Here is a 57,671-nt window from a genome sequence, read left to right as displayed (position 1 = left end):
CTTTTGTTTTAGAACCAGAGAAAGCATGCCGGATGCTGTTTTCAACAAGCGGCTGAAGAATAAACGGCGGCACCAGGCTTTTCTCAAGACCCGGTTCAATATCAAAAAAGACCTCATACCGGTCTGGAAACCGTGCCTGCTCAAGCGACAGGTAAGCTCTCACATGTTCAATTTCTTTCTCAAGTGGAATGACCATCTGCCGTGCTCCCTGCAGGTTGCTTCTAAAAAACTGGCTTAGCTCCAGCAGCAGCTTTCTGGCCTTTTCTGGATTGGTGCGGCATAAAACCGAAATGGTATTAATGGCATTAAATAAAAAGTGTGGATGAACCTGAGCCTGCAGCGCTTTTACTTCTGCATTTTTTAAAAGCCTGCTTTGCTGTTCCGCCTGCGCCAGTTCCAGCTGTGTAGAAAATAAATTGGCCAGCCCTTCAGCCAGCTCTCGTTCTACCTCAGTTAAATCACTCGGATTGGTGAAGTAAAGCTTTAATGTGCCGACCGTTTGGCCGTACACTTTCAAAGGAAGAACAACGGCGGCCCGAAGCGGACAAGATGGATTTGTGCAGATGATTTCTTCCCGGCTCTTCGCCGTAAGCACTCTGCCTTCCTGTAAAACTTTTTTCGTCAGCCCTGTTGAAAACCCTGCTGTCGGTTTATGATGGTCTTCTCCTGTTCCAGTGTGGGCTAAAACGCTTTTCGTATTCGTGATCGCAATGGCATCCGCTTCTGTGAGTGAAAGCATTGTCTCCGCTACAGCCCTAGAGGATTCGGCATTCAGCCCTTGCCGAAAAAACGGCAGCGTTTGATCGGCAATGTAGAACGCCTTGCTCGTCTGCAGGGCTTTTGTGCGTTCCTGCTCGCGTAAAATGTTTTGGATCAGCAGCATAAAAAGAAGCATCCCAAGTCCATTGATGGTAATCATCGGAAGACCAATAACTTTCACCAATTCCCACGCTGGCTCAAACGGTTTAACCATCAGAAGAATCATCCCCATTTGGATAATTTCCATTAAAATACCCACCACGATAGCAAAAGGGGCGCTAATAGGTGCTTTCCGCTTATACCGCATACCAAGCCATCCGGCTGCACCTCCTGCTAAAACAGCGGAAAGCGCACAAGCGGCAGCTGTAAACCCGCCAAGAAAAAAGCGGTGGATGCCCGCAATAAATCCGATTCCAATACCTACAACAGGGCCGCCCAAGAGGGAACCGATAGCGATGCCGAGTATTCTTGTATTTGCAATGGCACTGTCTGGCTCCAGGACGATGAGCCAGCTGTTTTCAGTAATCGAATTTGAATGGATTTGGATTCCTGTATAATTACTGATGACACCCAAAAATCCGAATATCGCAACGAGGAGCAGTTTTTCCCGGGTGCCCTGATTGTTATGAATCAATTTGCGGAAATGTTTCATTTGGGAAAAAAGAAAAACGGAAATGAGAATAATCCCCACCCGTTCAATCATAAGAGGAATAAGATTAATCATGATTCATCGCCTTCCCGCCAAGTCATGGTGCTGTTTCCAAAGGATGAAAAGGGAAAATACATGTTTTCATCTTTTTTATTTTAACATAATCATCTAGAGACATTAACGCTTCCCTTCCGCGAGCAGGGAAAGGTATGCTCTTCTTAAAATCCACACAACAATAAAGGGCGGGCTCTTGTTAAAGAGCCCGCCCTTTCACAGATTTCCCCCTCTTTTCGTCTGCTGCTAAAAAATTTCGTTATGACAGTTCCTTTTTTGTCCCTTTCAAAACAAATGAACAGCCATACGTTTGGTCGGCAAAAAGAGTAAACTCCGGATGGGTTTTCGCCTGCCAGCTGTCATCCCCGCCGACACCCATCTGCTTCAACTGAACGCGCAGGACGGTATGATCACTCGGCGGCAGTTTGTAGCTGTGGCTGGCTTCCTCCAGCTGAAACGGTGTGTACGGCAGCGCATTTAGTTCCACTGCCGGCTGTCCTGTGATGGATAAACCCACGCCCTTTTTATTGGTGACCATGGCCCACCGGACCTCGGTTTTATGCCCGCACTCCTGCGGTTTTAAATACGGCACCATCTGCTCTTTCACATTGCCGCTGTATACACCGATTCTGGCACCGTGTTTACGATCCCAGTAGCTTTCATGAGGACCTTTCCCATACCATTTTATCTCGTTAAATTCTTTTTCCATTGTCCACAAAAAGCCCACTTCTGGAATTTCGGGCATCCCTTCCTGCGGCTTGAGCTCAAGCTCTGTTAATATTTCACCGTCCGGGGCCACTGTATACCGAACGACGCAGCAAGAGTGGGCAGCATCCGGCAGATCATACACGGCGGTTACAGCCATCGACCGATCCAGCTCTTCTGCCTGAAAGGACAGCAGCACCCGATGTTCCGATGCTTTGCGCCACGGCTCGCTGCGTTCGTGAAGCTTGCTGCCTCGGTCATTATCCGTCATCGCCCGCCAAAAGTTCGGCCGCGGGGCGCTTTTTAACAGCTCCTGTCCCGCATACTGATAAGAATTCAGCTCACCCGTCTGCTTGTTAAAAATAATGTTAAAATCATCACCTTTTACCTGCACCGTTTCAGGATTTTCTTCCGTCCGCAATTCTCCGGCTGCTGCCTGCTTTGGCCTGTCTTGGACAAGCGGGGGAACAACAAACTGTTCAAAGGCCGCTTCGTGTCCTTTTCGGGCCCAGCGTGTGTTTTCTTTTAAAACAAGGCGAATGGTCACGATCTGCTCTTTTGTTCCGTCTCTTTCCTCTGTTAAATCGTTCAGGCAAATCGTGCCGGATGATTGAGGTTTCACCTTAATTTCTTCCGTGCCGGCCAGTTTCACTTCTCCATCTTCCATCAGGTCCCATTCAACTTGATATTCGCTTAAATCGATAAACAGGTGCTGGTTCAAAACCTTTATAAGACCATTTTTTACATCCATCGCTTCAAACCGAATATTTTGATAGCACTTTTTCACTTCGTACAACTTTGGCGACACCGTACCGTCTGCAAAAATCAGCCCGTTTCCAGAAAAATTTCCGTCATGCGGCGTTTCACCGAAGTCCCCTCCATAGGCAAGATACGGCCGGCCATCCTCTGTTACCGCTTCCAATGCTTGGTCACGCCAGTCCCAAATAAAGCCCCCCTGCAAGATCGGATACCGATCAAATAAATCTGTATACTGGTACAAGTTGCCGCAGGAATTGCCCATGGCGTGGCTGTATTCACATAAAATATACGGCTTGGCGCCTTCTTTTCCTGCTGCTTCGAGCGCATACTGCTCGACTTTTTCGGGCGGCACATACATGGTGCTTTCCATATCGCTTGCTGCTTCCGACTCCCGATAATGGTATATTCCTTCGTAATGAACGAGACGGGATGGATCTTTTGCTTTCAGCAGATTCCGCATGTGGAGAAAGTTATCGCCGCCGAATGACTCATTCCCAAGCGACCAGATCAGCACAGATGGATGGTTTTTATCACGCTCCATCATGGATTGACACCGGTCGAGTACATTGTTTTCCCATTCCGGCTTGCTTCCCGGGAGAGCTGCCCCTTCTTCCTTCTGCCCGTATTTCCATGTTCCATGCGTCTCCAAATTGGTTTCATCAATCACATACAGTCCATACTCGTCACACAAATCATACCAAAGCGGATGGTTTGGATAATGGGAAGTACGGACCGCATTGATGTTGTGCTGCTTCATCAAGATAATGTCGTGCAGCATATCTTCTATTGTCACAGCCCGTCCTGTTCGGGACGAAAATTCGTGCCGGTTAACGCCCTTAAATACAATACGCTGGCCGTTGATTTTCATGAGGCCGTCTTTTAATTCAAATGTACGGAAGCCCACCTTGCAGCTTTCGGCTTCTATAAAAGTACCATCTTCCCCTTCAAGCGTTAAAACGAGCGTATACAAATTCGGCTGCTCGGCGCTCCATTTTTTTGGATTTTTCACAAAGACTTCTCCTGATACAGCCGCCTGTCCTTGTTCATTAAATAGAACTTCCATCATTAAAGGGCTTTCAAAAACAGATAGATTTTGATCATCGTACAGCATTGCCTGTACAAAAAGCGGGCCCTCTTTTTCCTGCTCATAGTTTACTGCCTTGATGTCTACTTTCAGCACTGCATCTGTATAAGTTTCGTCCAGCTCTGTCCGGACGAAAACATCCTCTATATGATGAATAGGTGTTGAATACATATATACATCTCTGAAAATTCCGCTCATCCGCCAGAAATCCTGATCTTCAAGCCAGCTTCCGTCGCACCAGCGGTATACTTCAACTGCCAGTTTGTTTTCACCATCGGCCAAATAAGGAGTCATATCAAATTCAGCCGGTGAGAATGTATCTTCACTGTACCCTGCTAATTCCCCGTTTATCCATACATAAAAAGCCGATTCTACTCCTTGGAAGCTTATATAAACCGGCTGGTTCTTCCATTCTTCTGGAACCGTAAACGTGCGAATATACTGGCCGACGGGATTATACTGTGTTGGCGCAAAAGGCGGCTTAACATCTTCTTTTCCTTCCCACGGGTACCGAACATTTGTATAATGCGGGTAATCATATCCCTCAAGCTGCCAGTGGGCAGGCACCTTCATTTTCCCCCAGGCGGAGCAGTCAAATTCCTGCTCAAAAAAGGCCCGCTCCCGCTTGTCAGGGTTCTCAGCAAATGAAAAAAACCATTCTCCATTCAGTAACTGGCAGTAATCCGATGCCATCCGGTCACCCGCTAATGCTTCCTCTACAGTTCGAAACGGCATCAGAGTAGACCGGGCCGGCAGGCGGTTCAGCTGAAAAATCTCCGGATTATTGTTCCATTCGGGAAAGCCATTTTGCGGCGGACTATATGTGAACTTTTTTGATTGTTTTATCATGTAGATCCTCCATCTGAGATTCTCTCATTTTGCTTTCTTACTCGCGTCTATTCTTTTCCGTTTCATCATTTTCTTTATGAAGCGCTCCCCAGCCGTCTTTGTTCTGAAAGCATCACTACTCTTTATTGATTCTACTATTCAGCCTCTTTTATTTGATGAAAAATTCAGACAATAACCTCTTCTTATATTATGCAAATTTTTAAGAGAAGAAAAGTATAAAGCAAGCGCTGATTAAATTCTTTTTCGTTTGGATAAATAGGAAAACGGTGAAAAACAAAAAGGAATCATAAACGTGAATAAAAATGAATAAGGTAGCGGAGGCTGACTTTCAAAGAAAGGAAAGATAATATGGCTAAAAACAAACCTAAAAAAAGCCCCCAGCTGCTCTCTAACCAGCTCCTTATCAGCTTTCTGATTCTGCTTGTCATTCTCCATTATGCAGCGGATCATTTGCTGGCTGCGGGAATTGCGTTATTCATCATGATGACCTCCGCCGCATTATACTTTTATTTCCAGTGGCAAAGACAAAAGTCAGCCAAAAACAAAATGGTGCAGTCAGGTATTAAAGAAATTGACGTGATGAATGGAAGAGAATTTGAAAACTACCTTGGTGCATTGTTTGAAGCAATGGGCTATGAAGTGGAAGTAACGCCTGCTTCCGGGGATTATGGGGCGGATTTATTGATGGAGAAAGATGAAACTTTCATTGTGGTACAAGCCAAAAGATACAGTAAAGCAGTAGGCATCTCTTCCATACAGGAAGTTTTCTCTGCCAAAATGTATTACCAGGCGGATGAAGCGTGGGTCGTAACCAACAATACGTTTTCGAAGAATGCCTTTGAGCTTGCCAAGAGAAGCGGCGTAAAGCTGATCGCGAGAAGGGAGCTGATTGAGCTGATTACGGAAAATATGGCGGAGACGCCTCCTCCGGTTTTTACTATTCATACATGGAATGAAAAATGAAACATATCTCAATACCCTGCCTCACTCGTACAAGCCAAGGAGGCAAGGTTGCTTTTCTGCTTCTTTACTATTTTTTCAGTAAATAGACTCTCGATTCATAAGGAGTCAGCGTAATAGAAGGCGTTAACTCTCCTTCAGCGGGTTCATTGCTGATCAGCAGCTCTGCTGATTCATACTTAATATTTTTTGGTAACTGTAGATCGGCTGCTTCTGCAGAAAAGTTATTGAGCACAAGCAGTATCTCATTTTTAAGTATACGTGTATATGCATATACTTGTAGATGATCCTCTAAAATTAATTCGTACGTTCCATAGGCAATCACTTCATGCTGCTTACGGAGCTTGATGAGCTTCTGATAATGATAAAATACAGAATCAGGATTGGCCAGGGCTTGTTTTACGTTGATTTCCTCATAGTTCGGATTGACTCCTAGCCACGGAATGCCTGTAGTAAACCCGGCATTTTCACTGGCATCCCATTGCATCGGTGTGCGGGCATTATCACGGCATTTGGCGTGGATGGCTTCCATTACTTTTGCATGGTCCCCTCCTCCTTTGGTTACACGCTCCTCGTACATATTTAAAATTTCCAAATCATTATATTCGGTAATATCAAACTGTACGTTTGTCATTCCAATTTCTTCGCCTTGATAAATGTATGGAGTTCCTTTGAGCATATGCAGGAACGTGCCAAGCATTTTCGCTGATTTTACCCGGTACTCTCCATCATTCCCAAAGCGGGAGACCATACGGGGCTGGTCATGGTTATTTAAATACAAGCTGTTCCAGCCTTTTCCTTCTAGGCCATACTGCCATTTAGACATCACTTCTTTTAACTCCTGCAGCTGCCAGGGCCGCATATCCCACTTGCCGCCTGGCCCGGCATCCAGATCCATATGCTCGAAGGTAAAAATCATATTCAATTCTGTTCCTTCGCTGTTGGCATACCGCTGTGCATCTTCAACTGATGTACCCGGGCATTCACCGACGGTCATAATATCATATTTTGACAGGACGTTCCGGTTCATTTCCTGTAAGTACTCATGAACACGCGGCCCATTTAAAAAATAGTCGCCGCCCCACGCATACCCGCCTTCTTCCTGCTGCTGGCCATCCGGCAGTCCTTCTACTTTGGAAATCATATTAATTACATCCATCCGGAACCCGTCAATGCCCCGGTCCAGCCACCAGGTCATCATGTCATACACTTCACGTCGGACGATTTCGTTTTCCCAATTTAAATCGGGCTGCTTTTTGCTGAATAAATGAAGGTAGTACTCATCGGTCGCTTCATCATACTGCCAGGCTGAACCACTGAAAAAAGAAACCCAGTTGTTTGGTTCCTTCCCATTTTTACCAGGGCGCCAGATGTAGTAATCGCGGTATTCGTTGTTTTTCGATTTACGTGACTCTATAAACCAGGCATGCTCATCCGATGAGTGATTGACAACGAGGTCCATCATCAGCTTCATACCCCGTTCATGAAGACCGGCGAGCAGTTCATCCCAGTCTGCCATCGTACCAAACTCGTCCATAATATCCCGGTAGTCGCTAATGTCGTAACCGTTATCATCATTGGGTGACTTGTAAACAGGTGAAAGCCAGACAACGTCTACCCCTAATTTTTTTAAGTAATCAAGTTTGGAGATAATCCCCGGCAAATCACCAATCCCGTCTCCGTTAGAGTCTTTAAAGCTTCTTGGGTAAATTTGATAAACCACACTTTCTTTCCACCATGCTTTCTCCATTTTACCCGCCCTTTCTCTCCTTCTTTAACTGATTTACAAGCCTGTTGAATGGTTTCTTGCTGAATAAAAAATGCATTTTGCCTTCAAAGCACTTTATCCGTTGTGGACAACCCGGAAACATGGCCCGCAATTATTTTTCGAATCCTTCTTTAAAAAATAAGAGCAATTGCCAGCTCTGCTGGCAATTGCCCACTTTTTCTTTCCTTATCTTTCTTTGTCACTGCTATCGAATATTTTTCCTAAAAAGAAGCCGTCTATTTCACTTAGTTTTCCCCGCCAGAGAATTTTTCCTTTTGAAGGAGTAGGCTTGCTGTCGCCGCAGTAGACCTTTGTGTCTTTCATATGAAGAAAATGTGCTTCTGTATCGTTCGTGCGCGACGCTTCTCCGGCTTTTTCAAGCTGGTCACTGACCATTTGTGCCGTTTCGTTTCCGCCTTCAAAAGTTTCACTCAGCATGTGGAAATATTCTTGCGCAGATACCAGTGTACCTGTAATCACAGCACCTTTTACATTTAACGTAATATCTAAGGAGAAATCCTCTTTGTTTGCCGCTTCGACAAAAAACTCAAGAATACTATCTTTGGCTGCACTCGAACTGCTGCTCATATTACGTCTCCTTTCTCATCTCATTTAAAAGAAGGTACGTGTCTTCTACTTTTTCCTCTACTTTCTCATTGGAAAGAACATTATAATAGGTTGCTTTCTCTTCGTTGTTTGAATCGCTGGACAGTGATACTGCTTCCGTGCTATTTTGCTTCTTTGATTGATCATCTTTTTCGATATCATTCTTTTTTACATCATTACTGCTCTCATTCTTTTCTTTATCTTTTTGATCTTGTTTTGGCGTTTCATTTTTATTATCATTCCCCTGCTTTTCTTCCTGACCTTCTGTTTTGCTATCCTTTTCCTGGTCTTGATCCTTAGATGGATCTTTTACTTTTTCTTTTCCTGCTTCATTCTCATTCTTCTCATCAAGTTCCTCGTTTTCTTTCTGATTCTCATCCGAATTCGGTTTTTCTCCGCTATCTACTTGATTTTTTCCAGCATCTTGAGAATCTTCTTTTTTATCTTGTTCTGCCTCTTCATTTTTCTTTTCATTCTCATCGTTGTTATCGCTTTTCTTTTGATCTTCTTCTGAAGTTTGCTTCTCTTCGTTATTTACTGGACTTTTTTTTTCAGCGTCCTTAGAACTTTCGTCACTTTCTTTCTTATCCTGCTCTTGCGCCTGAACTTCTTTATCATGTTTTCTTTTATCCGGCCCATCGTCGTTTTGGTTAGAATCTGCTGCTTGGTTCCTATCTTTTTCTCCAAGCATTTTTGTGAGCATTTCTTCTATTTTACCTAGACGGTCCTGCAACTTTCCGTTTTCTTCCTTTAATGCCTCATATTCCTTGTTCATTGATTTTTCGTCTGACTCTGGTGATTCCTCTTTACTGTTTGTCTCAGATTCTTCCGATTTTAACTGTACCTTTTCGTCATTCTTTTCATTATCGTCTGGTTGAGCTGGTTGTTCTTCGCCAGTTCCTTTATCTTTTGATTCGGGTTGTGCTGTATCATCATTCTCCTTGTTTCCTAGTCGCTCTTTCGATTCTTGGTTTTTTTCTTCGCCTGCCTGCTCTGTCTTCGGTTCCTTTTTATTTTCTTGATCGTCCTGCTGAGCTTTTGATTCTTCCTTATCCCCTTTGTTATTTAAAGGCTCTTGCAAATACGATGATGAGCCTCCGTCGTGATCCGACTCTTTAAATTTTGGCTGCTCACTTTTACCGCTTTCCTGTTTTGGCGAATCTTCTTTTTCATTCTTTCCTTCATTTGATGCTGTGGTTGATTCAGTTGCCTCACTCGAACCACTTTTATTTTGCGCTTTGTCCCCTTCCTGGCCGTTTTTTGTTTCTATGAATTTTGTCAGCATTTCCTCCAGCCGGTCTAACCGATCATTGAAATCGCTGCTTTCTTGATTTGATGTTTGCTCATTTTCACCAGTGGATTTATGATCTGTGTCTAGTGTAAGGCTTGTCTCATTTCCGCTGTTCTGTTCTCCTTCATCATTCGCATATCCTTCTACTGAAACATCTTCTTTTTTGTCCAGTACCTTTCCGGCTGAATGTTTAATAGAAGCCACTGCTTTTTTTGATCTTTCTTTCATTGCCTGGCCCAAGCCGGAGCCTGTGCTCTTTAACTTATCCCGACTTGCATTTTCCAGCAGCTTCTTTCCATTCTCGGGCGTGGCCATATAACCCACGGCAGCCCCAATTAATCCTCCTGCAAGGGATCGTCTGAGTGAGCTGCTATTTGGACTGTTCTCGTTTTTTGTTTCCTGAGTCTGCTTTTCCGTTTCTTTCGCTTTTTCCATGATAGAACCTCCTGCTTAGTAGTTGAATTCTTTAGTATCCATGCGATTTGTAGATATCTTCTTTTCCAGTGATTCGAGCCTCTCATGAAGTCTTTTATTTTCTTCTTCAAGCGCTTTCGTATGATGATCGGCTGCTTTGGATGTTAAATACGGATCGGTTTCCCACCAGTCCATGCCGATTTCTTTTGCTTTATCAACAGAAGCGACAATCAAGCGTATTTTGATGGTTAACAGCTCAACATCCGCAATACCGACCGTAATGTCTCCTGCAATTACAACACCTTTATCTAATATTTTTTCCAATACATCCACGATCGTACTGGATTGCATGGAATGTTCGACTGCCATGAATAGTCCTCCTCGGCATTTTAATTAAAGCAGGCTTCCCAAAGGACCAAGATCGATATTTAAATCATCCGCATCCAGGCCAAAAATCTCTTTTAATTCTTCCATTTTTTCTTCCAGGTTCATCAGAGCTTCGCCTAAGTCTTCGATTTGCTCATCCGTCAGCGTGCCGCCTTCTACCCTTCTAATTGCATGCCTTTCTACAATTTGTCTTAGCAGCTCAATAACCGTTAGCACTAGCTGCGCTAATCCATGCTCTGCATTATCAGGGTCTAAGTTAATTTTTCCATTTGTCTGGCTGGCCGGTTGCATGAGTGAGATCCTCCCTCTGTTTATCAAATTGTACGGAAGAAATGGTTTTGTTGTTTTCCTGTTGAGCTTGAACAAGCGATTCTACCGAAGCAATCAGTACTCTTAAATCCAGATAAACCAGGTCAACTCCTGCAATAGAGATGACCAAATCTGCTTTTATCGCCACTCCCTTGTCCAGGATGACATCCAAAATATCAATTAAAGCAATATCCTTGTTCTCGATCGATTCCTTTAGTGACATCTTTCTCTTCCTTCTTTATGAAAAGCTTGAAAAGTGATAGGCCGGCCAGGGTCCCGACGCTTGAAACTGCCAGCCTTTTTCCTTCATATCCTTTTCATATTGTTGAATTTGTTTTAAAAAATCTTCGACTTTCGACTTGGAAATGAGGTATACACCGTTCCATGTCATTTCCTCCTGCCGTCCGGTCACTTCGCTGCTCCATGTTCTTTTTACATTTCCTCGAACGGCAAACTCACTTAGGCGGGAATGAATGTGTTCACTTACTTTGTTTTTTTCTTCTTGGAGCTCGGACGCAATGACCTTGTCCAGCTTTTTCTTTTCAAAAAATTGCTTTCCTCTTGGCAATTGACTGATTTCTGCTCTTTTTGCTTCTATAGTTGGGTTATTCTCGCTTACTTCCTTTTTTAATTGTTCGTCTTCACAATAAATTTTTACATTCCATTCTTCATTTCCAGTGATAAAAGCAAACGTATCGAGCATTTTGCCTTCGTTTAACTGAACAGCCGCTTTCAAGCTGTCTTCGTTTTTGTACAATGTACAAAACTTTAATGGAATTAAGGTATACATTTTTGCCAGCTTCATAACTGTTTCATGATGGTGAAAGGCTTTTTCCTGAAGCCATTCCATATCATTATTAATCCGGTCTTTAATGATTTCTTCTGCGTACTCTTTTGCGTCTAAGCTGCACACGATAGCCGTCAGCTTTCCTATCGGAACGGTATATAAATCTCCTGTATCATCGAAACCTTTCAAAGGCGGAAGCGGCTGGCTGGCTGCTTCCTCCGTTTGAGCCAATCCATACAAATAAATTAGACGATCCATGTTCTTACTGCCCTCATTTCTTCTTTGTCATATGCTCCCATTGTTCCATTTCCGTTCGTTTGGCTATTTCATACCGTATAATCAGTTCTTCTTCTTTCGCTTTGTAAGCTTCTTCTGGAATTTCCCCAAGCTCGTACATCATCTGGAGCTGAATGAGCTTTTGCTGAATGGTAGGCAGGTCGTACAGCTCTTTATCTGCTTCTTCTTTTACCTTTTCTCCAATTTTGATGACAAGGTTGATCGGCGCAGAAATCAGCTTGTGCAGCATTAGGCATCCTCAACTTTCAATCTAATATTGACGAAGTTATAAGCCGGCCACGGACCGCTGTAGTTGAATTCGACTCGATCCTCCCATTGGTCGTGCAGCTCATTTACTTTCTGGTCAAATGCTGCTTCTTTCTCACGATCTACTAGAAACGCTGCATTTAGGAGCATCTTCTCTCCGATCGGATCATTCACTTTTGATGCTTCTGCCAGCTCCTTTAAAGGATGGAAGATATCCTGCTCTGTCTCTTTTTGCAATGATGTCACAAGTTTCTGGGCAGCTCCCCCCAGCTGAATTCGTTCATAGTAGCTGGCTGCTTCTGATTTCCCTTTTACTGCCTGTGCCATTTTTTCTATGCTGGCATCCTCGCTTACTTTTGATTCAAGCCATTCTTTTTTGCCAATGACTTTCAAACCGAGCTCCACCTTTCCCTTTATTTCTGGGAAAAGCTTTTCAAATTGTGGATATAAATTTTCTAAAAGCACACCTACATCTTCTTTTGAATGAAAGACATTTCCGAAACTAACCGGTATCACAGTGTCATTTTTCTTCATCACAAGAGAAACCGCCTGCTGGTGCATCATCAAATTATCTTTGTTCGGATGGTAAATTTTCATCGGTACCTCTGCAGCCACCATGGCTGCATCTTTGAACCGGATGGTGAACAGCTCTCTTCTTTCCCCTTCCATCTCTATTTCACCGAAGCTTTCATCTGCTTCCATTTGAATTCCGCAAAAAATATAAATACCCATTGATTCTTCCTGGCTCATTGTAAAACGCTCCTTTATTCCTCAGTAACTTTCATATTGTGACACGCTTGTATCACTAATTCTCCTGCTGCTTTCATTGGATTATCCGATTTGATGCACCGACTCATTTGATGCGCCAGTACATCAAGACATAAACGCTGAAAAGCGGCGTTTGACCCGTCTACTGGAATTTCTTCTTCCGCCGCTATCCTGGCAATCATTAATGAAGCGCGCAGGCTTGGTCCGTTGTCCGCTTCGCATTCTTCGCGTAACTGGGCAACAAGGGCGGTAATCGCTGCCGCCTTCTCCTGGGCGATATCTATCTTTTCTGAAATGATAGCTGCTTCCCGATCGTGTTCTTTATGGTCAATAAAAATCGTAATCAGGCGATCAAGCAGTGCTTCTTGTGTTTGATAGACTCCTGCATATTCCTCAGGATTGCTGGTGAAAATGACGGCAAAATCAGGATGGACCCGAACAAACGGTTCTGTTAATTTTGTTCCGTATAAAGGAAGGATTCCTTCTTCTAAAATAGATAAAAAGATATTGTTAGTGGCTGGCTTTGAACGGGTAAACTCATCGTAAACAAGGGTGTAGCCATTCTTTACGGCTTCCAGCAGCCGCCCGTCTCTCCATGTTTCTGTTACACTTTCGTCTCTTTTATATACAGAACGAACATAATTATCGACTACTTTTTTACTCGTGTAGCCAGTAAAATCACCAATTAAATCTTTATTGTTTAATTCATGGTTGCCGTGGATCAGCATGACGGGTTTTTTTCTTTTCTTTGCCAGAGCGAGCGCCAGCGAGGTTTTTCCAGTTCCAGACGGTCCTGTTAAGTGAATAGGGTAGCCCGCTTTTAAATATTGCAGCGAGCGGGAAAGCAAGTCTTCTGTCTCTGGATCATGGACAATCTCTTTTGAATTTTTATTGATCTTGTTTTTTAAGACGGTCACTCTTTTTCCTCCTACTCCCGCGTCCTATGCTTCATAATTAATTGAACTTCTATACCGAATATCTCGTCGTTTATAAGAAGTTACTTCCTTCTCTTCACTTAAAAAAACCTCGTATACACCGATCATTTCGTCTTTTGCATACTTTTTCATATATTCTTTTTCTTCAATTACTTCCACGGTCAGCTGCCAGCCATTATCGTTTTTTTCTACGGAAGTAATTTTGTGAACGGGAGCTACGAATTCGTTAAAGAACTCTGTAACATTCCCAATAATTTGTTTAATCTCCATTATGTCCTCCTGCTAAAGAATGACAGGCCAGGGCTTCCTGCACCCTGGCTCTGCTTCCTTTATTAAATGCTAAACCGTGCATTTCTTTCATTAGATTGAGCAAGCAGCCCATTTTCCTCAACGTTATCTCCAAGCAATCCGACAGCTTCCGCATAACGCAGCCATGTATCGACACTGGCAATGACCACCCGGGCTTCCACCGTTAAAATTTCAATTCCGACTACCGATACCCTTACAAAAGCATCGATAACAATCCCTTTATCTAAAATCCGGTCAATAACCTCTGCTAAACTGGAACTATCTGTACTTTTTTGAACAGCCATAATTGCTTTCTCCTTTCTTGATGATATTAAGAACCGATTGTTTTAATATCATTGGAAGATTTTATGTTTTTTGCACATTTGATTTTAGTAGCACTCTTAATATCCTTGGATGTTTTAATGTCACTGATGCCCTTAATATGCTTGACGCCTTTTACTTTTCGGTCATCGTCTTTTTTATTAGCTGAAGACATTCTCTTTTGAAACTCTTGTCCAGCTTCCACTGCTTTCCCCAGCTTTTCACGGGCTGACAGTAGGACCTCCTGGACTTTTTCTTCTGCCTCTCCTGCTTTTTCATGGATGTTTTCTTTGAATCTCTCTTTTGCTTTGTCGACGATGACTTCTTTCACTTTTTCTTTCACTGGCTCCGGAGCGTGTTTTATTGCGCTTTTTGCCACTTTACCAGCCGCTTTTTTCACGCGTTTGTCCACCTCATCACCCCCTCCGGATTCCTTTCAAAAGAACTTTTTATTTCTGCGTGCCGGCCAGGTCATTCAGCATTTTTTCCATTTTTTGAAGCCGCTCATTAAGCTCTTTGTTTTCTTCCTTGATTTTTTCATACGCTGGAGACTGGGTTTCCTTTTCTGAACTGCCTGTTCCCTTGTTATCCCCACTTTCTTTTAAAGGAGACAGCAGCTTTCCATCGATTTTACTGATATATCCTTCAGCTAATTGTCTGATGCTGTTTTGTGCCTGGCCGGCCAGAAGTTCCTGCGCGGTTTTCTTAAATTCCTTTTCCGCTACCTTTACAAATTCGGACTCACCTAAGTTTTTCATTAGTTTTTTGCCGGTATCCGGATTGGCGAGCAGTCCTATTCCGGCTCCTACTACGCCGCCCAGTATAGCCAGATTGATCGAATAGTTAGGGCTGTCTTTTGTTTCTGCCGGCTGCTTTTCTTCCTTCGTCTGGCTGTTTTCTTCCTGGTTTACCTCTGCTTTTTGCATACTGTTTTCGGCTGCTTCCTTGTTTTGGTTTCCTTCTTGTTTTTCATTGGCTTCTTGGGTATTCATACTCTTAACCTCTTCTCTTGATAGATTTCTACTATAGCTTTTTTATACTTTAGTAACTCAGCCGTGATGTCTGAGATTCATTTTGATATGCAAGGCTTTCCGTTTCTGCTTCATCACTTAATAATCCAACCGCTTCTGCGTATCTTAGCCATGTATCCACACTGGCAATCACGACTCTGGCTTCGACTGTAAGAATTTCTATACCTACGAGTGATACTCTTACAAAAGCATCAATAACAATTCCTTTGTCGAGAATTCGGTCAATCACTTCTGCCAGACTAGAACTATCCGTACTTTTTTGAACACTCATACTTTGTCTCCTCTCTGTTTTTGACATATTGGGAGGTTGTTGAGCTATTTTATTTTTAGGTTTAGTCTGTACATACCTTTCCTCTCCATGAGTAAACATGGTTTTTATAGGAATTAGGGACTGTTTTATTAAATTAATTAAATATTTGTATTTAATGGATATATTATGAAAAATTTAATTTCTAATAAATGCAATAACCAGTGAGGGATTTGGTGCTTCAAGCAGTATGTTTCTGTTGAAGATATATATCTAAAAAAAGGCCCTAAACAACAGAAATCTGTAGTTTAGGACCTTTTTATACATCGGTTTCTTTTTTTATCACCCAATCACCTAGGCGTAAATGAGCGCTGGATATTTTACTCCTGGGAATTTCTTACGCCTTCTTCCCTTCACGCCGCAGCAAATAAAGAAAATAAGGAGCGCCAATGACAGCTGTCACAATGCCGGCCGGTATTTCAATAGGAGGAAATAAGCCCCTTCCTAAACTGTCTGCTCCGAGCAAAAACAATGCGCCTATTAAAGCAGAAACCGGCAGCAGAAATTTATGCCGGGACCCGGTGAGCTTTCTTGCTACGTGAGGCGCGATCAACCCAATAAATCCGATCGATCCAATAGCCGCCACACACATTCCGATAATGATAACAGAGAGGCTGAGCAGCACATACCGCAGCTGCTTTGTTTTTTGCCCCAAACCCGTCGCCAGATCATCGCCAAGGTTTAATATATCCAGCTTTGCAGACAGCAGCCAGAGCGCAATGGCAAACGGCACGCTTGGAAGCAGCATCCAAACCTGCTCCCAGCCTCTTCCCCACAAGCTTCCCGCCAGCCATAGAAGGGTGCTGTTTACGTCATCAGGAAACTTAATCATAAAATATTCAATACCCGCCTGGAAAATAGCACCGAGCGCAATCCCGATGAGCGCCAATGTAGCTGGCTTCACACCGTTTTTATGCGCAAACAGCATTAAAGCAGCTGCGGCCGCGGACGCTCCGAGAAAAGCCGAAACGGGCAGCCAAAAAACAGGTGATTCTGGAAACAGGACAATCACAATCACTGCAGCCAGTCCAGCTCCTTTTGTGACACCAATCACATCCGGGGACGCAAGCGGGTTTCGCAAAATTCCCTGCAGAACCGCACCGGCTATCGCCAGTCCGGCTCCAGCGATCATGGCAATATACAGACGGGGCAGGCGGTACTCGTGAAGAATAAAGGCATGGCTGGAAGCCCCGGTTCCTGCTAAATCCGCTATAATATCTAGCGGTGAAATATAAACGGCCCCTACTCCAAGACTGACAGCCGATAAAAGCAGCAGCAATCCTGTCAAAATGAAAAGCAATACCAAAGGGCGTCTTTTTTTATTCAATGTTGTTTGTTCGCTTATTCTCATTGTTTAATGCCCCTTCCCTGCTTGGCTAAGTATAGGAAGAACGGAGCTCCGATTAAGGCAGTCACAATTCCAACCGGTGATTCAAACGGATACGCAATAAAGCGGGAAAGAATATCCGCATACACAACAAGAAGTGCGCCAAACAGTGCCGAAAACGGAATGATTCTTCGATAATCCCCGCCAACGAGTTTTTTTACAATGTGAGGGACAATCAAGCCGACAAAACCGACTGGCCCTGCCACTGCAACAGATGATCCTGCCAGCACAATGACCAGCAGCCCCGACAGAATTCGAATTTGTGTCACTTTTTGTCCAAGTCCCTGTGCCAGGCTTTCTCCTAACACAAGAATAGAGATCGATCTGGAAAGCGCGGCAGCTAAAATCAGTCCGCCAAGCGACCATGGAAGAATCAATTCTACATGCGTCCAGCTTTTTCCGTTTATTGCGCCGACCATCCAGTAAAGAGCATCCTTGCCTTGATCACTAAAAAGAACGACTCCCTGTGTTAAGGAAGATAGAAAAAAGTGAACGGCCATTCCGGCCAGTGCAAGTTTGACCGGCGTCATTCCGCCGCCTGAAGCGAAAGAGTATACAATCACGCCTCCCAAGGCTGCTCCTAAAAACGCCGCATATACGAGAGAAGCAGAAGAAAGACCCGGAAAAAGAACGAGTGACGAAACGACAAACAAGGATGCTCCAGCATTTACGCCAAACACCTGTGGAGAAGCCAGTGCATTTTTTGTAATCGCCTGCATGAGGGCTCCAGCAACAGCGAGACTGGCTCCCACGAGGACGCCAATTACCGCCCGCGGCAGGCGCAGCGTCCGAATAATGACCTGTTCTTTTGATTCATCCCATTGGATAAAAGAATGAAGAACGGTCTGCGCTTTTATATCGGCAGCGCCTACTGAAATGCTAAGAACGATGCCTATTAATAATAAAATGGTTCCAATTAAAGCGGTAAGATATGTCGTTACTTTTTGTTTTGATGCTCTGTTCATTTCGTTCCCAACACTTCCTGACAAGATTTAAACAGAAAAGGAAGCAAGGAGACGTTTCCTTACTTCCTTTTTTGTTTTATTTGTTTTCACCAAGCATTTTCAGCATATCGGCGCCAATTGCTTCGGCAGAGGCAACTCCGCGGAATCTTGTCCACAAGTCACGATCCACGTCATACACTTGTCCATTTTTAACTGCTTTTAAGTTTTTCCAGAGCGGATTGTTTTTCCATTCATCCGTAATAAGCTTGCCATCATTATTGGCTAAAAGTAAAATATCCGGATCAATTTCTACAAGCTGCTCTAAATTCATTTCAGCATAAGGCTCTTCCTGCTGGATCGCATTTTTGAATCCAAGGTGCTCAAGAAGTTCACCATCATAAGAAGAAGATGTATGTGCCTGGAATGATGTATCACGAACAACAGCAGGCAAAATCGTCGCGTTTGGATCTGCTTTCAGCTTTGCTTTTGTTTCTTCAATCGTTTTTTCATGTTCAGCCAGTCTCGTTTTGGCTTCCTCTTCTTTTCCGACCGCCTGGGCAATCGTACTAAAAGCATCCAGGTTTTCCTGGTATGTGGATTCACGGCTTTTCAGTACAATTGTTGGAGCAATTTTCTGCAAGTCTTCATATACATTTTTATGGCGTTCTGCATCTGCAATAATCAAATCCGGCTGAAGGGAGCTGATCACTTCCAGGTTCGGCTGCTCACGTGTTCCTACAGATGTATAGTCTGTCTCTTTCCCAACAAGCTTTGCAATCATCTCTTTCTTTTCATCATCTGCGATCCCAGCGGCATCTATGCCAAGTGTATTCAATGAATCTACAAATGATAATTCAAGCGCTACAATTTTCTTAGGCGTACCTTCGATTTCTGTTTCCCCCATCTCATGGGTAATCGTTTTGGTGTTCCCGCCTTCTGTTTGGCCAGCACCTTGAGTGTTTTCTGAATCTGCTGCTTTTTGTGTACTGCTGCAGCCCGCCAAGGCTAATAGAACAGCAATGGCTAAAAGCAGACCGGTTCCTTTTACAGAACCCGTTTTCATCCACTTCAACATGGCAAATAACTTCCTCTCTGTTGCTAATATGTATGATGTTTTTCTCTTTGATAATGATTATCATTTCTAAACAAAGAAGACGCAAGGTTATATACATTGTGTTCTTTAAAAAAATTAAATCTAAGTGAATAATTTCACACAAAGTAAAAAACTGCTTGCATCCCTCTCTTTTTCTTCTTTTAAGAAAAAGGGCCTTCTTGGTTTGATTCTCTTTATTAAAAATAATTTTTTTCCCGTTTCCTGCATAAGTATTACAAAAGCCTTTTATAAAATCCAGGCTTCAATCATAAAAAAACAGGACAACCATGGTGAACCGGGCCTTGCTTCATTTGCATATATTACTATAAAGAGGAGCTGTCATGATATGAATCATTCTTTTCCGTCTACCCACCAACCGGATTTACGATTCAGGACAATCAATCAAAAAGGACTTACCTTTGAAGATGTATTTCACCAAATTCTCTGGTTTATGAGCCAGGACCCTGGCGGAAAATATCGGCTTATGATCGGTTCTGATTCGCAGGTTCATGGAAACGAAACCGTTTTTGCCACTGTCATTGTCATTCACCGCAAGGGAAAAGGAGCATGGGCTTTTCTGCGAAAAATCCGCTATCCACGAAGATATGAAAATTTATATGAAAAAATCTCTACTGAAACATCGCTTACAGAAGAAATCGCCAGCTTATTTACTGAGGAACATAAAATGCAGATGATTGATATTGTCCTGCCTTACATTTATAAAGGTTCATCTTTCACAATAGAAGGGCATATTGATATTGGATCGGAGCAGCAAAATAAAACGAGAATTTTTATAAAAGAGATGGTTTCCAGAATGCAGTCTGCAGGGCTCGAGCCAAAGATTAAGCCGGACTCGATCGCCGCATATGGAGTCGCCAATCGGCATACAAAGTAAGGGTTTTAGTTTAAGAAAGCGGAAGCACCACACCCCCTTTTTGTCCTGCTTTTTATTCTTTCCTCCATCCCCTTTGCTTTTTCTTTTTGTGCAGCCGCTTTTCCCCACTCAAAAACCTCTCTCACATAAGAAAAAAAACCCCTATCTTTTTAAAAGAATAGGGGCTTAAACCGTATTATAGTTCTGTAAATACTTTTTTGAGTACAGAAATGATAAACTCTACATCATCATCTGTGCAGGACAGCGGCGGACTCAATGTCAGCACGTTATTGGACCCCTCTACCGTATCTCCGTTCTTGCCAATAATCAATCCTTCTTTTTTACAGGCAGCGATCAGGCTGGCAACCCGCTCAGCTGATGCAGGCTCTTTTGTTTCTTTGTTTTCAACCATCTCAATCCCGAGCAAAAACCCGAGCCCGCGAATATCGCCGACGTGCGGATGTTCCTTCAGCTCCGCCAGTTCTGCTTGCAGGCGGGCGCCAAGAAGTTCAGAACGTTCCACCAAGCGCTCCCGCTCAATAATCTCCAGGTTTTTCAGTGCAACGGCGCAGGCAGCCGGATTGCCGCCGAACGTATTGACATGGCGGAAGTGGCTGTTTTCCGCACTGTTTTTAAATGTTTCATAAATATCTTTTCGAACAGCTGTTACCGAAAGCGGCAAATAAGCACTCGTCAGCCCTTTCGCCATAGTGATGATATCCGGCTTTATACCGAAATGCTGGTGTCCAAAATACTTGCCGGTCCGGCCAAAGCCGCAGATCACTTCATCGATAATAAGCAGAATACCGTATTTGCGGCAGATTTCCTGTACCTTTTCCACGTAAACCGGGTGCGGTGTTAAAATGCCTCCGCCTGTAATAAGCGGTTCCATAATAATGCCGGCAATCGTTTCTTTCTGCTCCCAAATAATTTTTTGCTCAAATTCTTCTGCCCGCATGATATTATAGTCTTCAACAGACATCCCGGCTGGCCGGCGGTAAGAATCCGGCGGCGAAACATGCAAAAAGCCAGGGGCAAGCGGCTCATATTTAAATTTGCGAAGCGCCTGTCCTGTAGCGGACAGGGCCCCCATTGAACTGCCGTGATAAGCCCGGTGCCGTGATAGAAATTTAAACCGGGACGGCTCTCCATTTTGCTGGTGAAACTGGCGGGCAAGCTTAAACGCCACTTCATTCGCATCAGAACCGCTGTTGGAGTAAAAAATCATATACCCTCCGCCCAGCAGATCATTCAGCTTTTCGGCCAGTTCAATAGCCGGTACATGGCTTTGTGTCATGGGTACATACGCCATTTCGACCATTTGGTCATATGCGGCTTTCGCCAGCTCTTCCCTGCCGTAACCAACATTGACGCACCAGAGCCCCGACATCCCATCTAAATAACGATTCCCCTGGTGATCTGTAATCCATGCACCCTGGCCGCTTTGAATGACCATAGGTGGTTTTTCTTCAATATAAGGAGAAATATGATGCCAAACATTTGCGCGGTCTTTTTCAATCAGTGACGATACATCTGTTTTTGCTGTTTTCATACTTATCGCTCCTTTATCTTTATCCTGTCGCAAAGGTTTTTTCTCGTTTTATTGGACATTCTGTCTCGTAAGAAAAAACAGATTGGCAGATAATCTTACATAAATGGATGAATGCTAATTAAAATTCTGCCATACTTTAGTTTACAAATAATTCGAATTATTTTCATGTGACATAATGTAAAATGATCAACCTGCTAAAGTGGACGTATTGGAGGAATCCAGATGAAAAAAATAGAATTGACGATCGATGAAATGTTAAAACGGGAAACTTTTCGCGATGTAAGGCTTCTTGCCGGAGAAAAAGGGCTTCATCGTCCTATTAAATGGACTCATATTCTGGAAGTAAAAGACTTTGATATGCTCATTAATGGCGGCGAGCTGATTTTAACAACAGGCATTAACTTTCCCGGTGACCTCCCGACACAGCTTACATATATAAGCAGGCTCGTTGCTAAACAAGCAGCCGGCCTGTGTATTGAATTTGGCTCTTCCATAACCAGTCTGCCGCCAGAAATATTAGCGTTTGCTGATCAACAGCATTTCCCGATTATTGCTTTTGAGAAAACGGTTAAATTTGTTGACATCACCCATGATCTGCATACAATGATCATCAACCGGCATCAGCGAATGCTGTCTGACCTGGATCAATTATCGAGACAGTTTATGAGTCTTTCCCTGGAATCAAATGGTATCTTTAAAATTCTGCAGGAAATGCATGGTTATTTCCAGCAGCCTGTTTTCTTTCTTTCTGAAGAAAGCAAATCCTTTTACTGCCCGGCTGATGGGAAAGACCAAGAATCCATTCTTCGATCAGTACTGTACAGCGAGCAGCCGGAGATTCTATCCGGGCGTCTTCTCACTGCAAATGGAACGGTCTTTGCGGTAAAACCTGTTCAAGTGTTTGAACAGGTTCGGGGATATCTTTGCCTGCAAATCAGCGATTCTTTTTATGATGAATTTTTCCTGCTTGTTCTTGATCGTGCCGGTCTGGCTGTTTCACAAATCTTGCTTCGCTCCCAAACACTCGAAGAAAGAAAACAGCATGCAGAAGACGAACTTGTACGCAGTCTTTTGCAGGGGAAAGAAGTCCGAGCTGAACATTTAAGCACGTATGTATCGGCGGCAGTTCATCAAATGCATTATCGTGTATGTGTGATTCCACTGGATGCCAGCCAGTCCGATAAAACAGATTGGGAAGAATGGAAACTTCAGCAGGCCATGCAAATTCGCTCTTTATTTCAAAAGCACGGATGTATACCGGCGCTTTCCACAAGTAATCATGAAATTGCCGTGCTTGCTTTTTTTAGACCGTCTGAAACGGGCACTTATGATAGGTTCGGCCGCATTATAGAAACGATCGGCCAGATGAAAGACTTTATTTCTTCTACTGCCTGTATGGGTGTGAGCAGTGTTTTTACGCATCTTTCTAAAACGAAGGAAGCCTGTGATGAAGCAAAAGAAAGTCTGGAGCTGCAGCGATCCGGCATTTCCGTCAGCCCTTTTTATGAAAAGCTGGGCATTTACCGGCTGCTTTTTACTTTGCAGAAAAGCGGGCTGCTTGATCGGTATGTGCATGACTATCTTTATCCTGTCCTGGAGTATGACGCCAAAACAAATGGCAGACTGCTGGAGACGTTAGCCGTTTATTTAGAATGCGGCGGCTTCAAAAAAGAAGCAGCCCAAAAATTATTTATCGTCCGCCAGACTCTTTACCACCGGCTCTCAAAATTAGAATTACTGCTTGGTAAGGATTTTATGGAACCGGTTAATCGGCTTGCTTTAGAAGTGGCTGTGCAAGCGTATAAATGGCAGACCGGCCAAGCAGTTGAACATTCTTCTTTTATGCAAAAAGTCAACGGGGAAGCGGTTGGGGTGATTTGTAATGCCCATACTACATTCTAAAAAAAACTGACATCAAGTGCAGTTAGAAATAAAATTCAACCAAAGTAGATTTTTTATTTAAAACAGCCAAGGCTCCTGAATAAGCACCTGGCTGTTTTTATTTCTTTATTTAGTCAAAGAAAAGGCATTCTTATTTTCTTCTACATCCACAGTACAATAAAGTTTTGATTTATCAGTCCTTCTTAAACGAGAGCGAGTTCCTTTTCAAAAACCTTCTCCGGGGAGACAAAATTATAGCCAAGATCTTTTGCGACAGCTTCATATGTGATTTCACCGTTTGCTGCGTTTAAGCCGAGTTTTAGGGCTTCATTTTCGAAAATGGCTTTGAATAGGCCCTTGTTTGCAATTTGCAGTGCGTAAGGAACCGTAACATTTGTTAAAGCAATGGTAGATGTTCTTGGAACGGCACCAGGCATATTCGCTACTGCATAATGGACAACACCATGCTTTTTATATGTGGGATTGTCATGTGTCGTAATATGATCAACTGTTTCCACAATACCGCCTTGATCGATGGCTACATCCACAATAACAGAACCAGGTTTCATCGCTTTCACCATTTCTTCCGTTACCAGCTTAGGAGCCTTTGCACCAGGAATTAATACAGCCCCGATCAATAGATCAGCTTCTGCTACAGCTTCTGCAATGTTAAGCGAATTCGACATAAGTGTTTTAATCTGATTACCAAAGATATCATCTAATTGGCGCAGGCGGTCTGCACTCAAGTCAATAATCGTCACATCAGCCCCTAGACCGATGGCTAATTTCGCTGCGTTTGCTCCTACAACGCCGCCGCCAATGATGGTTACTTTACCGCGTTCAACGCCCGGAACTCCCGCCAGAAGGATCCCTTTCCCGCCATTTGATTTTTGCAAAAATTGAGAACCAATTTGGGCAGCCATTCGGCCTGCTACCTCACTCATTGGCGTAAGCAGCGGAAGTGTACGATTTACAGCAACTGTCTCATAGGCAATAGCCGTAACTCCGTTATCCACAAGGGCTTGGGCTAAGTCTGGTTCAGCAGCTAAGTGTAAATAAGTGAACAAAATCAATCCTTCGCGGAAATAGCTGTATTCTTCCCGAATCGGTTCTTTTACTTTCATAACCATGTCAGCCTGGGCCCATACATCTTTAGGATTTTCCACAATTTCTGCGCCAGCATCCATATAGTCCTGATTGGTAAAACCACTGCCAACTCCAGCATCTTTCTCCACTAGTACTCTATGGCCTTCTTTAAGAAAAGACATTAAGCCTGCTGGTGTAAGCGCTACGCGATTTTCGTTATTTTTAATTTCCTTTGGTACTCCAATAATCATTTTACTCGTCCTCCTAAAGTACATAATTTTGTATGAATCAATATATCTTTCTAAATTAGCCAAGCCATTCTTCTATTGATGACGGCTCGAATTATAGTTAAAGTATAAGCACTGGCTTAATCTCCTTCATTAGACATACTGTCAAATGAATATTTGATATAACAAGACAACTTACATATCCATTTAACGTGTCAAAATGGCTTTTTCCTATAATAAAAGGAAGGCATGAAATGGTTTTAAACAAAGCATGTTTGGTCCCCAAGGCGGGTTACGATATGTAAAAAAGGATATGCTTTACAAAGCCCAGGATGCTTCATAGGCGGCGCCAATGCCCACAGCATTCATATCTTTAAAATATTCTTAATAACGTACAAATCTCTCTTTTGTCACAAACCTTCAAAAAGGAAAGGATACGAAAGACGTCATTAAGAAAATCATGAAAATGTGTATACAATCGGTGCTTACTTTGATCCTTGTAAACTCAAAAAATCTCGCCAACAGATCGACATACCCGCTCGTACAAGCTGCACAAATGCATAAAAAAAAGACAAAGCGGCCTCATCTTCGAACCACTTTGTCTGCCATCTGAGCGGGTACTTTCTTTAAAAGAGAAAATAGCCACTGAATTTCAACTAAACTAATTCATTGTGTTGCTGCCAATTTTAATAAACCTTCTCCAACGTGTCTGCAGTAAGAATATAATCAGCATATCTTTTTGCACTGTCTTGGATCTCATCAGCTGTAGCGGTATAAGATCCGTTGAAGATAAAAGCAGGCAAAAATGTTGTGCCGACTAAATTGCTGGTTGCTTGAAATGGTTTTAAAAGCTCACTCATAGAGTAGTGGTTACGGCCGCCAGCCTGATACTTTTCCTGGCCGCTTCCCGTGGATACCGCTAAAATAAGCTCTTTATTGTGCAGCTTATTCCCTTCCTGGCCATAAGCCCAGCCATGCGTAAGTACTTCATCCTGCCATTTTTTAAGCAGCGGTGGAGAGCTGTACCAGTAAAAAGGGAACTGCCAGATAATCCGATCATGTTCTTCACATAACTTTTGCTCATTTTCGATGTTAATTTGTTCATCTGGATACTCTGCATAAAGATCGTGGATGGTTATATCAGAATGTTTTTTTAATTCTTCTATCCAAGTTTTGTTCACCAGCGAGTTTTCAATATTAGGATGAGCTACAATAACTAATACTTTCATTGTTTATCCTCCAATCTTGCCTTTAGGCAGCTCCCAGTTTATCCGGTAAAAAGTAGCTGAGAGATCAATAAAAAATACCCATATTAGCATGTTGTCTAATACAGGCAGTATAGCTTTTTTCATAAGCGATAATAAAGCTTAAGGTTAAGAGTAGATATTCCGTAATTAGATAGAAACGAGCTTTTGTTTGTAAGTTTCATCAAATTTGCGATGAAGTTCTTTACGCGCTTCTTCAATGCCTGGCTGGAATTGAATCAGTGCATTTCTTCGTGTCTCCGTCACTTCTTCAACCGCAGCGTACAATTTTTCATTACCGCCATAAACTAAAGCTTTAAGCTCACGCGCCATCGAAAGGCCTGCTACTTTTCCCTGAGCCCTGGCGACTTTGGCGCTTTCAACACCTGTAATATTGCCTGCTATATACAAACCAGCGAGGTTCGTCTGCATAAATTCATTGTGTAAAGGAACATGCCCGCCCAGTTCCGGAACATAACAGAAAGAGCAGCCAGCAACAGAAGCAAGTTCAGCCATTGGAGTAAGACCGCCTGCAATACAAACAAAATCAGCAGATACTGTTTTTTCAGTACCTGGCAGAACCTCTCCGTTAGCAGAAACTTCCGCCATTCGTACACCCTCTACTTGATTGTCCCCTAGGATTTCAAGAGCCGCTTTGCGCAGCTGGATCGGAATACCCCACATTTTGAATCCATTTTTCGGAAATAAACGTGCACCAAGTTTCGGACTTACCCATTTTCCTCCCATCCGTATTAAAGGGGAAGGAGCCAGATGGGACAATCTTAGAAGCGATTCCATCATTTTTTCTGGATTGCCGGCGCTTCCAGCCAAAAGTCCTGGCTGCGGAAGTAAAATACTTTCAACATGGACTCCGCATAGCTGCAATTCTCTTGCAATGGCAACCGAAAGCACATTTACACCGATGATAATGCCTTTTTCCCCTGGCTTCACACGATGCACATTTCCCATTACCTGGGCTGCTCCAATTGACATTACACCTGGAAGCGTCCACCCTGGAATAGGGATCGGCGTTTCTGATGCACCAGTAGCAAGCAAAAGGCATTTAGACTCAATCATTTCATCAGTCGTATATACGCACCAGGTGTTTTCTAATTTTCTTAAATCATACACAGATATACCGCAGCGGATATCTACGCCAAGCCCAATGGCTTGATTATAAAGCTTTTGGGCTTCTTCGATACCGTTCACCCATTTTCCATCAGGCTCTTCATGCAGCTGTCCTAACAAACGTCCCCCTGGCTTTACAAACTCATCCACCACACATACCTGTAAGCCATGTTCTGCAGCTGCAACGGCTGCACCCAGACCGGCCGGTCCTGCCCCTATTATCACCACATCAATCATAGTGTACCTCCTTTTACTTCAGAGGCAGAAAGAGCCTTGCACGATTCAATCTGCATATGGTTTTCTGCAGATGTTAAACAAGCACGAACTGTTTTTTTTCCATCTACCTTTACCCGGCATTCAAAACAATGACCAATGTTGCAGTAAATTCCACGCGGCGTCTCTTTATCTTCGTGAAAACGAAGGGTTCGAACGCCAGAAGCGAGCAGGGCAGAGGCAATGGTATCTCCTTCATAAGCGGTATATTCCTGCCCGTCAAAGTAGATCTTTATTTCTTTGTGCGTCTCAAGATCTCCCAGCACTGGGTGATGATTCACTCTCATTGAATTCATTCTTTTGCCCCTCCTAACACTCCGAATGAAACAGGCCGAACAGGAGGTCGATAGCTAAGCGGCACTTCATTAGAAACCGTTGCCCCTCCCAGCTCTTCTACTAACCGATCAATGACGCTGCGGCAGGTGCGTCCTCCACAGGAGCCCATTCCCGCACGTGTTCGTAACTTTACTTCACGTGAAGAACAATGAAACTGTTCAATCGTTTCTTGAATTTCTTCCATAGTGATTTCTTCGCATCTACATACTATCGTTGGCTTTTCACTCATTTAACTCTCCTCCACGCCCTCCAAAATGTGATTAAAAAAGCAGTTTTTATGATAGAATTCTAATAATGTCTTATCTAGATGCAGTGACTTATAAGAAAAGACATCAACATTTCTTCTGGATAAAATAGATGCGCAGCCAACTATTTTACGCAGAAGAGAACGTTAGATGTCTCATACGTACAACATTGAGTAGCACATCAGAAGATATGTTAAAAAACTGGGATGTTTTATAGATTTGCATGCTACGTTTATCTTGCTTTATCTTTATTTTTTAGATAAAACCGTTATATGGTTTTTGGCTGGTCGCAAAATGAGCCCATCTGATCATCGTAATAAAATCAAATACTGGAAGCTTCACTGCTCGTTGAATATCAGCTGCATATGGCGGTAAATCACTGCATTCAAGCAGGATGGCACCAATATCAGGATTTTCCTTCACTAGTTGAACAGCAGCGTTCACTACCTCTTTTCTCACTTTTTCATTATCAAAAGAGCCTCTGCTTTCGATAATCGCTGAAAATTCCGGCAGCCTTCCCAAATCCTTTACTACACACATATCCGGATTATCTACCCCGCAGCTTTTGAATAACTCAGGCGTGATTCCATGCGCGTCTGCTGTCAGCATGCCTACCTTCTGACTCGGCTTCAACCCTGTTTTGATCCAGGGTACTTGGACAACACTTGAAAGATAAACGGGGATATCCACAGCTGCGGCTACTTTGTCTTGAAAGTTCCCGAAAAATCCACATGCTGCACATATAGCGCGTGCTCCCTCTGCTTCAAATTGCTTGGCTGCTTTTATAATGTCATCCAGCAGCGTAGGATCGCCTGCATGGATTCTTTCCTGATTACAGTTAGGCACTACTTTCAGCTGTACTGGAAAGTCGTAGGTGGAAAGATTTGCAACATTTCCTGGTAAAACCGGGTACCAGCAGTCATCTAAATAAAGGATGCCAACGGAATAGCCCGCTACATATTGCCCTTTTTTCATAGTGATAATTTGACTTTCTTTTTCTAAGTAGCCGTATTCACGTTCATTATTCAATGATTTAGTGGTCATTGAAGGCTCCTCCTTATCGTTTCAGAGAATACATGTGTATTCTCTGAAACACTTCATCTTATTTCTTTCACATTACGCTTCTGTCAGTAACTTCACTTCATATCCTAATTTGGTTAGTTCCTCTTTAAGTTGCATTTTCATCTCTTCAGTAGGCTGTGTTAAAGGCTTTCTCACTTTTCCGCCTTTGATTCCAATCAAGTCCATACCTGCTTTTACCGGACCAGGATATGGATTGCCTTCCGCTTCCATTAAGCCGTAAATACTTGATAATTTGCGATTCAAGTCACGTGCAGCATTTATATCGCTTTTCTCAACGACCAGTTCGTATAGCTCTACAAGTTCCTTAGGAAGCAAGTTGACAAGGATTCCAAAAGCACCCTGTCCTCCAATAGAGAAAGTAGGAAGAATAAAGTGTTCTTCACCGGTAAATACGGTAAAGTTTTCAACATCCTTCGTCAAAGCCACCACTTCACATAAGTGACCAAAATCTGCAGACTCTTTAACACTTACAATGTTTTCTTCCTGGCTTAATTCGTAAATCATTTCAGGCGAAATGGTAACACCGGTTGCGCCTGGATAATTGTAAATGACGATTCCAACATTTGATTTTGCCGCTATTTCTTTGAAAAATTCAAGAATGCCTTCTTCACTTGTCTTATGATAATAAGGAGGCAGAGCCAGCCCCCATTTAGCGCCACATTCTGCAGCATAATTAGCCAGTTCAATTGTTTCCTGTGCAGTTGAGCATCCAACACCTGCCATAACCGGTACTCTTCCAGCGGCATATTCACAGCCCGCTTTGATTAAACTTTTACGTTCTTCGAGTGACATAACATGGTATTCTCCTGTTGTGCCTCCAACGAGAAGACCGTGAACTCCATTTTCAACTTGAAAGTCGATTACTTTCTTATAAGACTCAAAATCAATGCTTTCATCATCGTGGAATGGGGTAATTAATGGTACAAAAATTCCTTTTGGGGCACTATTCTTCATTATTTATTCCTCCATTTTTTAAATATTTAGGTTTTTTATTTAATTTTTGTTATGAAACTGCATCGGCTTTTTTATATCTAGAAAAATTCAGTTTATCAATATTAAAGTCTGTTGGTTCACCTGCGATCAGCTGCGTGACCATTCGTCCTGTAATAGGAGCCATGCTGATACCGTCTCCTTCATGCCCGCTGGCAATAAAGAACCCTGGTACTTCTTCTACTTCTGACACAATAGGAAGGTGATCTTCAACCCAAGGTCTGACTCCTGCATAAGCTCTTATACAGTTAATATCCTTTAATTTTGGCAGGAACCGGATCGCTCTCTCCGCTATTGCGTGCATTACCTCGATTTCAGAGCTGATGTTATACCCTTTAAAAGCCCTGTGGCCTCCTACCAAAAAGTTATTGGCGTCAGTCGGTTCAATAGTAAAAGCCACATTGTGTTTTTCAACTAATTCACTTACGTTTCTTTTATACTGGATATCTTCGAATTTGGATAACATATATCCGAATTCATGCACTTTTTGGCTGGCTACTTTGAATGGTGTTTTTTCGGAGATTAATACCATTCCTTTTCTTGGCTTGATCGGTATGTGAACTCCTACCATTTCTGCGATCTTAGGTGACCATACACCGGCGCAGTTTACAATTCTTTTGGTTTTGAACGTGCCCCGGTCTGTTACGACGCTTTCGACTTTTCCTTGTACATCTAAAGTAATATTCTGCACAGAATGATAGTCATACACGTCCAGGCCCAGCTTTCTTCCTTCTTCAACAAACGCATAGCATAGTTTATAGGGATTCATGGAAGAGTCAACTTCCGTCCAGATTCCTCCTGCTAAATCATCAGCTAAATAAGGCTCAATTTGCTGCAGCTCATGCCTGTCCACCATGCGCATGTCATAACCATCTTTTGCTTGCTCGGAAACATATCCTTTCGCAATGTCGAGCTCTTGCTCTGTTTCACAAACATACAGACTTCCTCGTGAAGCAAATTCAAAATCTACTGAAAACTCTTTTGCTAATTGTTTGAAAAGCTGAATACTTGCAAAGCCTATCTCAGTATCTATACCTGGTTTTTTGTCACAGATCAGCGCTACTGCGTCACATCGGCTGGAAGTACCGGATGCAATACCACCTTTTTCAATCAATGCTACTTCAAGACCTTTTTTCGCCAGATGATAGGCTACGCTGGAACCAATAACACCAGCTCCAATGACAATAACGTCATAACTTTTCATGTATGTGCCTCCTTTCCAAGTAGAATTACCTTTTCTTCCTATTATTTCCCTTCGAAAAAGCCGGATGGTTCTACTTTAAGGTTGATATTAATTTGTTTTGTTTCCAGATATTCTTCAAAACCATACGTACCTAGGTCTCTTCCGATTCCGCTCTGTTTATAGCCGCCCCAAGGTGCTTCGTTAAACGTTGGATGATACGTATTGATCCATGTAATACCTGCACGTAGTTGTCGAATCACACGCTGCGCTTTGGCGCCATCCTGGGTAAATACAGCAGCAGCCAGGCCGAAAGCTGTACCATTTGCCAGTTCAATCGCTTCTTCTTCTGTTTTAAACGTCTGAATGACTAACACAGGGCCAAAGATCTCTTCCTGTACAATTCGCATATCCGGAGTTGTATCACCAAAAATAGTTGGTTCAACAAAGTATCCTTTTCCGAAATCACCTTCGAGCATTCGATTGCCTCCGCATAAAAGAGTAGCTCCTTCGTTTTTGCCAATTTCAATGTAATCAAGCACGGTATTCATATGAGCTTCTGATACTAAAGGTCCCATTTCAACACCTTCATTCCAGCCTGGACCTATTTTAATCATTCCGGCACGTCTGACTAGTTCAGGAACAAATTTTTCATATAAACTTTCTTCTAATACCAACCGTGAGCCTGCTGAACATACCTGGCCTTGATTGGCAAAAATAGCATCTAGCGCATAACTAACAGCAGTGTCAAAGTCTGCATCAGCAAAAACAATATTAGGAGATTTTCCTCCGAGTTCCAAACTAATCTTTTTCACTGTATCTGCTGCAGATTTCATTAACTTAATCCCTGTGTCAGTACCGCCTGTAAAAGAGATTTTATCTACATCTGGGTTGGAAACTAATTCTGCTCCAACTTTTCTTCCAGAACCTAACACTAAATTCACAACACCAGGAGGAAATCCTACTTCATTGATAATCTCAAACAAGCGGATAACAGAAAGTGGTGTTATTTCTGCTGGTTTTACTACTATTGTGCAGCCTGCAGCGAGTGCAGCAGCAATTTTTTGGTTTGCCATGACCAACGGATAATTCCATGGAACAATGATCCCGACGACCCCAATTGGTTCACGGACAACCATTGCTTGAATGTCATCCGGTACATCATAAGTCTGGCCATGCGGTTTTGTGGCTAATCCTGCATAATAACGTAATTGGTTTACGGCATCTTCAACATCGGCCAATGACTCTCTCAAGGTTTTTCCGTTATTTAATGTATCCAGGTAGGCAAACTCTTCTTTTCTTTCTTCCAGTTTATTTGACATTTTGAGAAGAAGCTCTGCACGATCTCTAGCCCTGCTATTCATCCAGCCATTGTTATAAAACGCCTTTCGTGCAGCTTCAATTGCTTTTTTAGCATCTTCTGCTGAGCCTTCCGTCACTGTTCCGATTACTTCCCCGTTTGCGGGATTAATAATTTTACTTGTTTGATTCGTTTCACTTAACACCCACTCACCGTTAATATACATTTTTTGGGTGATATCCTTGCTGACCAAAGCTGATTGAATATCATTTAATACTAAATTCATCCCATTCACCTCTTCATCGACTAGTTGGAAAAAACTCATTGATTCAATTGAAGTTCATTGAGCTTTTAATATTGGATTAATATAAAGATAAAATATGCGGCACAAGTTTTCATTGGACACTGTGTATAAATTAGCCGCTTATTCATTGGACACTTGTCGAAACTCACTTTGAAAATTTTGCATCACTCACTGGTATAACCGGATCTTTGCATGTTCACCAGTCATTTTATCTTTATGGCATCATTTAACTACTTGTCTAACTCTGCCTATTTTCCGGCATTTAAATTGAGGATAGAAAACATAAGCAAGAACAACCTGTTAAGAACTTAAGGTAAACGCTTACAAACTTAATATTTATACGATAAAACATGGTCATTTAATCATGTACGTTTTCGTTACTAGCTAAAGCATTTTATCTGCGTACTGAACAATTATTAATTTACGTATATTCTTATGAAGAAATCGTTCTTCGTTCTTCCTGCTCAAGGTATTCTGTTTGCCGGTATTCTTTCTCCCAAAATTCAGCATCTGAGATACCCACCTTTGCGGGATCAAATACAGGATCTTTTCCTTCTTTCTTCTGTCTTTCATAATCTTTTAATACTTTTAGTGCTGGTTTTGTAAGGAAAAGAATGACAGTGAGGTTTACCCACGCAAGGGCTCCCAAGCCTAAATCGCCCATTGCCCAAACAACAGCTGCTGTTTTAATACTTCCGTAAAATGCAGCGGACATTAGGATTATCTTCAATATATGGTTTGGCCACATTGATTTTATCCCCAGCTTTTGTCGAAGAAAGGCAAGATTTGTTTCTGCTTTGTAATAATAAGATAAAAGCGTTGTGAAACAGAAGAAAAACAGAGCAATAGCAAGAAAAGCGGCGCCAAATCCAGGAAGAACAGAATCAACAGCGAGTTGTGTATAAAGAGAAGGTTCTACGTTTCCAAGATTATTGGTTACAGGCTCCATCCCTTCTGGCTTCACATCATACATTCCTGTAATAAGGATCATACACGCTGTTGCCGTACAGATTAAATAGGTATCAATGTAAACAGAAAACGCTTGAACTAAACCTTGTTTCGCAGGATGAGATACCTCTGCAGCGCCAGATTCAAACGTTTCACTTCCGATACCAGCTCCATTTGCATAAACCCCTCTTTGAACTCCCCAGGCAATGGCTGAACCCATTAACCCTCCAAATGTTGCATTTAAATCAAAGGCACTAGTAAAAATCAAGGAAATAGCGCCTGGTATCTGAGAAAAATTAAAAGAAAGAGTGATTAAACAGACGATGATGTAGCCAAGAGCCATAAATGGAACGATGATCTCAGCAGATTTAGCTATCCTCTTAACACCGCCAAAAATAATGGCTCCTAGCAGCGTAACGATGAGTATTCCTGTAATGGCAGGCGATATTCCAAAAGCATCGTTCATCGTTAATGCAATGGTATTGGTCTGTACCCCAGGCCATAAAACCCCCATTACAATTAAAAGTAAGATTGCTGATACTACAGCAAACCGCTTTAGCTTTAATCCTTTTTCAATATAAAATGGCGTCCCTCCGCGGTATTCACCATCTATCTTTCTTTTATAAACTTGAGTAAGCGTGATTTCGATGAACGAAGTAGCACTTCCAAGAAATGCCGTAAGCCACATCCAGAAAACAGCACCTGGTCCTCCAAGCGCAATGGCAGTAGCCACACCTGCCACATTACCTGTACCGATCCTGCTCCCTAATGACATCATCAACGCCTGAAAAGAATTTACGCCAGCTTTAGAATCTCCTCCATCAAATGACAGCTTTATCATGTCTTTAAGATATCTTACCTGGACAAAACGGGTGAGAATGGTGTAAAGCAGCCCTAATCCTAAAAAAGCATAAACTAATATGGGACTCCAAACATACCCATTTAACCAGCTTACTAACTCTTCCATAAAAGATCTCCCCTCTTACTAGAATTTTTGTCGCCCAGCCTGCTTCAAATCGACAAAATATTGTTAGTAAAAGAATAATTCAAGCAAAAACGATTAACATTAGACAATGTGTTAAGTATTCCCTCCCGTTAATTTGACGGTAGTATTTTATATCTTTATATTTTTTTACAAAATATTCATTTTTTTATAATACGACAAAAAATATCGATATATTCATATCGGCTGCTTTACAAGCATATTGATAAATTTTATATTATGAACTTCAACCATTTCTCTCCAAAATATCTCCGACGATAATTCAATTCACAAGGTTGAATTTTTATATAAAAGATACACCAATGTTCAGTAAAAGGGCACTGGACCAGGAAAATACATTCGCCATTAAAGCAAAAAAAAGAACAGGCCCGCTTCAAAGAAACGTCTGTTCAAAGTGATCTACAAATGATTGTACGATTTCTACACTGGTAATTTGTCTTGTTCTGCTGGTATATCCTGCTCGACTTTCCCATATTCTTTTTCCCAAAAGTCTGCTTCTTTAATTCCTAATTTTACAGGATCGAATACAGGATTTTTTCCCGCCTTTTTCTGCACTTCATAGTCTTTTAGTACTTTTAATGCTGTTCTTGTAAGGAGAGCAACCACAACAAGATTTACCCATGCCATGAGCCCCGCACCTAAATCTCCCATTGCCCAAACAACAGCTGCTGTTTTCACACAGCCGTACATGACAGTGGCCAGTAAGACCACTTTCAGTACATGATTTGGCCACATTGATTTTATTCTTAGAGTATCTCTAAGAAATGCAAAGTTTGTTTCTGCTTTATAATAATAAGACATAAGTGTTGTAAAGCAAAAGAAGAACAGGGCAATAGCAAGAAAAGCGGCACCAAATCCAGGGAAAACAGATTCAATAGCGAGCTGTGTATAAAGAGATGGTGCTACGTCTCCAAGCTTATTCGTAATAGGCTCCATCCCTTCCGGTTTCACATCATACATTCCTGTCATAAGAATCATAAATGCCGTTGAAGTACAGATCAAAAAGGCATCAATGTAAACAGACAGTGCTTGAACTAAACCTTGTTTAGCTGGATGAGATACCTCTGCAGCACCGGATTCAAACGTTTCACTACCTAAACCGGCTCCCGTTGCATAAATTCCTCTTTGAACTCCCCAGGCAAGCGCTGAACCGATTAAACCGCCAAAAGTCGCGTTTAAATTGAAAGCACTAGTAAAAATCAAGGACATCACACTTGGTATACTAGAATAATTCATGACAAGTATAATCAAGCAAACAACGATATAACTAAGAGCCATAAATGGAACCATGATTTCAGCAGCTTTTGCTATTCTCTTAACACCGCCAAAAATAATCACTCCCAGTAGAACAACCATGAAGACTCCGGTTGTAGTTGGCGATATTCCAAACGCACTATCCATCATTAGTGCCACTGTATTAGCTTGTACTCCCGGCCATAAAATACCCATGACAACCAAAGTTATGATTGAAGATAAAATAGCAAACCACCTTAGTTTTACGCCTTTTTCAATATAAAAAGGAGTACCTCCTCTGTATTCACCATCGATTTTTCTTTTATAAACTTGAGTAAGCGTGATTTCGATGAATGAAAGTGCGCTTCCAAAAAATGCTGCGAGCCACATCCAAAAAACAGCACCTGGTCCCCCTAATGAAATCGCAGTAGCTACACCTGCTACATTACCGACACCAATCCTGCTTCCCAGTGACATCATCAACGCTTGAAAAGATTTTACTCCAGCATTGGAATCTCCGCCTTCAAAAGCCAGCTTTATCATCTCTTTAAATAATCTGACTTGTAAAAAGCGTGTAAGAATTGAATACATCAAACCTATTCCTAGAAGGAAATAAACTAATACTGGACTCCAGACATAACCATTTAACCAATTAACAATGTCACTCATCGAAATCCCCCTATTCAAGGATAAATTTTTGATACGTATTCACATTCAAAATCATGGGTCGCACACCCTAATAGATTGAATATTCAGAAAAATATATCTAGAATTTCCGGTTTCATAGAGACGTTTGATTTAACATTTACCGGCTCACACTGTTTAAAAAGTAACGGACAGGCATTTTAGTTTCAATTTATCTTTTGCAAGTAGTCTGCCTCAAAATTAAAAATTCCCCTCCAATCCTATTATGAAATTTAAATCTCGTCTGTGTTGTAAACGACACCTAAGCTGATCTTGTAACTACTCATTTTGTACAAAAATACTGGCTCTCGGTAAATTCTATCCGGCCAAAGTATCGTTGTTTTCTCTTGAGTATCCACATGCAATAGATGAGTAGTTACTTTATTTATCTAAATATAATGTACATGCAAAAAATAGCCACTAGACACACTGTTAAACATTCATATTTATTATTTTTACATTAATGCGTTCCTAAAAACGACAAAACGACGGGCAGGCCCATCGTTTTGTCTAATTATGATCAAAGCTCATTCATTACAATTGAAGTATGCTTTCTTTTAACGTTTTTAGAATAAAAGCAAAGTCATCTTCAGTAATACTTAATGGAGGAGAAAGCTGCAAAACATTATTATACCCTGCGACAGTGTCTCCATTCTTCCCGATGAGCAATCCTTTTTCTTTACACAAACCGATAACTTTGTTCATTTTTTCAATAGCAGCCGGCTCTTTTGTCTCCTTATCTTCTACTAGTTCAATACCTAACAGAAGACCCTTCCCGCGAACATCTCCTACGTTTGGATGCTCCTTGAGTACTTCTAGTTCCTGTAGCAGCCGTTCCCCTAACTCTCTAGAACGTTCAATGAGTTTCTCATTCTCCATAATTTCTAAATTCTTTAAAGCCAGGGCGCAGGCAGCTGGATTTCCCCCAAATGTGTTCACATGGCGGAATCGGTCATAATCATCCGTGCCTGTATAAGCCTCATAAATCTCTCTTTTGACAGCAGTTGCTGACAAAGGAAGATAAGCACTGGTAATACCTTTTGCCATTGTAATAATATCCGGCTTCACGTCATAGTTCATAAATCCGAACGGTTTCCCTGTGCGGCCAAATCCACATATCACTTCATCACAAATAAGCAGCGCACCGTGATTCTCACAAATTTCTTTTACTTTTTTCATGTATCCATCAGGAGGCATTAAAATCCCGCCGCCCGTGATAATCGGTTCCATAATCACACCCGCAATGGTGTCGCTTAGCTCCCATGTCATAACACGATCGATGTCATCAGCGCTAGCCAGTGTCTGGACATCCTCTGGATTGCGGTACGTATCAGGCGGCGCTACATGCAGGAACCCTTGGCCCAGCGGCTCATATTTGTATTTTCGCTGTGCCTGTCCTGTTGCTGCGAGAGCCCCCATCGAGTTGCCATGATAAGCGCGGTAGCGTGAAATAAACTTATAACGTCCATGCTCCCCTTTTTGCTGGTGATATTGACGGGCAATTTTAAACGCTGTTTCGTTCGCTTCCGATCCACTATTAGAAAAGAAAATAACGTAATCATCACCAAGCCATTCATTCAATTTTTCTGCTAGCTTAATAGCCGGAACATGACTTTGTGTTAAAGGAAAATACGGCATTTCCTGAAGCTGTTTAAAAGCCGCTTCGGCAAGTTCTTTCCGGCCATATCCGACATTTACACACCACAGGCCGGACATACCGTCTAAATAACGGTTCCCGTCTATATCCGTCACCCAGGCTCCTTCTGCTCCGGTGGCAATGATATTTGCCGGATTGGGAGCGGATCCCCGCATGGCATGCCAGAGATATTTTTCATCTGTTTTTTGTAAGTTTTGTGTTTGTTCTGTCACTTGCATGATCGTCAGCTCCATTCTATTATTTTATTGTTGTTCATCCTATTTTAATAACGGGCCGTAAGCATTTTCTTGCGGGTATAGAACGCCACTCCGTCTTTTCCATTTGCATGAAGATCACCGTAAAAGGATTTCTTGTACCCTGAGAATGGGAAGAACGCCATCGGAGCAGGAACGCCAAGATTAACACCCAGCATGCCTGCATCTATTTCTTCACGGAATTCACGAATCGCTTTCGCACTGTCTGTATACAAACATGCACCGTTTGCGAACTCAGACTTATTTGTCAGTTCAATCGCTTCCTCTAAGCTTTCCACCCGGACAATGGACAGCACCGGAGCAAAAATTTCATCCTGCCAGATTTTCATTCCAGGCTGCACGTTGTCAAAGATCGTTGGTCCGATAAAGTAGCCCTGCTCATTCCCTGCATCATTTCTTCCATCTCGAATGAGGGAAGCACCTTCCGCCTGGCCGCTTTCGATGTAACCAAGGGTACGTTCTTTATGTGATGCACGGATAACAGGTCCAAGGAATACACCTTCATCCATCCCGTTTCCTATTTTAATTTCATCGGCTGCTTGTTTAAGCCGGCCGATTAATTCGTCCGCAACGTCTCCAACTGCCACGACGACTGCAGCCGCCATACAGCGTTCGCCTGCAGATCCAAAAGCTGCACCTGTGATATTGGTTACGGCATTATCTAAATCTGCATCAGGCATAACGATGGAATGATTTTTTGCTCCTGCTAAAGCCTGCACTCGCTTGCCAGTCGCTGCTGCTGTTTTATAAACATACTCAGCTACAGGCTGAGAACCTACAAAAGATACTGCTTTGATATCCTCATTTTCTAAAATGCCATTCACGACATCATGAGCCCCATGGACAATGTTCAGTACCCCATCTGGAAGCCCTGCTTCTTTAAACAGTTCCGCTAAACGATTAGCCAGCAATGGTGTTCTTTCAGATGGCTTCAATACAAACGTGTTTCCACATGCAATGGCCAGCGGGAACATCCAGCACGGAACCATCATCGGGAAATTAAAAGGTGTGATGCCTCCAATGACTCCAATGGGATAACGATACATGCCTGACTCAACGCCTGTAGCAATATCAGGAAGCTGTTCTCCCATCATTAATGTTGGTGCGCCAGCAGCAAATTCCACACATTCAATCCCTCGCTGTACTTCGCCGTATGCTTCGTTATAGCTTTTTCCGTTTTCTAATGTAACGATCTTCGCCAGCTCTTCCCAATTCTCGATCAATAGCTGCTGATAGCGGAATAAAATGCGTGCCCGGCGAGGTACTGCAACTTTTCTCCACTTCTTGAAGGCTTCTTTAGCAGCTGAAACAGCGTGATCTAGCTCTTCTCGAGTAGAAATCGGCACACGAGCAATGATTTCTCCAGTTGCCGGGTTTGGCACTTCTTCTATTTGCTTGCTTGTTGACTCAATCCACTTTCCACCAATATAGTTTTTTATCATTTGAGCTGTTTGTGTTAGTTCCATTGCAAAGCCTCCTATTTTTGAAAGTATAGCAATCCTTTGAATTCATTATATGGATCGTATAAACCCATACCATTAGACAGTGTGTAAAATATTCCTCGAACTTTTTCTGCATCTTGCGCGATCGTACATAAAACCATTTACACGCTGTCACAATAATGAAGTAAGTTTGACAGAACCTCCTCTAAAGGATTTAACTGGTTTAGGGCTTAGTTGGCCTGCCTTTTTTTTACGGTGCTCGTGGTTAGCTTGATAGGCATGTGCTAGAACAAAAAAAGCATCCTCGTTTGGATGCTTTAGCTTGTAGACCAATAAAATTTATTGCCAAAGGATTTCTAATTTCTAACACCAACTCGCCCTCTTGCAGCTTTTTCTTTTAAATTTATTGTACCTTAACATAAAAAATGAGCAGGTTACTGAACATAGATTATTGAACAGGGTTTTGTTACATAAAAAGCAAAAAAAAAAGCGCCCTTTTGAGAACCGGACGGCCGTGTTCAGAAAAGGACGAGTTTCTGTACATAATAGAGTGATTAATGAGATATAGGTTTTGAGCAATGTTTTGAGACGAGCAGACAAGTCGGACACAAAAAACAGCTTTCAAATTTCTTGAAAGCTGCCTCCTGTCAAAATTTTTTAATGTTTTCTGAAAAATACAAGGGGGGTTTACTCAGTTATTTTTATAAAACAGTATTCAATTAAATGGACAATGCACCTGTAATAATACCAACTACTATCATGACAAGAGCACTGCCAGTAGCATATTTAGTAGAGAATTTAATATGATCACGGAAACTTACGCCAACAAGCCCGATTAATACATAAACAGATCCAACAAGCGGACTTAACAAATGAAGAGGCTGTCCAAGAAGTGATGCCTGTGCAATTTCCAGCTTATCGATTCCAACTTGTGAAGCAGTTTCAGCCAGAATAGGAACAATACCAAAATAGTAAGGGTCATTTGCCATAAAGAAAGTGAATGGCATGCTCGTTAAACCCACAATTAATGGAAGCTGCGGAGCAAGGAAATCAGGAATCACTTTGACCATAGAGGTTGCCATAGCATCTACCATTCCAGTACCTTCTAATATACCGGCGAATGCTCCTCCAGCGAATATAAGTGAAACAACAGTCAATACATTCCCAGCGTGGGCTTCTATTCTTGCTTTTTGATCGCTTAAATTTGGATAATTCACAATGGTCACGATAACGTATCCAAGCATAAATAAAGCAGGTAATGGAAGAATAGCTGTTAATAACCCTACAACCAATAAAATGGTGGTAAACAAGTTAAACCAAAATAGCCTAGGTCTTTTTAATGATTCAGCTGACACCGTCACAGTTGCTGCCATTTCATCTTCCACTTCATGATCGACAGAAATCTTTTGAATGCCCAGTCTTTTTCTTTCTTTCAAGCCAAAGAAAACGCCCAGACCTATTACATAAAGAGCCGCTGCGATAATGGAAGGAATCAGCGGAGCAAGAACTGTCATTGCTTCATAATTAAAAACAGACATAACACGTGCAGTCGGCCCGCCCCAAGGAAGAACATTCATAATCCCCATTGACATTGCAGGTAAACAGGCAAGGATCAGTTTGTTCATGCCTAAACGTTCATAGAGGGGTAAAAATGCTGTGACAACAATTAGATACGTAATGGTTCCATCGCCGTCTAAACCTACCAGCAAAGAAAGAATGGCTGTCCCAACCGTTATTTTTAGAGGGTCACCTTTTGAAATTTTAACCACTTTATTGACTAATGGATCAAACATTCCCGCATCAATCAACGTTCCAAAATATAATATAGCGAAAGTTACCATGATGGCGGTTGAAGCTACCGTTTCAGCTCCACCTATAATCATGTCGCCCACATCTGTGAAACCTGCAAAAAGAGCAAATACGGCTGGAATTAATATAAGCGCATGCAGAGCGTTCATTTTATTACTCATAATTAAATACATAAAAACTACGATCATTAAAAATCCTAAAAATGTTAGCATATTCTTCACCCCTCTTTTTAGATAACGCTTTCATATAGGAGATAAGAAAAGGTTCTCCAAACCTTTTCTTATCCCAGTTTTACCTGTCCTGCTGGTTTACAGTGGAGCTGTGAATTTGGGCCAGCTTTCAACAGAAAGCTTCCTCCGTCATGTCCAATTGTTTTCTTTACCTCTTTTGCCGCCTCAAGCAATTTATCTAAATCAATTCCTGTCTCGATATCCATTTCATGGAAGGCATGAACGAGATCTTCGGAGGCAATATTACCTGCTGCATTCGGTGCGTATGGACAGCCGCCAAGACCTGCTGCTGAACTATCAAAAATGGTAACACCTTGCTGGAGTGCTGCTACTGCATTGGCAAATGCCATCCCCCTTGTATTATGAAGATGCATAGAAAATATGAATTCTGGAAACTCATGTTTCATTACACCTAAAACATCGTAAATCAGTTTTGGATCACCTGTACCGCTTGTATCCGCTAAAGAAATCTCAGTTACCCCCATTTTGCGGTAGTCTTCAAGGATTGAAAGCAATCTTTCCACAGGCACTTTTCCTTCAAAAGGACATCCGAAAGCAACTGAGATTGATCCGCTGATTTCAACATTGCTTTTATTAGCCAGCTCAACAATTGGAAGAAGCTTTGCCTGCGCGTCTTTTACCGTGGCATTAGAATTTGCCAAGCTGTGAGAATCCGTCGCAGAAAGTAACAGCTTCAGTTTTTTCACACCCGCACCGATGGCCCGTTCTGCTCCCCTCACATTCGGAATTAAGGCACGAAATTTTACATCTGTTAAATCCTGAACACTTTTTACAACCTCTTCTGCATCTTTTAGCTGTGGAATAGCTTTTGGATGAACAAACGAAGTAACTTCAATATGCTTAATCCCTGTATCAGCAAAACGATGAATAAGTCGAATCTTTTCTTCCGTTGGAATCCATTTACGTTCCATTTGAAACCCATCTCGCGGGCACACTTCCCAAATTGTCGCTTTTTTAGGAAGCATCAACGTATTTTCTATCATGTCAAATGACTCCTTTTTCATATAATTGTTCAATTTGTTCTTCCGTTAACCCAATTTCATTTCTAAGGATTTCTTCGTTATGTTCACCAAGATCAGGCGCGCGGTGTCTAATTTTGCCCGGAGTAGCAGAAAACTTTGGCACGATGCCAGGCACTTTTACAGATCCAAGACGGGGATGTTCCACTTCTAAAATGTTTTCCCGCGCTTTGTACTGTGGGTTATTGAAAATATCTTCAATACTTAGAATTGGGGAAACTGGCACGCCGTCAGTATCCATTTTTTCAAGAAGCTCATCATTATTAAGACTCCCGATAAACTCTCTCACAATCTTTTGCAAATCTTCATCATTTTGCATACGTTCCATATTTGTTTTATAACGTGGATCATCAATTAAATCTGCTCTTCCCATTGATTCTGCCAGCCTAGTCCATGTTTTTTCTGTACTGCAGACAAGAACCACCCATTTGCCATCTTTGGTCTGATACGTACCCGCCGGACTCGAATGCCCTGCCAACATTGGGCTTCTTTCTCTTACTTTCCCCAATTGATCATGTTCGGCAATGAGGAATTCCATCATTCGGAACATCGCTTCGTATAATCCTAATTCAACGACTTGCCCTTCTGCATTGTTTTTATCCCTATGGTAAAGAGCGCTTACAGTACCAAAAGCTACAAAAATGCCTGAAACATAATCCAGCAACGAAAAAGCGGGGCTTACAGGAGGCCTGTCTGAAAATCCCTGCAAGTACGTGTAGCCTGAAAAAGCAGTGCACGGAGTTCCAAAACCTGCTTTCCCTGCATAAGGACCTGTCTGGCCGTAGCCGGATTGTCTTGTTAAAACGATATTAGGGTTTACTTCTTTCAGGACTTCATATCCGAGACCCCATTTTTCCAATGTACCTGGACGAAAGTTTTCAATAACAGCATCTGCTGTTTTGGCTAGTTCTTTAAAAATTTCTTTTCCTTCTTCTGTACGAATATCAAGGGTTAAAGAACGTTTGTTTCTTGAAAGGCCGGGCCATCTTAACGATTCTTCACCTTTCCAAGGCCCAAGCCCTCTTGTAGCATCTCCTTTGCCAGGGAGTTCAACTTTTATCACTTCAGCTCCCAAATCTCCAAGCAGGCAGGCTGCAAAAGGTGCAGCAATGACGCTCGAGACGTCAATAATTTTTAACCCTGTTAATGGTCCAAAGTTTTTTTGCGCCATAATTATTTCCTCCATCTTAACTGGTCCTATGGTTTACTGGTCAGACCGGTTTGGTTAATTGCAATTATGCAATATTTTTTTGAAAGCGTCAACATTTTTTTAAAAATTAAAACCCTATCTTTTAACGATAGGGTCAAGGAAATAAGTTACTGGTTATTTAAAATGCTCTCTCGTAACCGTTTTAAATGTGCAGACATTGCTTCTGATGCTTCTTTTGGTTTCCGTCTTTTCACTGCATCAAAAATAGCTCTGTGTTCTGCAGTTGAACGTTCAAGCCTTTCAGGTGATAACAATGTTTTCATCCGTATCTGCTGAAGCATATTTAAATTTGTCTCAAGTGTAGTTACAAGCACGAAATTATGAGTGGCTTCTGCCAGCGCCAAATGAAACATACTGTCCCGCACCAGCTTTTCATCAATATCTTTTCGTTCTGCTTCTACTTTCAACAAGGCTTTTTCCATTTTTAACATATCTTCTTCAGTAGCCCGCTCACAAGCCAGCGCGGCAATGTTGGGCTCAATCATTTCACGGACTTCTAAAAAATAAATAATGGATGTTGTTTTCATGAGATCTACAGGATCAAAGCTGTATTCCATTACAAGACGCTGGTCGACATTTTGTACATAACGCCCACCGCCTGGTTTTGCAATCACAACTCCTTCAGCTTCTAATACCCGAAGAGCCTCTCTCAGTGAAGTTCTACTGCATCCCAGCATAGCAGCAAGATCCCGCTCGCCGGGCAGCCTCTCACCGGGAAGTATCTTTCCTTCTTGAATCAGTTCTCTAATTTGCTCCACAATTTGTTCATATACTCTTGCATATTTAATATTAGTAAATAAGTTATTTTCCACAGTACACCACCCTTCATTCCACAGCAGCAATCAATTCATATTTAAAATCAATATACCATACTTTTGAGAAAGAATTGTCATTGCTTACATGTTGAATCACCGAAAGTACAGATTCTGCAATTTTCATTACTGTGTGGAGATGGATTTGACAAAAAACACTCTTTGTAAATCGGTTCAAGACAATTTGGGGCTAAATCAGTGCTTGTTTAAAAATTCTATTGGTCAAAAAAATGAAGCAGCTACATTAGGTTGGGCTGCTCCATTCCAGTAAGGTGTTTAGCGTTCAAAATGAGTTTCGCGTAAAAGTGTACTTAGATGTACGAGAGATAGAGAAAGAAAGGATCTCAATACAGCTGGAAAAGCACTGCAAAGGAGAAAAGCTTATGCTTAAACAACTGTCTGTACGCCAGGAAAAACGATCCAGTTTATAGATGACTATGTTATTGTAAAAAATTGTCCTGCGTCTATTCGTGAAATGGGTGACGTGGTTGAGTTAAAGTCTTCTTCTACAGTAAAGTAAAGGGGCCATCTTGATCGTTTAAAGGCGTAGGGGTACGTACCCTGGGAAATCGAAAAGTTTTCTGCCTATTTTAAGCGGTAAAAATCCTCATAAAAAAAGACTGGCGACTTTATCGACAGTCTCAAGCATGTTTGGATGCTTTCACTTTATGATGAAATATTAGCCATTTTCGTTTTTACGATACTTTTTAATTGTTTTTCAAATGCAAATATAATGATTCCGCAAACAATAATGAAGCCGCCGATTACTTGAGACATAATAACAGTTTCTCCGAGTAAAATATAAGCTAAAATAATGGCTCCGACAGGTTCAAACAATATTGAAACTGAAATAACATTGGTGCTGATCCATTTTAGTGACCAATTAAACAACGAATGGCCTAATAAAGTAGGGACGATGGCCAATAGCAAAAAATATACCCAATCTTGAGCAGGATAGTTCATTAATGGATACTGCAAAGCAATACAGTAAATAAACAATGTAACCGCACTAAAGCTGTATACGATAAATGTATAACCCATTAAAGAATGTGTTTTTCGTACCTCTTGGCCAAACAGCAAGTAAGCGGTCACCATCGCACAAGCCGCTAATGCCAGAAAGTCTCCAAACAAAGCCATACCACTAACATAAAAATCTCCCCAACTAATAATAACGCTGCCAATTATAGCAACCATTGCACTTACAATAGTAGTAAACGATATTTTTTCTTTAAAGAAAAAATACGTGCCGACAAATGAAAAGAGAGGCTGCAAAGTAACAAGCACAACCGAACTTGCAACAGAGGTAAAATTAAGGGATTCAAACCATAATATAAAATGGACTGCTAAAAACACGCCGGCAACACCCGAAAAAATCCAATCTTTCTTTGAGAATGTCTTTAGTTCAGGTAAGTTCCTAAGTAAGAAGTACGGTAAAATAAGCAGGGCAGAAAAAAATAATCGATAAAATGCAACCACAGCTGAAGGCGCTGTCGTTAATTCAACTAAAACGGCAGAAGTCGAAACAGCTGCTACTCCTACTGCCAAGGCTATGTATGGCATAGTAGATGAAGATTCAACAAAATCCCCCCTCTTCTTTCTCCATATTAATACTAACCCTTCGTTTATCTATTGTTCTGATAATTCAACTTCAGAGAAGACAACCACATTCAATATAGAATCAACACTTACACCTAACAAAGCTTCATTAAGAATCTATATACCGTGTAAAGCATTTCAGAACTTTTTTCTATTTTTCTTCATAATGGATATAGTTTAGCCAGATAAGTATTTTCTTTCTTCTAGCTCCTCTCTTTGAGTTTCTTTATATTTTCCCTCCCAGAATTCAGCACCTTTGATTCCGAGCTTTTCCGGGTTAAAAACAGGATCTTTCCCTGCTTTTTTTTGCATTTCGTAATCTTTTAATACTTGTAACGCTGGTTTGGTAAGAAACAAAATAGCTATAAGGTTTACCCAGGCCATTGCGCCCATACCTAAATCACCCATTGCCCAAATCACATCTGCCGTTTTAACGCTTCCATAAAATGAAGTAATCAACAAGATCACTTTTAAGGCATAATTTGGCCAGCTAGATTTTATTTTTTGATTGTGTGTTAAAAATGCAAGAGTTGTTTCTGCTTTGTAATAATAAGATAGAAGCGTTGTAAAACAGAAAAAGAATAAGGAAATGGCGAGGAAACCTGCACCAAATTGCGGGAAAACAGAATCGACAGCGAGCTGTGTATAAACAGAGGGTTCTACGTCTCCAAGATTATTAACAACAGGAGACATTCCTTCTGGTTCCACATTGTACATCCCTGTAATCAGGATGATAAATGCTGTCGCGGAACAAAGAAGGAGCGTATCGACATAAACAGAGAAAGCTTGAACTAAACCTTGTTTTGCTGGGTGAGACACTTCTGCTGCCCCAGATTCAAACGTTTCACTGCCTATACCAGCTCCATTTGAATAAACCCCTCTTTGTACTCCCCATGCAATCGCAGAACCCATCAATCCACCAAAAGTTGAATTAAAATGAAAAGCACTTGTGAAAATAAGAGAAATCACGCTCGGAATTTGAGAGAAATTTAAGATTAAAATGATCATACACACGATGATATAACCAAGGGCCATAAAGGGTACTATTATTTCTGACGTTTTGGCAATCCGCTTAACACCGCCAAAAATGATAAATCCTAATAGCAGGATGATGCCGAATCCAGTGACGATTGGAGATATTCCAAAAGCGCTGTTCATCGTTAACGCGACCGTATTAGCTTGAACACCCGGCCATAAACAGCTCATAACCATTAATGTCAGGGCTGCAGATAAAATAGCAAACTTCTTTAACCTCAATCCCTTTTCGATATAATAAGGTGTACCGCCTCGGTACTGTCCATCGACCTTCCTTTTATACACCTGAGTAAGAGTGATTTCGATAAACGAAGTAGCACTGCCCAAAAATGCTGTCACCCACATCCAAAATACAGCCCCTGGTCCTCCTAAAGCAATAGCGGCAGCTACACCTGCTACAGTGCCGGTACCAACTCTGCTGCCTAGTGACATAGCAAGAGCTTGAAAAGAAGTAACACCATCTGTTGAATCTCCACCTTCAAAGGACAGCTTTATCATATCTTTAATAAACCTTACTTGGACAAAACGGGTTAAAATTGAATAAAGCAGCCCTAATGCCAAAAAACCATATATAAGGAACGGGCTCCATACGTATCCATTCAGCCAATTCACTAGATCGCCCAAAAACAAACACCTCTTTACTTAAACATTTAACTTGTAGATTTGTACGTCTATTTACGTTTTAAATATTTTTTCTCTATTAAACTAAAAAAGTACAAAATCTAGACAGGCTTTCTTTACATCTTTTCTTAGTTTTTCGCAGTTTACATATAAATGACGAGATAAATCCCGCCATTTTAGGCAACAGAGACTTCAGTTTTAAAACGGTTTACTTAAAGTTGAAACTTTCTGTTGCTAATCTTACGATACAAGCGATGCCTTCTTCTATCATGCCCAAAGAGTTAAACGTAAAAGTGATATGGTTTTATAAATGCCAGCTTTCAAATAAAACACTCTAATGTTAATAGAGACTATTGGCCATCCGCGGCAAAGAAGTACTTTCATATGCAGGTTTAGATTTAGAAGCAGAGATATATTCATACGCAGAAATTGCTACTTCTATGGCTTGTCGTTTATACGGCTCCATAAAATCTCTTCCAATTAATTCGTATAGCTTCTCTAGACGATGATACAAGGTTTGGCGAACAATATGAAGTTGTTCTGCAGTTTCTTTTTTTGCACCCTTGCATTGTAAATATATTTTTAGTGTTTTGAGCAATTCTCCGCTGTTCTGCTGATCTTGTGATAGGACCGGACCTAAGTAATCCGCGATGAATTCGGTAAGAATTCCCTGGTCATGGGCAGCTAATACCATTCGGAAAATATATAGATCCTCATAGAAATAACTGTTTAATTCATTAGGTATTTTTTCTCGAATATTCATTGTCTCTTTTGCGGTGAGATAACTATTTTCCACTTGCCCCAAGTCAGTGACAACTTTGCCAACGCTAAATTCAAGCTGAGCAAATTTCTGCTTTTGGATAAAATCAGAGTGTTTAATGTTTTTTACCGCTTCTTGTATTCTGTGCTTTAAGTCGTCTTGTTTCCATTTGTTTATAAGAATAAAAACGATCTGATTTTTATCTATATCGGCTAATAAAAATATACCCCGTTTCTCAAAGATAGAGCGGCAATAGATTTTCAAATAGTTAAATTCTGCACTTGCTTTATCCATATTGTCTGCTTTACAAAGTAAAACCGTATAGCCGTTAGATTTAAGATTGGGCTCAAGCTCTGAAAGGTATTTTTGAATTTGTTCAACACTACTTTCCCCTTTAAGCCAGCGCCGTACCCATTCCGCTTCTTTCGTTTTTCTCTGTTCCTCAATATACAATTCGCGCAAAAGGCTTTGTGCTAAAGCTGTAGCACTGCGGTCTAGAATAAGCGACTCAAATTCTGTAATAGAACCTGATTCCGAAAAAATAAACAGGTCAGCAAAAGTTTGATTTAAAGCTTGTACAGATTGATGTGCAACGTTCATATGTTCTGGCATGTCGTTATGTTTAAAGAGCTGTACGATTTTCTCTTGCTCTTCTTTTTTCATCTTGGAAATAATTTCGATCTTACCTTGATTTGTGATGTATAAAACTGTTAGTTTCAAATGTTCATGTATTAACTGCAAAATTCTTTGCTGTGGATTTGAGGAAAGAAGAAGCTGGTTTAATTTATTGGAGTAATCTTCCAAATCGGATAATATTTTATAATGCTTTTTAATCAGCAGACTGTGTATTTCCTGTGTAATATCAATAAATCGAACTTTTTTCCGAAAAACAATAAGGGGAAAATCATGTGTATCGGCTAGTTGTATAGCTGCTTCTGGTATCTCGGAGATGTATGTCCCCAGCTCAATACAAAGCCCGGCTGCATTAGCATCAATAGATTGTTGAATTAATGAACAAAAAATTTCATTGTTCTCTTTCCAGCCAATTCCTGTAGAAAGGATCAATTCATTTCCATTTAACAGGTTTTCAATGGAATCCACTTCCATAACATGGACCCACCGGACAAGCCGTGCAAGCCCTGCTTTACCCGCTAAAACTTTAGCACTTTCAAAATGTTTCGTTTGTAAAATTTCATTCACTGATAATTTAACTTCAAAGTTCATCGGCAGCTTCCCCTTTTTAGTTATGAACAAGCCATAACTGTTCTTTTCTTATTACCAGAATGATTAAATGAGTTTCTTAAACATTTTTTCACCCTTTAAGCGTATAGGATGAAAAAATTCATGAAATGACTGAAAGCTGTTCATCATTTCTCAATCCAAAAACATTATATTCAAAAACTTTAACTCTAATCAATTTTATTGTTACATTATCTAACACTATTCTTTTGTAAAAATCCAATTTAAATATATCAACGCTCCAAAAATATTATTACACCAACTTTTATAAAATTAAAAAAGCGAGTATTGTTTAAAAAAACTTCGATCTCAATGACTAATCAAAAATAAATACTTAATAATTTTAAAGCGCTTACAATTATTTTAAAATAACATTTCTCATAAAATGAGTTCAAGTGTATGCTCGTTATTTTCGTGTGTTTTTTAACAAGGCAAGGTTTCTATTAAAGCGAAATATATTACGTTTAGTATAAGAAAACATTTTGCATTAGTAAATTGAATATTTATAATAATGAACATGAATCAATTCGATAGATAAGGGAGAATAACATGACACTCAATCGGTTTGAAGCCTTTAATGCTGTTGTGGAATCGGGAAGTCTGACAGGAGCCGCCAAACTTTTAAATTTAACGCAGTCAAGTATTAGCCATGCGATTACTAGTTTAGAGAACGAATTAGGTTTTTCATTACTCACACGGGGAAAAACAGGTGTTTCCTTAACAAGCAACGGAGAACGTATGCTTGGATATATTCGTGATATTTTAATCTTAAACGATAAAATGAAACAGGAAGCTGCAGAAATAAATGGTGTAGAGACAGGCGTAATTAGAATAGGCACATTTACAAGTGTTGCTGCCCAATGGCTGCCTTTCATTATCAAAAAGTTTCAAGATGCTCATCCGGGAATTGCAGTAAAGTTATTTGAAGGGGATTACCTTGCCATAGAACACGAAGTTGCAGCTGGAGGAATTGATTGTGGGTTTCTTACCTCACCTATCGCAAAATCGTTGGAATTTCTCCCTTTAAAAAAGGATAAAATGCTTTGTATCCTGTCAGATCAGCACCCTCTTCATACATCAAAAACAATCTCTTTTAAACAAATAGAAGCTGAACCTTTGATTATGCCCAAAAAAAATTGGGGCAATGAGATAGAGCAAATTTTTAGAAAGAATCATATAAAACCTAACGTAAAGTTTGAAGTATCGGATGATCAGGCGATCATTGCAATGGTACAAAATAATTTAGGTATCAGTATTAGACCTGAAATGACTTTGTCAGGAATCCCTGGCAATATTCGTGTTCTTAATTTAGAAAATGAATCTTTTCGCTTTATAGGCCTTGCTGTAAAACCAAGCATGTCACCTGCTACTAAAAAGTTTGTTGATTGTGTTTATGCCTGGTTAGAAGAACATCAATTATTAGATTTTTAGCATTACTTTGTTGTCTTAAAGACCCTTGCTGATTAATCGTGATTTCAAGGAGATAGGAAAATTCATGTACAAAATAATTTATTTTTTCTGCCGTTCAGTCAGCCGGCTTCTACATAATGATCCACTAATTCATTAGCAGCATATTCGTTATCACAAATTAAAGATGGGAAATCCTCTTATCAATGAAAGCGAGCTGCCCGAAAAGAACATTTAGGAGGATTCGCACAATGCTACAAAAAAAGCCAAAGGAGACGTGATCAGTCCTCCCTTTCGTCCAGGCGTTTTCATTTTTATTAACCTGAATTATTTTTCAAATTTCATTATTTTCCATATATAACCAGATGAAGCTGAGCTAACGTACTTTTTACTTTCCTACAGCATCTCCATTGAAAAGTAACTCCTTCTGCTGATTTTCCTGGCAGCACGGCGATCCTGGAAATACAAACACAAACATGCACAAAATGAATGAAGCAAGCAGAATAGACATTGTGAAAACGGGCAGGATAACCGAAGATTCCGTTTTTACAGAGAAGATCAGACCGACTAAACCGGACCATGGTAAAAAGAATTTTTTATATGTGGTCGGTTTATAATTGCTGATTTCAACAAAAGAAATACAATTGAAAATAATGTAAAAATGTAAAAAAATGCTCCGATTTTAGAATAAAGGTTTAGGGAGAATAAAACAAAGGAATTAGTACAGCATAAATTCTATACCACTACTCAAAAGAGAAAGGGACGAGTTCATTCATGGCACAAGTTCTTTATATTACAGCACATCCGCACGATGAATCCAACTCATTTAGTATGGCAGCGGGGCAGGCTTTTATTAAAGCTTATCGGGAAGCAAACCCAGATGATGAAGTGACCCATCTTGACCTATACAAAGAAAATATTCCTCACATCGACAATGATGTTTTCAGCGGCTGGGGGAAACTCCAGGGAGGAAACGCATTTGACCAGTTATCCAGTGATGAGCAATCAAAAGTAGGCCGGCTGAATGAGTTGTCCGATCAGTTTGTGAAAGCTGATAAATATGTGTTCGTTACACCAATGTGGAACTTCTCGTTCCCTCCAGTAATGAAAGCCTATCTTGATTCCGTTTGTGTGGCCGGCAAAACATTTAAATACACAGAACAGGGGCCAGTTGGTTTAATGACGGATAAAAAAGCGCTGCACATTCAGGCACGCGGTGGTATTTATTCAGAAGGACCAGCGGCTGATATGGAAATGGGTCACCGTTATATAAGCATTATTATGCAATTTTTCGGCGTCCCTTCTTTCGACGGGCTGTTTATTGAAGGCCACAACCAGTTCCCGGACCGGGCGCAGGAAATTAAAGAAGCAGGAATCCAGCAGGCAAAAGAGCTGGCAAAATCGTTTTAATAATACATGACAGTGAAAAGCAGGAGCCAACAGGTTCCTGCTTTTTTATGATGAGGAGGCTCCACTTTCCCGGTATTTTTTGGCGTCAAGCCGGTGTGCTTCTTATTTCTGCTTTTATATTTATTATAATCATCGAAAAAGGAAATGAATCTTTTGGGCTGTTTTTACTTTATTATCTGAAAGTACAGACAAAATATCCAAAGGAACCTTCAAATTGGAAGCCATGTTAAATCTAAACTGGTTTAAATCAGGGACTGGGGGCAGACTGCTTTTTAGGGGGTGAGGGGAATGTATAAAGGATTTGAAATTGCCGAGCTGTCGTCCGAGCAAACTAAAAAAATCCAGCAGCTTGAAAGAGAGCTGGAATGTACCCTTATTGCGTATGAGCGTCAGGATGAGCTCCCGCATGTAACAGAACAGCCAGTGGATTTAGTATGAAAAAAGGCAGCTTCTAAGCTGCCTGAACCACTTTTTAAAAGTTCATCCGTGATTGTCCGCCATCGACATTGATGCTTGTCCCGACCAGCCAGGATGCTTTTTCTGAAGCAAGAAAAGCAACCACATTTGCGACTTCTTCAGCCGTTCCAAAACGGCCCGCCGGAATCTCATTTTGAACAAACGCGTTGATTTTCTCCGGGTTTTCTTCCAGGCGTCTTTTCCAGTTGCCGCTTTCATGCAAAATGCTGCCCGGTGCCACACTGTTTACGCGGATACCATCCCGGATTACTTCATCAGCCAGCGATTTCGTGAAACTAATTAACGCCGCTTTCGCGTTATTATAAGTCACCTTGCCACCGCTTTCTCTGCCAAATACAGATGTGATATTAATGATCGCCCCTGACTGCTTTTTCTTCATCTCTTCAACCGCTAATTTGCTTAAATGTACGGCTGAGAAGTAGTTCAGCTCCATCGCTTCATAAAATAAATCCATATCGGTTTCGGCTGCTTTTCCGCCATTGCTGCCGCCGGCATTGTTAATAAGCACATCGATTGTTCCATGCTGTTCAATAAACGAGGCGATCAGCGCTTCCCGCTCATTGGCCTTCAGTAAATCTGCTTGAAGGACGGATACGCTTCCGCCTAGTTCTTCTTTTGTTTGTTGAAGTGCTTCTATGCCACGGGCTGCGATGGACACGTTCGCTCCTTCTTGAATCAGCACTTCTGCAATTGCCCGTCCGATTCCTTTTGATCCTCCTGTGATTAAAATGTGCTTACCCTTCAATTGTAAATCCACTTCATCATCCCCTGTTTGCTTGATTTGCTTCTACGGTTTTATCTTAGCTCTTTTTCTTTCCGATTGTCCAAGATAACAGGTCATTTGACTTTGGCTGCCTTCCATTGCTCCCATAAGGTTAACCTGCGCTCTGATATTCGGATCCACGTTCCCGGCTTGACGGATCTGGACAACGCATAAACATGGTTTTCATATATAAGCCGATGATTTGCCCGTACCTGGCCGATTCTTACATCGATAAAAGGAAAGACGCGGTTCATATTTTTTATGTAATACGTGCCGTTTTTTTCTTCAAATACTTCTTCGCCTTCTGCATTTGAAGGCATTCCTACCGCAAAGTCTTTGTAGGAAAGCTCTGTTTGGATGATTTGGTCATTGGATAATTGATAGGACTCGACTACGTCCGATAAATGAATGGAGTGTGTGTACTGAATTTGAAAGGTTTCTTCTCCTTTTAATGGCACGTAGGCGAGCAGGCTGTCTTTATTTTCATAAGTCAGCGCGATGACCTGCCTGTAGGGATAGAAAAAAATGAGGGTGGAAACGAACAGAATCGCTAGTGCTGCCGCACTGATTACCTTGGCTTTCAACCGAATCACCCCTTAAAAAAATGAAGCCGACAGGCCGCGGTGCAGCCTATCGACTAAAAGGTGTTTACCTGGAAACGCCTGCTTCTTCAAAATATTTAGCCGCCCCTGGGTGCAGCTCCATATCGCCTAAACCTTCAAGAGCCGTTTCCGGTGTAATAAATTCTCCTTTGGCATGAGTGATTTGATCGGTGTTTTCATAAAGTGCTTTTGTCATTTCGTACACAAGATCTTCATCGACGTCTTTTGATGCTACAAGCATGGCTTTAACAGCAACCGTTTTTACCTCTTCCTTAATTTTATAAGTTCCACTTGGGACTGTGTCTTCTGCATAATATGGATACTTTTCAACAAGCTCCTGAATTTTATCGTCAGCAAGCGGGATGATCACGACGTCATTTTGTGCTGACAACGCTTCTACTGCACCAGTTGGCGTTCCAGCTGTGATAAACGCTGCATCAATGTTTCCAGACTGAATGCCGTCCGTCGATTCATCAAAAGAAAGATTTTGGGCTTTAATGTCTTTGTCGGACATTCCATGAATCTCTAACACCTGCATAGCATTAATATAAGCGCCTGATCCAGGTGCTCCGACAGAGACCGTTTTTCCTTTTAAATCTTCAACCGATTTGATGCCGCTTTTGGCGGTTGTCACAAGCTGTACCGTTTCCGGGTATAGAGAAGCGATCGCCTGCACATTGTCAATCGGGTCTCCTTCAAACATTTCTTTTCCTTCAATGGCATAAGCGGCAATATCTGTTTGAGAAAAAGCCAGCTCTGCTTCTCCGGCCCGCAGTGTTTCCATATTTTCTGCAGAAGCACCGGATGTCTGCGGAGTGATATTTGCATCCGTTTGATCGGAAATAATATTAGCGATTTGTCCGCCAAGCGGATAATACGTCCCCCCTGTGCCGCCTGTCAGCAAGCTCAAATCCTGGCTTGCGCTTCCGCCGCCTCCACTTCCTTCGCCTGTGTCGGCCGTGCCGCCGTCGCTGCTTTCACCACAGGCAGCCGTGATGGCAGCCGTCATTAACACCGTGCCGAACAATACGCTAAAACGAGATTTTTTCATACATACATCCTCCCTTTTTCTCCTTAATTACAGCAGTACAAATTGAACAAACCTTTCTTATATATAGAAGAGCAGGAACAAATGAATCTTTTTGCTTTGTTTCCTGTCTTTGATTGAGCAAAAATGGCTCGATAACAGCCGATCATTTTACTTTTGGATAATCTGTTTCAGGCTTGTCTTGCAAGGCGTTTCCGCCCCCTTTGTCCTGCTTCCATACATACTGTAAGGCCAGCATTACGCCAAACATCACTAACCCTGTAATGTCAGAGATGGTTTCCGGGTAAATAAGCAGCAGCCCCACGATGCATGCAGTGATTCGTTCCAGCCAGTGCATGTCCCTCATCCAGTGGCCGATCACACCGGCTCCGATGGCAATCATGCCAATCATCGCCGTCAGCACAACCCAGACGACCTCTCCCCAGCTCGTATCGATCATTAACATTTCAGGTGAAAGAACAAAAATATACGGGATGATAAAAGCGGCAATGGCCAGCTTTGACGATTCAATCCCGGTTTTAATCGGTTCTCCTCCCGACACGCCGGCTGCGGCAAAAGCGGCCAGTGCTACAGGTGGTGTAATATCGGCAATAATACCAAAGTAAAACACAAACAAATGAGCAGATAAATCGGGTACACCGAGTAAAATCATTGCCGGTGCTGCGATTGTGGAAGTGATCACGTAGTTCGCGGTTGTCGGTGAACCCATCCCGAGTACAAGCGCAGCGATCATCGTCAGGATAAGCGTAGGGATTAAGTAACCGCCTGCAAGATCAATTAAGCCATTGGCCAGTTTTAACCCCAGTCCTGTTTTTGTCACAATGCCTACGATAATTCCGGCCGCTGCCGTCGCTGCCGCTACAGCAAGGGCTGTGCGTGCGCCGTCTACGAGTGCATGCACAATATCAACAGCTTTCATTCCCCCGTCTTTATTAATAAAACCAACAATAATGGAAATGACAATGGAATAAAGCGCGGCATGCGTAACGGTTATATTAGACATCAGCAGCAAAATAATCGCGATAATCGGAATGAGTAAATATACTTTTCCGAATACTTCTTTTCTGCTTGGCATTTCTTCTTTTGTCAGCCCGCGCAGCCCAAGCCGTTTTGCTTCAAAGTGGGTCATAATCCAAATGCCTGAAAAGTACAAAATCGCCGGGATGGCAGCTGCTTTGGCGATATCCCAGTATGTAATACCGTTTCCGATAAACTCAACCATCAAAAAAGCCGCTGCACCCATAATAGGCGGCATCAGCTGCCCGCCTGTTGAAGCTGATGCTTCGACAGCTCCAGCGAATTCTTTCTTGTAACCAAGGTTTTTCATCATGGGGATCGTAAAGGCACCCGACGTTACCACATTCGCAACAGAACTTCCACTGATTGTTCCTTGAAGGGCACTTGAAAAAATCGCTACTTTCGCAGGCCCGCCAATGCTTCTGCCGGCAATGGCAATAGAAAGATCATTAAAATACTGCCCAACGCCTGTCCGTATTAAGAAAGCGCCAAATAACAGAAATAGAAAGATAAAAGTAGATGAAACAGCCAGTGGCGTGCCTAAAATTCCTTCTGTTGTGAAAAACATCGTTTGAACCATACGCTCCAGGGTTAATCCGCGGTGAGACAAAAAGCCTGGCATGTACGAGCCAAAAAGTCCATAAAGCATAAAAAGGAGCGCAATCATCATAAT

The 57,671-nt window shown here is 41.7% G+C and carries 51 protein-coding genes (2 of these 51 cut by a window edge); 6 read left to right on the top strand and 45 right to left on the bottom strand.

Going from position 1 to position 57,671, the window contains the following annotated elements:
• Both L2D08_RS13675 and lacZ read right to left on the bottom strand, forming a co-directional pair.
• Nucleotides 1-1,483, bottom strand: partial view of a sensor histidine kinase gene (locus tag L2D08_RS13675; protein ID WP_242234408.1) — the 5' portion only. The gene continues 296 nt to the left of window position 1, outside the view; 1,483 of the gene's 1,779 nt are visible here — the first part of the coding sequence; the start codon lies at nucleotides 1,481-1,483; the stop codon falls past the left edge of the window.
• 238 nt (nucleotides 1,484-1,721) lie between these two features.
• Nucleotides 1,722-4,859 carry a beta-galactosidase, LacZ type gene (gene lacZ, locus L2D08_RS13670; protein WP_242234407.1) on the bottom strand — a complete coding sequence of 1,046 codons (3,138 nt, stop codon included), beginning with the start codon at nucleotides 4,857-4,859 and terminating at the stop codon, nucleotides 1,722-1,724.
• A 348-nt stretch (nucleotides 4,860-5,207) separates the two neighbouring features.
• On the opposite strand from lacZ, the gene L2D08_RS13665 reads away from it, so the two are divergent.
• On the top strand, nucleotides 5,208-5,822 hold the full coding sequence (locus L2D08_RS13665) for a restriction endonuclease (protein ID WP_242234406.1): 615 nt from the start codon (nucleotides 5,208-5,210) through the stop codon (nucleotides 5,820-5,822).
• 67 nt (nucleotides 5,823-5,889) lie between these two features.
• On the opposite strand, the gene L2D08_RS13660 is transcribed toward L2D08_RS13665, so the two are convergent.
• The 18 genes from L2D08_RS13660 to L2D08_RS13575 all read right to left on the bottom strand — a co-directional run bounded on the left by L2D08_RS13660 (nucleotide 5,890) and on the right by L2D08_RS13575 (nucleotide 18,980).
• The gene (locus L2D08_RS13660) at nucleotides 5,890-7,569 is read right to left on the bottom strand and encodes a glycoside hydrolase family 13 protein (RefSeq protein WP_242234405.1); all 1,680 of its coding nucleotides are present in this window, start codon (nucleotides 7,567-7,569) and stop codon (nucleotides 5,890-5,892) included.
• A gap of 204 nt (nucleotides 7,570-7,773) precedes the next feature.
• The gene (gene gvpU / locus L2D08_RS13655) at nucleotides 7,774-8,175 is read right to left on the bottom strand and encodes a gas vesicle accessory protein GvpU (protein WP_242234404.1); all 402 of its coding nucleotides are present in this window, start codon (nucleotides 8,173-8,175) and stop codon (nucleotides 7,774-7,776) included.
• A gap of 1 nt (nucleotide 8,176) precedes the next feature.
• Nucleotides 8,177-9,919: a GvpT/GvpP family gas vesicle accessory protein gene (gvpT, locus tag L2D08_RS13650; protein ID WP_304653932.1), complete on the bottom strand. Its 1,743-nt coding sequence runs from the start codon at nucleotides 9,917-9,919 to the stop codon at nucleotides 8,177-8,179.
• Between the two features lie 15 nt (nucleotides 9,920-9,934).
• Nucleotides 9,935-10,267, bottom strand: coding sequence for a gas vesicle protein (locus tag L2D08_RS13645; protein WP_242234402.1), 333 nt, complete (start codon nucleotides 10,265-10,267; stop codon nucleotides 9,935-9,937).
• 24 nt (nucleotides 10,268-10,291) lie between these two features.
• The gene (locus L2D08_RS13640; protein WP_242234401.1) at nucleotides 10,292-10,576 is read right to left on the bottom strand and encodes a gas vesicle protein K; all 285 of its coding nucleotides are present in this window, start codon (nucleotides 10,574-10,576) and stop codon (nucleotides 10,292-10,294) included.
• Nucleotides 10,542-10,817, bottom strand: a complete 276-nt coding sequence (locus L2D08_RS13635; RefSeq protein WP_242234400.1) for a gas vesicle protein — start codon at nucleotides 10,815-10,817, stop codon at nucleotides 10,542-10,544. Before L2D08_RS13635 ends, L2D08_RS13640 begins: the two co-directional genes overlap by 35 nt.
• 15 nt (nucleotides 10,818-10,832) lie before the next feature.
• Nucleotides 10,833-11,639 (bottom strand): GvpL/GvpF family gas vesicle protein, encoded by an 807-nt coding sequence (locus L2D08_RS13630; RefSeq protein WP_242234399.1) that lies wholly within the window; start codon nucleotides 11,637-11,639, stop codon nucleotides 10,833-10,835.
• 13 nt (nucleotides 11,640-11,652) lie between these two features.
• Nucleotides 11,653-11,907 carry a gas vesicle protein GvpG gene (locus L2D08_RS13625; protein ID WP_242234398.1) on the bottom strand — a complete coding sequence of 85 codons (255 nt, stop codon included), beginning with the start codon at nucleotides 11,905-11,907 and terminating at the stop codon, nucleotides 11,653-11,655.
• On the bottom strand, nucleotides 11,907-12,674 hold the full coding sequence (locus L2D08_RS13620) for a GvpL/GvpF family gas vesicle protein (RefSeq protein ID WP_242234397.1): 768 nt from the start codon (nucleotides 12,672-12,674) through the stop codon (nucleotides 11,907-11,909). The genes L2D08_RS13625 and L2D08_RS13620 overlap by 1 nt, the downstream gene beginning before the upstream one ends.
• A gap of 14 nt (nucleotides 12,675-12,688) precedes the next feature.
• Nucleotides 12,689-13,609 (bottom strand): gas vesicle protein GvpN, encoded by a 921-nt coding sequence (gvpN, locus tag L2D08_RS13615; RefSeq protein WP_242234396.1) that lies wholly within the window; start codon nucleotides 13,607-13,609, stop codon nucleotides 12,689-12,691.
• 24 nt (nucleotides 13,610-13,633) lie between these two features.
• Nucleotides 13,634-13,897 (bottom strand): gas vesicle protein GvpO, encoded by a 264-nt coding sequence (gvpO, locus tag L2D08_RS13610; protein ID WP_242234395.1) that lies wholly within the window; start codon nucleotides 13,895-13,897, stop codon nucleotides 13,634-13,636.
• A gap of 62 nt (nucleotides 13,898-13,959) precedes the next feature.
• Nucleotides 13,960-14,220 (bottom strand): gas vesicle protein GvpJ, encoded by a 261-nt coding sequence (gene gvpJ / locus L2D08_RS13605; protein WP_242234394.1) that lies wholly within the window; start codon nucleotides 14,218-14,220, stop codon nucleotides 13,960-13,962.
• 26 nt (nucleotides 14,221-14,246) lie between these two features.
• A complete protein-coding gene (locus L2D08_RS13600; RefSeq protein ID WP_242234393.1) occupies nucleotides 14,247-14,648 on the bottom strand; it encodes a gas vesicle protein GvpQ in 402 nt (133 codons plus the stop codon).
• Nucleotides 14,649-14,685: 37 nt separating this feature from the next.
• A complete protein-coding gene (gvpT, locus tag L2D08_RS13595; protein ID WP_242234392.1) occupies nucleotides 14,686-15,228 on the bottom strand; it encodes a YtxH domain-containing protein in 543 nt (180 codons plus the stop codon).
• Between the two features lie 49 nt (nucleotides 15,229-15,277).
• Nucleotides 15,278-15,538 carry a gas vesicle protein GvpJ gene (gvpJ, locus tag L2D08_RS13590; RefSeq protein ID WP_242234391.1) on the bottom strand — a complete coding sequence of 87 codons (261 nt, stop codon included), beginning with the start codon at nucleotides 15,536-15,538 and terminating at the stop codon, nucleotides 15,278-15,280.
• A 373-nt stretch (nucleotides 15,539-15,911) separates the two neighbouring features.
• The gene (locus L2D08_RS13585) at nucleotides 15,912-16,925 is read right to left on the bottom strand and encodes a FecCD family ABC transporter permease (protein WP_242234390.1); all 1,014 of its coding nucleotides are present in this window, start codon (nucleotides 16,923-16,925) and stop codon (nucleotides 15,912-15,914) included.
• The gene (locus tag L2D08_RS13580; protein ID WP_242234389.1) at nucleotides 16,922-17,926 is read right to left on the bottom strand and encodes a FecCD family ABC transporter permease; all 1,005 of its coding nucleotides are present in this window, start codon (nucleotides 17,924-17,926) and stop codon (nucleotides 16,922-16,924) included. The genes L2D08_RS13585 and L2D08_RS13580 overlap by 4 nt, the downstream gene beginning before the upstream one ends.
• A 76-nt stretch (nucleotides 17,927-18,002) precedes the next feature.
• Complete coding sequence (locus L2D08_RS13575) at nucleotides 18,003-18,980, bottom strand: ABC transporter substrate-binding protein (protein WP_304653931.1); 978 nt, start codon at nucleotides 18,978-18,980, stop codon at nucleotides 18,003-18,005.
• Nucleotides 18,981-19,344: 364 nt separating this feature from the next.
• Between L2D08_RS13575 and L2D08_RS13570 the strand changes: the two genes are divergently transcribed.
• On the top strand, nucleotides 19,345-19,893 hold the full coding sequence (locus L2D08_RS13570) for a ribonuclease H-like YkuK family protein (protein ID WP_242234388.1): 549 nt from the start codon (nucleotides 19,345-19,347) through the stop codon (nucleotides 19,891-19,893).
• 175 nt (nucleotides 19,894-20,068) lie between these two features.
• Here L2D08_RS13570 and L2D08_RS13565 read toward each other — a convergent pair whose 3' ends face one another.
• Nucleotides 20,069-21,424, bottom strand: a complete 1,356-nt coding sequence (locus tag L2D08_RS13565) for an aspartate aminotransferase family protein (protein ID WP_242234387.1) — start codon at nucleotides 21,422-21,424, stop codon at nucleotides 20,069-20,071.
• Nucleotides 21,425-21,646: 222 nt separating this feature from the next.
• On the opposite strand from L2D08_RS13565, the gene L2D08_RS13560 reads away from it, so the two are divergent.
• Complete coding sequence (locus tag L2D08_RS13560) at nucleotides 21,647-23,326, top strand: PucR family transcriptional regulator (RefSeq protein ID WP_242234386.1); 1,680 nt, start codon at nucleotides 21,647-21,649, stop codon at nucleotides 23,324-23,326.
• 182 nt (nucleotides 23,327-23,508) lie between these two features.
• On the opposite strand, the gene ald is transcribed toward L2D08_RS13560, so the two are convergent.
• From ald to L2D08_RS13460, 20 genes are all read right to left on the bottom strand, one after another.
• Entirely contained in the window at nucleotides 23,509-24,642 is a 1,134-nt protein-coding gene (ald, locus tag L2D08_RS13555) for an alanine dehydrogenase (protein ID WP_242234385.1), read from the bottom strand.
• Between the two features lie 662 nt (nucleotides 24,643-25,304).
• The gene (locus L2D08_RS13550; protein WP_242234384.1) at nucleotides 25,305-25,847 is read right to left on the bottom strand and encodes an NAD(P)H-dependent oxidoreductase; all 543 of its coding nucleotides are present in this window, start codon (nucleotides 25,845-25,847) and stop codon (nucleotides 25,305-25,307) included.
• A 165-nt stretch (nucleotides 25,848-26,012) separates the two neighbouring features.
• Nucleotides 26,013-27,227 carry an NAD(P)/FAD-dependent oxidoreductase gene (locus tag L2D08_RS13545; protein WP_242234383.1) on the bottom strand — a complete coding sequence of 405 codons (1,215 nt, stop codon included), beginning with the start codon at nucleotides 27,225-27,227 and terminating at the stop codon, nucleotides 26,013-26,015.
• Nucleotides 27,224-27,559: a (2Fe-2S)-binding protein gene (locus L2D08_RS13540; protein WP_242234382.1), complete on the bottom strand. Its 336-nt coding sequence runs from the start codon at nucleotides 27,557-27,559 to the stop codon at nucleotides 27,224-27,226. Before L2D08_RS13540 ends, L2D08_RS13545 begins: the two co-directional genes overlap by 4 nt.
• Nucleotides 27,556-27,828, bottom strand: coding sequence for a (2Fe-2S)-binding protein (locus L2D08_RS13535; RefSeq protein WP_242234381.1), 273 nt, complete (start codon nucleotides 27,826-27,828; stop codon nucleotides 27,556-27,558). The genes L2D08_RS13540 and L2D08_RS13535 overlap by 4 nt, the downstream gene beginning before the upstream one ends.
• A 271-nt stretch (nucleotides 27,829-28,099) precedes the next feature.
• Nucleotides 28,100-28,888 carry an aspartate/glutamate racemase family protein gene (locus L2D08_RS13530; protein WP_242234380.1) on the bottom strand — a complete coding sequence of 263 codons (789 nt, stop codon included), beginning with the start codon at nucleotides 28,886-28,888 and terminating at the stop codon, nucleotides 28,100-28,102.
• Nucleotides 28,889-28,960: 72 nt separating this feature from the next.
• Complete coding sequence (dapA, locus tag L2D08_RS13525) at nucleotides 28,961-29,881, bottom strand: 4-hydroxy-tetrahydrodipicolinate synthase (protein ID WP_242234379.1); 921 nt, start codon at nucleotides 29,879-29,881, stop codon at nucleotides 28,961-28,963.
• A gap of 49 nt (nucleotides 29,882-29,930) precedes the next feature.
• Nucleotides 29,931-31,121 carry an NAD(P)/FAD-dependent oxidoreductase gene (locus tag L2D08_RS13520; protein WP_242234378.1) on the bottom strand — a complete coding sequence of 397 codons (1,191 nt, stop codon included), beginning with the start codon at nucleotides 31,119-31,121 and terminating at the stop codon, nucleotides 29,931-29,933.
• A gap of 41 nt (nucleotides 31,122-31,162) precedes the next feature.
• The gene (locus L2D08_RS13515) at nucleotides 31,163-32,683 is read right to left on the bottom strand and encodes an aldehyde dehydrogenase family protein (protein WP_242234377.1); all 1,521 of its coding nucleotides are present in this window, start codon (nucleotides 32,681-32,683) and stop codon (nucleotides 31,163-31,165) included.
• A gap of 451 nt (nucleotides 32,684-33,134) precedes the next feature.
• Nucleotides 33,135-34,616, bottom strand: a complete 1,482-nt coding sequence (locus tag L2D08_RS13510) for an alanine/glycine:cation symporter family protein (RefSeq protein WP_242234376.1) — start codon at nucleotides 34,614-34,616, stop codon at nucleotides 33,135-33,137.
• A 456-nt stretch (nucleotides 34,617-35,072) separates the two neighbouring features.
• The gene (locus L2D08_RS13505; RefSeq protein WP_242234375.1) at nucleotides 35,073-36,554 is read right to left on the bottom strand and encodes an alanine/glycine:cation symporter family protein; all 1,482 of its coding nucleotides are present in this window, start codon (nucleotides 36,552-36,554) and stop codon (nucleotides 35,073-35,075) included.
• A 549-nt stretch (nucleotides 36,555-37,103) separates the two neighbouring features.
• Nucleotides 37,104-38,444, bottom strand: coding sequence for an aspartate aminotransferase family protein (locus tag L2D08_RS13500; protein ID WP_242234374.1), 1,341 nt, complete (start codon nucleotides 38,442-38,444; stop codon nucleotides 37,104-37,106).
• 44 nt (nucleotides 38,445-38,488) lie between these two features.
• The gene (locus L2D08_RS13495; protein ID WP_242234373.1) at nucleotides 38,489-39,946 is read right to left on the bottom strand and encodes a CoA-acylating methylmalonate-semialdehyde dehydrogenase; all 1,458 of its coding nucleotides are present in this window, start codon (nucleotides 39,944-39,946) and stop codon (nucleotides 38,489-38,491) included.
• 695 nt (nucleotides 39,947-40,641) lie between these two features.
• On the bottom strand, nucleotides 40,642-41,943 hold the full coding sequence (locus L2D08_RS13490) for a CitMHS family transporter (protein ID WP_242234372.1): 1,302 nt from the start codon (nucleotides 41,941-41,943) through the stop codon (nucleotides 40,642-40,644).
• Nucleotides 41,944-42,011: 68 nt separating this feature from the next.
• Complete coding sequence (locus L2D08_RS13485) at nucleotides 42,012-42,965, bottom strand: hydroxymethylglutaryl-CoA lyase (RefSeq protein ID WP_242234371.1); 954 nt, start codon at nucleotides 42,963-42,965, stop codon at nucleotides 42,012-42,014.
• Between the two features lies 1 nt (nucleotide 42,966).
• Nucleotides 42,967-44,172 carry a CaiB/BaiF CoA transferase family protein gene (locus L2D08_RS13480; RefSeq protein ID WP_242234370.1) on the bottom strand — a complete coding sequence of 402 codons (1,206 nt, stop codon included), beginning with the start codon at nucleotides 44,170-44,172 and terminating at the stop codon, nucleotides 42,967-42,969.
• Nucleotides 44,173-44,318: 146 nt separating this feature from the next.
• On the bottom strand, nucleotides 44,319-45,023 hold the full coding sequence (locus L2D08_RS13475) for a FadR/GntR family transcriptional regulator (protein WP_242234369.1): 705 nt from the start codon (nucleotides 45,021-45,023) through the stop codon (nucleotides 44,319-44,321).
• Nucleotides 45,024-45,689: 666 nt separating this feature from the next.
• Nucleotides 45,690-46,583 (bottom strand): DMT family transporter, encoded by an 894-nt coding sequence (locus L2D08_RS13470; RefSeq protein WP_242234368.1) that lies wholly within the window; start codon nucleotides 46,581-46,583, stop codon nucleotides 45,690-45,692.
• Nucleotides 46,584-46,796: 213 nt separating this feature from the next.
• Nucleotides 46,797-48,278 (bottom strand): alanine/glycine:cation symporter family protein, encoded by a 1,482-nt coding sequence (locus L2D08_RS13465; RefSeq protein WP_242234367.1) that lies wholly within the window; start codon nucleotides 48,276-48,278, stop codon nucleotides 46,797-46,799.
• 337 nt (nucleotides 48,279-48,615) lie between these two features.
• Entirely contained in the window at nucleotides 48,616-50,259 is a 1,644-nt protein-coding gene (locus L2D08_RS13460) for a PucR family transcriptional regulator (RefSeq protein WP_242234366.1), read from the bottom strand.
• A 564-nt stretch (nucleotides 50,260-50,823) separates the two neighbouring features.
• Here L2D08_RS13460 and L2D08_RS13455 point away from each other — a divergent pair.
• From L2D08_RS13455 to L2D08_RS13445, 3 genes are all read left to right on the top strand, one after another.
• Nucleotides 50,824-51,705: a LysR family transcriptional regulator gene (locus L2D08_RS13455; RefSeq protein WP_242234365.1), complete on the top strand. Its 882-nt coding sequence runs from the start codon at nucleotides 50,824-50,826 to the stop codon at nucleotides 51,703-51,705.
• A gap of 750 nt (nucleotides 51,706-52,455) precedes the next feature.
• Nucleotides 52,456-53,091, top strand: a complete 636-nt coding sequence (locus L2D08_RS13450; protein ID WP_242234364.1) for an FMN-dependent NADH-azoreductase — start codon at nucleotides 52,456-52,458, stop codon at nucleotides 53,089-53,091.
• A gap of 288 nt (nucleotides 53,092-53,379) precedes the next feature.
• Nucleotides 53,380-53,529, top strand: coding sequence for a hypothetical protein (locus L2D08_RS13445; RefSeq protein WP_242234363.1), 150 nt, complete (start codon nucleotides 53,380-53,382; stop codon nucleotides 53,527-53,529).
• Nucleotides 53,530-53,563: 34 nt separating this feature from the next.
• On the opposite strand, the gene L2D08_RS13440 is transcribed toward L2D08_RS13445, so the two are convergent.
• The 4 genes from L2D08_RS13440 to L2D08_RS13425 all read right to left on the bottom strand — a co-directional run.
• Entirely contained in the window at nucleotides 53,564-54,325 is a 762-nt protein-coding gene (locus L2D08_RS13440; protein WP_242234362.1) for an SDR family NAD(P)-dependent oxidoreductase, read from the bottom strand.
• A gap of 80 nt (nucleotides 54,326-54,405) precedes the next feature.
• Nucleotides 54,406-54,915 (bottom strand): DUF1850 domain-containing protein, encoded by a 510-nt coding sequence (locus L2D08_RS13435; protein ID WP_255821955.1) that lies wholly within the window; start codon nucleotides 54,913-54,915, stop codon nucleotides 54,406-54,408.
• 64 nt (nucleotides 54,916-54,979) lie between these two features.
• Nucleotides 54,980-55,984 (bottom strand): TAXI family TRAP transporter solute-binding subunit, encoded by a 1,005-nt coding sequence (locus L2D08_RS13430; RefSeq protein WP_242234360.1) that lies wholly within the window; start codon nucleotides 55,982-55,984, stop codon nucleotides 54,980-54,982.
• A gap of 142 nt (nucleotides 55,985-56,126) precedes the next feature.
• Nucleotides 56,127-57,671 carry the 3' portion of a TRAP transporter permease gene (locus L2D08_RS13425; protein WP_242234359.1) on the bottom strand. The gene runs 456 nt beyond the window's last position, so 1,545 of the gene's 2,001 nt are visible here — the last part of the coding sequence; the start codon falls outside the window, past its right edge; it ends in the stop codon at nucleotides 56,127-56,129.

Source organism: Domibacillus sp. PGB-M46 (genome assembly GCF_022668875.1).
In the GTDB taxonomy this organism is placed as follows: Bacteria; Bacillota; Bacilli; order Bacillales; family Domibacillaceae; genus Domibacillus.
This window is presented reverse-complemented; position numbering and strand designations above follow the sequence as displayed.

Bases quoted from the DNA above. Each gene is read 5' to 3' on its own strand.
- L2D08_RS13565 (WP_242234387.1), bottom strand. From the start codon at position 21,424: ATGAAAACAGCAAAAACAGATGTATCGTCACTGATTGAAAAAGACCGC.
- L2D08_RS13485 (WP_242234371.1), bottom strand. From the start codon at position 42,965: ATGATAGAAAATACGTTGATGCTTCCTAAAAAAGCGACAATTTGGGAA.
- L2D08_RS13620 (WP_242234397.1), bottom strand. From the start codon at position 12,674: ATGAGCCAGGAAGAATCAATGGGTATTTATATTTTTTGCGGAATTCAA.
- L2D08_RS13550 (WP_242234384.1), bottom strand. From the start codon at position 25,847: ATGAAAGTATTAGTTATTGTAGCTCATCCTAATATTGAAAACTCGCTG.
- ald (WP_242234385.1), bottom strand. From the start codon at position 24,642: ATGATTATTGGAGTACCAAAGGAAATTAAAAATAACGAAAATCGCGTA.
- L2D08_RS13480 (WP_242234370.1), bottom strand. From the start codon at position 44,172: ATGGCGCAAAAAAACTTTGGACCATTAACAGGGTTAAAAATTATTGAC.
- dapA (WP_242234379.1), bottom strand. From the start codon at position 29,881: ATGAAGAATAGTGCCCCAAAAGGAATTTTTGTACCATTAATTACCCCA.
- L2D08_RS13560 (WP_242234386.1), top strand. From the start codon at position 21,647: ATGAAAAAAATAGAATTGACGATCGATGAAATGTTAAAACGGGAAACT.
- L2D08_RS13460 (WP_242234366.1), bottom strand. From the start codon at position 50,259: ATGAACTTTGAAGTTAAATTATCAGTGAATGAAATTTTACAAACGAAA.
- L2D08_RS13575 (WP_304653931.1), bottom strand. From the start codon at position 18,980: ATGTTGAAGTGGATGAAAACGGGTTCTGTAAAAGGAACCGGTCTGCTT.
- L2D08_RS13625 (WP_242234398.1), bottom strand. From the start codon at position 11,907: ATGCTGCACAAGCTGATTTCTGCGCCGATCAACCTTGTCATCAAAATT.
- L2D08_RS13510 (WP_242234376.1), bottom strand. From the start codon at position 34,616: ATGGAAGAGTTAGTAAGCTGGTTAAATGGGTATGTTTGGAGTCCCATA.
- L2D08_RS13665 (WP_242234406.1), top strand. From the start codon at position 5,208: ATGGCTAAAAACAAACCTAAAAAAAGCCCCCAGCTGCTCTCTAACCAG.
- L2D08_RS13430 (WP_242234360.1), bottom strand. From the start codon at position 55,984: ATGAAAAAATCTCGTTTTAGCGTATTGTTCGGCACGGTGTTAATGACG.
- L2D08_RS13505 (WP_242234375.1), bottom strand. From the start codon at position 36,554: ATGAGTGACATTGTTAATTGGTTAAATGGTTATGTCTGGAGTCCAGTA.
- L2D08_RS13495 (WP_242234373.1), bottom strand. From the start codon at position 39,946: ATGGAACTAACACAAACAGCTCAAATGATAAAAAACTATATTGGTGGA.
- L2D08_RS13635 (WP_242234400.1), bottom strand. From the start codon at position 10,817: ATGTCACTAAAGGAATCGATCGAGAACAAGGATATTGCTTTAATTGAT.
- L2D08_RS13520 (WP_242234378.1), bottom strand. From the start codon at position 31,121: ATGAAAAGTTATGACGTTATTGTCATTGGAGCTGGTGTTATTGGTTCC.
- L2D08_RS13545 (WP_242234383.1), bottom strand. From the start codon at position 27,227: ATGATTGATGTGGTGATAATAGGGGCAGGACCGGCCGGTCTGGGTGCA.
- L2D08_RS13640 (WP_242234401.1), bottom strand. From the start codon at position 10,576: ATGCAACCGGCCAGCCAGACAAATGGAAAAATTAACTTAGACCCTGAT.
- L2D08_RS13540 (WP_242234382.1), bottom strand. From the start codon at position 27,559: ATGAATTCAATGAGAGTGAATCATCACCCAGTGCTGGGAGATCTTGAG.
- L2D08_RS13530 (WP_242234380.1), bottom strand. From the start codon at position 28,888: ATGACCACTAAATCATTGAATAATGAACGTGAATACGGCTACTTAGAA.
- gvpT (WP_242234392.1), bottom strand. From the start codon at position 15,228: ATGAATACCCAAGAAGCCAATGAAAAACAAGAAGGAAACCAAAACAAG.
- L2D08_RS13500 (WP_242234374.1), bottom strand. From the start codon at position 38,444: ATGCAAGTGACAGAACAAACACAAAACTTACAAAAAACAGATGAAAAA.
- L2D08_RS13580 (WP_242234389.1), bottom strand. From the start codon at position 17,926: ATGAACAGAGCATCAAAACAAAAAGTAACGACATATCTTACCGCTTTA.
- L2D08_RS13570 (WP_242234388.1), top strand. From the start codon at position 19,345: ATGAATCATTCTTTTCCGTCTACCCACCAACCGGATTTACGATTCAGG.
- gvpJ (WP_242234394.1), bottom strand. From the start codon at position 14,220: ATGGCTGTTCAAAAAAGTACAGATAGTTCCAGTTTAGCAGAGGTTATT.
- gvpO (WP_242234395.1), bottom strand. From the start codon at position 13,897: ATGGAGATTAAACAAATTATTGGGAATGTTACAGAGTTCTTTAACGAA.
- L2D08_RS13515 (WP_242234377.1), bottom strand. From the start codon at position 32,683: ATGAATTTAGTATTAAATGATATTCAATCAGCTTTGGTCAGCAAGGAT.
- L2D08_RS13455 (WP_242234365.1), top strand. From the start codon at position 50,824: ATGACACTCAATCGGTTTGAAGCCTTTAATGCTGTTGTGGAATCGGGA.
- L2D08_RS13470 (WP_242234368.1), bottom strand. From the start codon at position 46,583: ATGCCATACATAGCCTTGGCAGTAGGAGTAGCAGCTGTTTCGACTTCT.
- L2D08_RS13490 (WP_242234372.1), bottom strand. From the start codon at position 41,943: ATGCTAACATTTTTAGGATTTTTAATGATCGTAGTTTTTATGTATTTA.
- gvpJ (WP_242234391.1), bottom strand. From the start codon at position 15,538: ATGAGTGTTCAAAAAAGTACGGATAGTTCTAGTCTGGCAGAAGTGATT.
- gvpT (WP_304653932.1), bottom strand. From the start codon at position 9,919: ATGGAAAAAGCGAAAGAAACGGAAAAGCAGACTCAGGAAACAAAAAAC.
- L2D08_RS13645 (WP_242234402.1), bottom strand. From the start codon at position 10,267: ATGGCAGTCGAACATTCCATGCAATCCAGTACGATCGTGGATGTATTG.
- gvpU (WP_242234404.1), bottom strand. From the start codon at position 8,175: ATGAGCAGCAGTTCGAGTGCAGCCAAAGATAGTATTCTTGAGTTTTTT.
- lacZ (WP_242234407.1), bottom strand. From the start codon at position 4,859: ATGATAAAACAATCAAAAAAGTTCACATATAGTCCGCCGCAAAATGGC.
- L2D08_RS13660 (WP_242234405.1), bottom strand. From the start codon at position 7,569: ATGGAGAAAGCATGGTGGAAAGAAAGTGTGGTTTATCAAATTTACCCA.
- L2D08_RS13535 (WP_242234381.1), bottom strand. From the start codon at position 27,828: ATGAGTGAAAAGCCAACGATAGTATGTAGATGCGAAGAAATCACTATG.
- L2D08_RS13585 (WP_242234390.1), bottom strand. From the start codon at position 16,925: ATGAGAATAAGCGAACAAACAACATTGAATAAAAAAAGACGCCCTTTG.
- L2D08_RS13445 (WP_242234363.1), top strand. From the start codon at position 53,380: ATGTATAAAGGATTTGAAATTGCCGAGCTGTCGTCCGAGCAAACTAAA.
- L2D08_RS13630 (WP_242234399.1), bottom strand. From the start codon at position 11,639: ATGGATCGTCTAATTTATTTGTATGGATTGGCTCAAACGGAGGAAGCA.
- L2D08_RS13450 (WP_242234364.1), top strand. From the start codon at position 52,456: ATGGCACAAGTTCTTTATATTACAGCACATCCGCACGATGAATCCAAC.